Annotated in this window: 44 protein-coding genes (1 of these 44 only partly in view); 40 read left to right on the forward strand and 4 right to left on the reverse strand. The window is 38.5% G+C overall.

What is annotated here, in order from left to right; translation table 11 throughout:
- From hemC to O3607_RS08220, 25 genes are all read left to right on the forward strand, one after another.
- Nucleotides 1-259, forward strand: the final stretch of a protein-coding gene (hemC, locus tag O3607_RS08100; protein ID WP_024066659.1) for a hydroxymethylbilane synthase. The gene continues 680 nt to the left of window position 1, outside the view; the window shows 259 of its 939 coding nt (coding positions 681-939); its start codon lies beyond the left edge, outside the window; the stop codon is at nt 257-259.
- A complete protein-coding gene (gene cobA / locus O3607_RS08105) occupies nt 256-1764 on the forward strand; it encodes a uroporphyrinogen-III C-methyltransferase (RefSeq protein ID WP_371443663.1) in 1509 nt (502 codons plus the stop codon). The genes hemC and cobA overlap by 4 nt, the downstream gene beginning before the upstream one ends.
- A 9-nt stretch (nt 1765-1773) precedes the next feature.
- Nucleotides 1774-2748 (forward strand): porphobilinogen synthase, encoded by a 975-nt coding sequence (gene hemB / locus O3607_RS08110; protein WP_039969007.1) that lies wholly within the window; start codon nt 1774-1776, stop codon nt 2746-2748.
- Nucleotides 2749-2757: 9 nt separating this feature from the next.
- On the forward strand, nt 2758-4062 hold the full coding sequence (gene hemL / locus O3607_RS08115; RefSeq protein WP_314361027.1) for a glutamate-1-semialdehyde 2,1-aminomutase: 1305 nt from the start codon (nt 2758-2760) through the stop codon (nt 4060-4062).
- 91 nt (nt 4063-4153) lie between these two features.
- On the forward strand, nt 4154-4615 hold the full coding sequence (locus tag O3607_RS08120) for a helix-turn-helix domain-containing protein (RefSeq protein WP_005385599.1): 462 nt from the start codon (nt 4154-4156) through the stop codon (nt 4613-4615).
- A 296-nt stretch (nt 4616-4911) separates the two neighbouring features.
- Nucleotides 4912-5340 (forward strand): hypothetical protein, encoded by a 429-nt coding sequence (locus tag O3607_RS08125; RefSeq protein ID WP_371443664.1) that lies wholly within the window; start codon nt 4912-4914, stop codon nt 5338-5340.
- Between the two features lie 100 nt (nt 5341-5440).
- The gene (locus O3607_RS08130; protein ID WP_371443665.1) at nt 5441-5668 is read left to right on the forward strand and encodes a hypothetical protein; all 228 of its coding nucleotides are present in this window, start codon (nt 5441-5443) and stop codon (nt 5666-5668) included.
- Between the two features lie 332 nt (nt 5669-6000).
- A complete protein-coding gene (locus tag O3607_RS08135) occupies nt 6001-6432 on the forward strand; it encodes a hypothetical protein (protein WP_371443666.1) in 432 nt (143 codons plus the stop codon).
- Nucleotides 6433-6483: 51 nt separating this feature from the next.
- Nucleotides 6484-6978, forward strand: coding sequence for a hypothetical protein (locus tag O3607_RS08140; RefSeq protein WP_371443667.1), 495 nt, complete (start codon nt 6484-6486; stop codon nt 6976-6978).
- A gap of 303 nt (nt 6979-7281) precedes the next feature.
- Nucleotides 7282-8034, forward strand: coding sequence for a hypothetical protein (locus O3607_RS08145; protein WP_287515072.1), 753 nt, complete (start codon nt 7282-7284; stop codon nt 8032-8034).
- 71 nt (nt 8035-8105) lie between these two features.
- Nucleotides 8106-8987 carry a hypothetical protein gene (locus tag O3607_RS08150; protein ID WP_371443668.1) on the forward strand — a complete coding sequence of 294 codons (882 nt, stop codon included), beginning with the start codon at nt 8106-8108 and terminating at the stop codon, nt 8985-8987.
- 137 nt (nt 8988-9124) lie between these two features.
- Nucleotides 9125-9892 carry a SprT family zinc-dependent metalloprotease gene (locus tag O3607_RS08155; RefSeq protein ID WP_314361024.1) on the forward strand — a complete coding sequence of 256 codons (768 nt, stop codon included), beginning with the start codon at nt 9125-9127 and terminating at the stop codon, nt 9890-9892.
- Nucleotides 9893-9904: 12 nt separating this feature from the next.
- Nucleotides 9905-13312, forward strand: a complete 3408-nt coding sequence (locus O3607_RS08160; protein WP_371443669.1) for a DNA polymerase III subunit alpha — start codon at nt 9905-9907, stop codon at nt 13310-13312.
- 148 nt (nt 13313-13460) lie between these two features.
- Nucleotides 13461-15209: a pyruvate kinase gene (gene pyk, locus O3607_RS08165; protein ID WP_371443670.1), complete on the forward strand. Its 1749-nt coding sequence runs from the start codon at nt 13461-13463 to the stop codon at nt 15207-15209.
- Between the two features lie 37 nt (nt 15210-15246).
- Nucleotides 15247-15990 (forward strand): Bax inhibitor-1 family protein, encoded by a 744-nt coding sequence (locus O3607_RS08170; RefSeq protein ID WP_371443671.1) that lies wholly within the window; start codon nt 15247-15249, stop codon nt 15988-15990.
- 11 nt (nt 15991-16001) lie between these two features.
- Entirely contained in the window at nt 16002-16913 is a 912-nt protein-coding gene (locus tag O3607_RS08175; RefSeq protein ID WP_024066727.1) for a LysR family transcriptional regulator, read from the forward strand.
- Between the two features lie 391 nt (nt 16914-17304).
- Complete coding sequence (locus tag O3607_RS08180; protein ID WP_060924528.1) at nt 17305-18708, forward strand: DASS family sodium-coupled anion symporter; 1404 nt, start codon at nt 17305-17307, stop codon at nt 18706-18708.
- A 123-nt stretch (nt 18709-18831) separates the two neighbouring features.
- Nucleotides 18832-19101, forward strand: a complete 270-nt coding sequence (gene citD, locus O3607_RS08185; protein WP_005385629.1) for a citrate lyase acyl carrier protein — start codon at nt 18832-18834, stop codon at nt 19099-19101.
- Nucleotides 19101-20066, forward strand: coding sequence for a CoA ester lyase (locus tag O3607_RS08190; protein WP_004695279.1), 966 nt, complete (start codon nt 19101-19103; stop codon nt 20064-20066). The genes citD and O3607_RS08190 overlap by 1 nt, the downstream gene beginning before the upstream one ends.
- On the forward strand, nt 20056-21603 hold the full coding sequence (citF, locus tag O3607_RS08195) for a citrate lyase subunit alpha (RefSeq protein ID WP_187002562.1): 1548 nt from the start codon (nt 20056-20058) through the stop codon (nt 21601-21603). The genes O3607_RS08190 and citF overlap by 11 nt, the downstream gene beginning before the upstream one ends.
- Nucleotides 21604-21852: 249 nt before the next feature.
- Complete coding sequence (locus O3607_RS08200; protein WP_024064552.1) at nt 21853-22356, forward strand: hypothetical protein; 504 nt, start codon at nt 21853-21855, stop codon at nt 22354-22356.
- Between the two features lie 16 nt (nt 22357-22372).
- Nucleotides 22373-23251 carry a DUF4261 domain-containing protein gene (locus O3607_RS08205; protein WP_155087078.1) on the forward strand — a complete coding sequence of 293 codons (879 nt, stop codon included), beginning with the start codon at nt 22373-22375 and terminating at the stop codon, nt 23249-23251.
- Nucleotides 23252-23279: 28 nt separating this feature from the next.
- On the forward strand, nt 23280-23636 hold the full coding sequence (locus O3607_RS08210; RefSeq protein WP_155087079.1) for a cupin domain-containing protein: 357 nt from the start codon (nt 23280-23282) through the stop codon (nt 23634-23636).
- A gap of 242 nt (nt 23637-23878) precedes the next feature.
- Nucleotides 23879-25192 (forward strand): MFS transporter, encoded by a 1314-nt coding sequence (locus O3607_RS08215; RefSeq protein ID WP_155087080.1) that lies wholly within the window; start codon nt 23879-23881, stop codon nt 25190-25192.
- A gap of 145 nt (nt 25193-25337) precedes the next feature.
- Nucleotides 25338-25955: an SAP domain-containing protein gene (locus tag O3607_RS08220; RefSeq protein ID WP_120055969.1), complete on the forward strand. Its 618-nt coding sequence runs from the start codon at nt 25338-25340 to the stop codon at nt 25953-25955.
- 149 nt (nt 25956-26104) lie between these two features.
- Here O3607_RS08220 and O3607_RS08225 read toward each other — a convergent pair whose 3' ends face one another.
- Both O3607_RS08225 and O3607_RS08230 read right to left on the reverse strand, forming a co-directional pair.
- On the reverse strand, nt 26105-26533 hold the full coding sequence (locus O3607_RS08225; RefSeq protein WP_155087081.1) for a hypothetical protein: 429 nt from the start codon (nt 26531-26533) through the stop codon (nt 26105-26107).
- Nucleotides 26533-27456, reverse strand: a complete 924-nt coding sequence (locus O3607_RS08230; protein WP_155087082.1) for a LysR family transcriptional regulator — start codon at nt 27454-27456, stop codon at nt 26533-26535. The genes O3607_RS08225 and O3607_RS08230 overlap by 1 nt, the downstream gene beginning before the upstream one ends.
- A 385-nt stretch (nt 27457-27841) precedes the next feature.
- Here O3607_RS08230 and nifJ point away from each other — a divergent pair, with 385 nt between their 5' ends.
- The 3 genes from nifJ to O3607_RS08245 all read left to right on the forward strand — a co-directional run bounded on the left by nifJ (nt 27842) and on the right by O3607_RS08245 (nt 34645).
- The gene (nifJ, locus tag O3607_RS08235; protein ID WP_156718891.1) at nt 27842-31378 is read left to right on the forward strand and encodes a pyruvate:ferredoxin (flavodoxin) oxidoreductase; all 3537 of its coding nucleotides are present in this window, start codon (nt 27842-27844) and stop codon (nt 31376-31378) included.
- Between the two features lie 272 nt (nt 31379-31650).
- Entirely contained in the window at nt 31651-33267 is a 1617-nt protein-coding gene (locus tag O3607_RS08240) for a methyltransferase regulatory domain-containing protein (protein ID WP_371443672.1), read from the forward strand.
- A 349-nt stretch (nt 33268-33616) separates the two neighbouring features.
- Entirely contained in the window at nt 33617-34645 is a 1029-nt protein-coding gene (locus O3607_RS08245; protein WP_195186645.1) for a YafY family protein, read from the forward strand.
- Between the two features lie 74 nt (nt 34646-34719).
- Here O3607_RS08245 and putP read toward each other — a convergent pair whose 3' ends face one another.
- A complete protein-coding gene (gene putP, locus O3607_RS08250; protein ID WP_105084870.1) occupies nt 34720-36207 on the reverse strand; it encodes a sodium/proline symporter PutP in 1488 nt (495 codons plus the stop codon).
- 265 nt (nt 36208-36472) lie between these two features.
- Between putP and recQ the strand changes: the two genes are divergently transcribed.
- The 8 genes from recQ (at nt 36473) to O3607_RS08290 (ending at nt 46501) form a co-directional block, all read left to right on the forward strand.
- Nucleotides 36473-38338: a DNA helicase RecQ gene (gene recQ / locus O3607_RS08255; RefSeq protein ID WP_371443673.1), complete on the forward strand. Its 1866-nt coding sequence runs from the start codon at nt 36473-36475 to the stop codon at nt 38336-38338.
- A gap of 114 nt (nt 38339-38452) precedes the next feature.
- Nucleotides 38453-39244 carry a thymidylate synthase gene (locus tag O3607_RS08260; protein WP_060924514.1) on the forward strand — a complete coding sequence of 264 codons (792 nt, stop codon included), beginning with the start codon at nt 38453-38455 and terminating at the stop codon, nt 39242-39244.
- A 77-nt stretch (nt 39245-39321) separates the two neighbouring features.
- Nucleotides 39322-39816, forward strand: coding sequence for a dihydrofolate reductase (locus O3607_RS08265; RefSeq protein ID WP_287515429.1), 495 nt, complete (start codon nt 39322-39324; stop codon nt 39814-39816).
- Nucleotides 39813-42092 (forward strand): Tex family protein, encoded by a 2280-nt coding sequence (locus O3607_RS08270; RefSeq protein ID WP_371443674.1) that lies wholly within the window; start codon nt 39813-39815, stop codon nt 42090-42092. Before O3607_RS08265 ends, O3607_RS08270 begins: the two co-directional genes overlap by 4 nt.
- Nucleotides 42093-42330: 238 nt before the next feature.
- Nucleotides 42331-43815 (forward strand): aldehyde dehydrogenase family protein, encoded by a 1485-nt coding sequence (locus tag O3607_RS08275; protein ID WP_371443675.1) that lies wholly within the window; start codon nt 42331-42333, stop codon nt 43813-43815.
- A gap of 157 nt (nt 43816-43972) precedes the next feature.
- The gene (locus O3607_RS08280; RefSeq protein WP_371443676.1) at nt 43973-44365 is read left to right on the forward strand and encodes a hypothetical protein; all 393 of its coding nucleotides are present in this window, start codon (nt 43973-43975) and stop codon (nt 44363-44365) included.
- 58 nt (nt 44366-44423) lie between these two features.
- Nucleotides 44424-45374: a hypothetical protein gene (locus tag O3607_RS08285; protein ID WP_265137671.1), complete on the forward strand. Its 951-nt coding sequence runs from the start codon at nt 44424-44426 to the stop codon at nt 45372-45374.
- Nucleotides 45375-45430: 56 nt separating this feature from the next.
- Nucleotides 45431-46501: a hypothetical protein gene (locus O3607_RS08290; RefSeq protein WP_371443677.1), complete on the forward strand. Its 1071-nt coding sequence runs from the start codon at nt 45431-45433 to the stop codon at nt 46499-46501.
- A gap of 82 nt (nt 46502-46583) precedes the next feature.
- On the opposite strand, the gene O3607_RS08295 is transcribed toward O3607_RS08290, so the two are convergent.
- Nucleotides 46584-47159, reverse strand: coding sequence for a hypothetical protein (locus O3607_RS08295; RefSeq protein ID WP_178885399.1), 576 nt, complete (start codon nt 47157-47159; stop codon nt 46584-46586).
- Nucleotides 47160-47459: 300 nt separating this feature from the next.
- Here O3607_RS08295 and O3607_RS08300 point away from each other — a divergent pair, with 300 nt between their 5' ends.
- The 4 genes from O3607_RS08300 (at nt 47460) to O3607_RS08315 (ending at nt 50611) form a co-directional block, all read left to right on the forward strand.
- Complete coding sequence (locus O3607_RS08300; protein ID WP_105094120.1) at nt 47460-47855, forward strand: hypothetical protein; 396 nt, start codon at nt 47460-47462, stop codon at nt 47853-47855.
- A 55-nt stretch (nt 47856-47910) separates the two neighbouring features.
- Nucleotides 47911-48303 carry a hypothetical protein gene (locus tag O3607_RS08305; protein WP_105094119.1) on the forward strand — a complete coding sequence of 131 codons (393 nt, stop codon included), beginning with the start codon at nt 47911-47913 and terminating at the stop codon, nt 48301-48303.
- Between the two features lie 216 nt (nt 48304-48519).
- Entirely contained in the window at nt 48520-48948 is a 429-nt protein-coding gene (locus tag O3607_RS08310) for a phosphatase (RefSeq protein ID WP_295221625.1), read from the forward strand.
- A gap of 97 nt (nt 48949-49045) precedes the next feature.
- Complete coding sequence (locus O3607_RS08315) at nt 49046-50611, forward strand: DEAD/DEAH box helicase (protein ID WP_257847368.1); 1566 nt, start codon at nt 49046-49048, stop codon at nt 50609-50611.
- Nucleotides 50612-50648: the final 37 nt, after the last annotated feature.

Below are 50648 nucleotides of genomic sequence, written 5' to 3' on the forward strand. Positions count from 1 at the left end.
TGAAGGGGAACGCGGCTTCTTGCGTCAGTTAAATGGTGGTTGCCAAGTGCCGATGGGGGTACATGGTACTATTAATAAAGGTCAATTGACCTTAAAGGCCATGATTGCCTCCCTCGACGGTAAAACGGTATACGAAGGAGAAATTTCTGGCCCAGCAAAAAAAGCTGAAATTCTTGGTAAAAATCTTGCGAAAGCCTTATATGAAGAAGGGGGCAAACATATTGTGGATGCTCTCATAGAGGAAGGAATCATAAAATGACAGGTATGGTATATCTAATCGGTGCAGGCCCTGGCGATGTTAAACTCATTACTGTAAAAGGTCGCGAATGCATTGAAAAAGCAGATGTAATTGTATATGACTATTTAGCAGATGCTCATTTGTTAGAATGGGCTCGCCCAGATGCAGAGTTGATTTACGCTGGTAAACAATGTAAAGATCACACAATGCACCAATGGGAAATCAACGAGTTATTAGTTCAAAAAGGTAAAGAAGGTAAAATCGTTGCACGCTTAAAGGGCGGCGACCCACTCGTATTCGGTCGCGGTGGTGAAGAGGCGATGGCTCTTGGCGAAGCTGGTGTACCATTTGAATTCGTACCAGGCGTAACATCTCCAATCGCAGCCCCTGCTTATGCAGGTATTCCTGTAACACAACGCGCTATGGCTACATCCTTTGCGGTTGTAACCGGTCATGAGGATCCAACTAAAGCCGTATCTGGCATTCATTGGGAAGGCCTTGCTACAGCCGTTGATACACTTTGCTTTGTAATGGGTGTTGGCAATTTACCTACCATTGCAGAAAAATTGATGGCTTATGGACGCCCAGCTTCTACACCAGTAGCGCTTGTTCGTTGGGGTACAAAAACAGTTCAAGAAGTTCTCGTATCTACCCTTGAACATGTAGTGGAAGACGTAGAAAAGGCACAACTAAAAGCGCCAGCTATTATCGTAGTAGGCGATGTAGTTAACCTTCGTGAAAAATTACAATGGTTTGATAATAAACCGTTATTCGGTAAAACTATTGTAGTTACACGCGCTCGCTCCCAAGCTAGTGCATTCCGCGAAAAATTAGCAGATCAAGGTGCTAATGTAGTAGAAGCGGCAGCGATTAAAACATCTCCATTAGAGTTGTTTGATGAAGATCGTCGTATCATCAATAATACAAAACAATACCAATGCATCGTATTCACATCTGGTGAAGGGGTTCGCTACTTTTTCGATGCTCTCTATAAAGAAGGCAAGGATACACGTGCATTAGGTAATTCTAAAGTAGCAGCTATTGGCTGTGCTACAGCTCGGGAACTTCAAAAATACGGCATTGTTCCAGATATTATTCCTGTAGACTATAAAGCTGAATCTGCCGTAAAGGCTCTTGAAGAAGAACTTAAAGCAGGGGACTCCGTACTATTGATTCAACCAAAAGTGGCGCGCGACGTAATTCCACGCTCTTTGCGTCATCATGATATAGATGTAGATATTTTGCGTTTATATGAAACGACACAAGATACATCTCAACAAGAAGCATTAATCAATGCATTAACTGCAGGTACTGTAGACTACATTACGTTTACAAGTTCCTCTACAGTAACTAATACAATCCAATTATTGGGCGATGATGCATTGAAACTATTAGGTAATACTAAGATTGCTTGTATCGGACCTATCACAGCTGCTACAGCTATGAGTGCAGGTCTTAAACCAGCGGTCATCAGCGATGTATATACAACTGATGGCTTGGTAAATGCTATTGTAAAGGACATTTAGGAGGATTACATGTACGATTTAACATACCGTCCTCGCCGCTTGCGTATCAATCCAGAAATGCGTGATTTGGTACGGGAAACGACACTCGACGTAACTGATTTAATTTATCCATTATTTATCGTTCCTGGTGAAGGTATCAAAAAAGAAATTGATACGTTGCCAGGCCAATACCACTTATCCGTTGATGAAGCTGTAAAAATGGCTCAAGAGGTATATGATCTTGGTATTCTTGGGGTAGAAATCTTCGGTATTCCTACATATAAGGACGAACAAGGTTCCTCTGCATGGGATATGTCCCAACCTGTACAACAAGCTATCAAAGCCATCCGTGCAGCTGTGCCAAACCTATTGGTGGTAGCTGATGTTTGCTTGTGCCAATACACAACAACAGGACATTGCGGCATGATTGATGATCATGAAATCTTAAATGATGAAACATTGCCATTGCTTTGTAAAGTAGCGGTAAGCCAAGCAGAAGCAGGTGCCCATATGGTGGCTCCATCCGATATGATGGATGGCCGTGTAGGTGCTATCCGTGAAGCCCTTGATGCGGCAGGTTATACAAATGTATCTATTATGAGCTATGCTGCAAAATACGCATCTGCTTACTATGGTCCGTTCCGTGGTGCTGTTAACTCTGCACCTAAATTTGGGGACCGCAAATCATATCAAATGGACCCAGCTAATCGGTTGGAAGCTTTCAGAGAAATCGAACTTGATATCGCTGAAGGTGCAGATATTATCATGATTAAACCAGCCTTGTCCTATTTGGATATCGTTCGTGAAACACGTGATCGCTATGAATTACCTGTAGCTGTATACAATGTATCTGGCGAATATGCGATGGTTAAATCTGCTGCTGCAGCTGGTCTTATCGACGAAGAACGCCTCGTTATGGAAACAATGCTTTCTATGAAGCGCGCCGGTGCTAAAATCATCATTACGTACCATGCTATAGATATTGCTAAATGGTTACAAAAGTAAGGAGAAACCATGTTCCAACTCGGTAAATCTGAAAAAGCCTTTGAAGAGGCTAAACGTTATATGCCAGGTGGCGTAAACAGTCCGGTTCGTTCCTACCGCAGTGTAGGTTCTAACCCTCCGTTTATTAGCAGTGCTAGCGGCAGCCGTATTTATGATATCGATAATAACGAATACATCGACTATGTGTTGAGCTGGGGCCCTATGATTTTAGGCCATGCGAATCCTGAAGTTATCGCTAGCTTACAAGAGGCGATTCCTCGCGGCACTAGTTATGGTGCGCCTACATTACTAGAAACAGAATTGGCTAAAAAGGTACAAGCTTTCATGCCATCTATGGAGGTTATCCGCCTCGTTAACTCCGGTACTGAGGCCACTATGAGTGCCTTGCGCGTAGCTCGTGGCTATACTGGTCGCGATCGTATCGTAAAATTCGTTGGCTGTTACCATGGTCATAGTGATGCGCTTTTGGTAAAAGCTGGCTCTGGTCTTGCTACCTTTGGTGTACCAGATAGCCCTGGCGTTCCACAAGGTGTAGCAGAAAATACAATTACTTTGCCGTACAATGACTCTGATGCAGTTCGCAAATTATTTGACGACATCGGCGATACTATTGCGGCTATTATCGTAGAACCTGTAGCTGGTAACATGGGCTGTGTGCCTCCAGAACCAGGCTTCCTTGAAACCTTGCGCGAAGTGACTAAGGCTCATGGTGCAGTATTGATCTTTGACGAAGTTATGTGTGGCTTCCGCGCTAGTAGCGGCGGTGCACAAAAACGTTACAATATTAAACCAGATCTTACATGCCTTGGTAAAATCGTTGGCGGTGGTATGCCACTTGCTGTATTTGGCGGTGCTCGTGAGATTATGAACCAAATTGCACCAGCTGGTCCTATTTACCAAGCCGGTACATTAAGCGGTAACCCTATTGCTGTTACCTCTGGTCTTGCAACGCTTTCCATTTTGCAACGAGACCCAACAATTTTTAAACAAGTTGAAGATGCAACCATAGCTCTTTGTGAAGGTTTTGAACGCTTGGCAGCTCAATACAATGTGCCTGTTGTAGTGCAACGGGTAGGCTCCATGTTCACCATCTTCTTCACTGATAAACCAGTTAAGAACTTCGATGATGCAGCAGCTTGTAATGAAGAACAATTCAAAATGTTCTTCCATCATAACTTGAGCCATGGTATCTACTATGCGCCAAGCCCTTATGAAAGTAACTTCGTATCTATCTGCCATAAGAGCAGTGAAATCGAACGTACATTGGCCGTAGCTGATGAAGCTTTCAAAAAAATCAGTGATACACTACTATAAAGATTAGTGATACACTACTATAAAAATCAGTGATACATTATTATAAAATATATAGTTTGTAGTTGTTTATGTATCGATGTAGGTGATGAACATGCAGTTTTACAAGAACTTAAAGCGTGCTCGCGTGCGCATGGGCAAAAGCCAAATCGAAGTAGCAAAGGCCGTAGGTATCAGTAATGCGGCGCTTTCAAATTACGAAACAGGGTATCGCGAACCAGATTTAGATACACTCTGTGCCCTGTCTCGCTATTATGGATTGACCTTGGATGAGCTGCTAGATGTAAATGGAGAACAACACGAGCCCATCTATGATCTCAGTCCTGTACTCAAAAATAAATACATTGCCTATAAAGGTGAAGTATTCGAGTTGAAAGACTCACAGAAACGTGCGCTCTTGCGCGAGCTAGACAATCTATTTACTAAATTTGAGAAATCAAAGGTAGAAGATAAAAGTAGCAAGCCAAAAACGTACAAACATGGGAATCCACATATCAACCGAGCGGGACTAGCTAGCAGCGCTGGTAGCTTAGCGGCACGACGAAATATAAAATAGTGCTATACTACATTGTATGTAAGTGGAACCTGTTTATTTGAACAATTTAATTAGATCAATAAAAAGCACCATCTATCTTAATGGGAAACGACACATAAGTCGGATCTAGGTAGATGGTGCTTTTGTATTACTATACTGTAAATGCCTGTGCTAACGCTTTGGCATTTTTTTAGGCTAACTATAAAAATAAATAAAAGATAACAATGTTAAAATATCTGTTGGTGATATAAGTTGGTTTAATATATAATTGAAATATAGAAGTGAATTGAATATTAACTGATCGTATAGGAGACATTATGAAAGTATGGAGCGGTGTAAAATCTATATTAGATCGAACACCTTTTAGGGTAAAATTTTATATTGGTTTTATCTTGTTCGGATTCTTCATAATGGGACTTGTTACTTTGCTTGCGTATATTAATAGACCGGGACAAATACAAAAACTAACAGTATATGAGCAAAAGTTAGCAGCTATATCGACGTATAAAGTAAGTGAAGAGCATTTTGCTACAGGTAGAAACGGGCAGGTTTATGTTTTTAAAAATACCTATAAACGTGTTACTTTGGAATCAGTAAAGAATATACTTTCAGAAGAAAAGATAAACTGGCGTGAAGTAAATAAGAGTCACATTATAGGATATGATTTAGATGATAATATTTGGGTTGATATTACTCATGATATAAACACAAAGGCTATCATCGTTAAATTAGAAAAAGACAGGTAAAGTTAATATTATATTTACTTTGTTGGAGTTACTGATGGATAATGGGCTGTTATAATCTGTATCTAATGAGGAAAATTAAATTTAATATAGGGAGAATATAATGTATTTTATAGATGAAATTATTGATTTTATTAATAAAAATGTTGATTCTTGGATGATTGCGACTTTAATCTTGTTATGGGCAATAATATTTCCTCAATATACAGGGATTCGTTTTAATGGTGACTTTAAACCTCTAGGTTCTATTGAATCAACTCTAACACGGATTATTGCAATCCTCATGCTTATTGGGCTGTTTATAGTGGAATTTGTTTTTGACAATAAATAAGATGATTTATTTTATTTGTTTAGGTCGGAATTATGAATGTAATAGAAAGATTGCTCTTTGAAGAAGGTTATTCTTTTCTCTTGGTGTGTGTAATATTAATTTTTTTATTTTTGTTTCCACAGTTTTCTGGGGTGAAAGAGAGTAAACTATTAATTAAATATAGAATTTCCCCAAGGATATTTATATTGTTTATGTTGATACTTGTGATATTAATGCATTATGGTCTAAGCCTTTAAGAATATAAAAGTTTCTAAGCCAATCATAGATAGCATGATTAGAGAATTAGCTGCGCATATGATTTTTAATGCATCTGGTGTATAGGTAACTTAATTATGAAATATAAAACAATTTATTCTATTGTTTGGTACACATTTATAGGCTGTTTTTTCGTATGGCTAATTTGTGGATTAGGCTATAGGTTTTTGTTTAATGATACTGTTGAGCAGTCTAGAATAGAACTGACACAAGCTTTAAATGCATCTTTCCCGAGAGATCACTATATAATTGATGGAGATGTATATGATTCGAACAGAAGAAATCTATTATCTATAGGAGTATCAATAAACATAAAGAAGGATTCACTACATAAAGATATAAAATCAATAAAGCCCTTAACTGGGGAATGGATTTTAGTTGACCAAACTAAGTCTCTCTATGTATATGAAAATGAATCATATAGAGTATATATAACAAAGAATTCAGAGAATGATGGATATATTGTAGTGTTAGCACGTAACAATTGGCTAGAAATATTGCATTTATAATTCATTATTAGGGATAAAAGCTTTTGTAGGTTGTTATATTATAGTGAGTTTATGGAGAAATATTACAATTATATAAATATGAATAAAATAATAGATTTTTTAAAGAGTTTACTGCAGCTATCCACGATATTGGTAGGTATAATTGGTCTATTTCTCTTTATAGGTGGGGGTTGGTTATATCATGATTTACAGTATCGGTATGTAGTTGATAGCAGATACAATACAATTTTTGATAAGGCTTACCGTGTATATCTCATTAATAAAGGTATTTCGATGGATATTATTAATGATAAAATTTATGCGATGAATGATGATGTCTATGTTATTATCAATCAAGAGAGCAATACAATTATTGTATATTATTTAAATCTAGAAGATATTGAAACTATAAATAATTTTACTAGATTACAACAACAGTATTACGGTGATAAGATGATTTTACAACCGATTGAAAGTTTAGGTCTATCTGAAACATTTGATATATATAAGAAATTGTCAGAAGCACCTGGAAGGTTTAAATCACAAGGTAGCCGAATTTCTTTTTAATAGCAGTATAATTTTAGATTCCATGTTCTAATAATGTAGTTAGGACTTGGAATCTTTTATTATATTTTTGATCAGTTTAAGTAGTAGTGTTTATTTATAAAGCTTTTGTATTACTATAGTATAAATGCCTGTGCTAACGCTTTGGCATTCTTTGTTAAGTCTGAATATAAAAATAAATAAAAGATAACAATATTAAAATATCCGTTGGTGATATAAGTTGGTTTAATATATAATTGAAATATAGAAGTGAATTGAATATTAACCAATAGAAATAAAAGTAAGGTATAGTTTAGAGGTTTCGTTATGAAAAAGATTTGTGCTTTAATACTGCTAGGACTAGTAATTATTAGTGCTGTGATTTATCAGTATTATTATCACGATAGTTCACCAAATAATATAGTTATTATGGATGAGTCGCATGAGTTAGTTGACATTTCAATCAATGAATCGATTTCTAATCGTATTTTAGCAGTGTATTTTGATGAGCCTTACTATTATTATTTAGGATATGATGGAATAGGTCGGTATGATATTAAAAATCATAAACTAGATATTTGGGAATTTAAAATTTATGGTGATGAAACCGAACAGCACAAATTATATCATCCAAGATTAAAGATGATTATTAATAAGAAAAATAAGTTAGAAGATTTTTCCAAAACGGATTTAGATAACTTTGAAAAAATGTTAATGAATTCTGATCGTGGTGCAAAGTACTTTAATAAACGATGGTATTACTCTGGCTATGAAGCAACGTTTCTAGATTTAGATAATCATCTTATTATTACGAATGATGTGCGAGGCGTAAAAGATACGGCTACAAAGATTTTGATATTTAATGTGAGTGGTTTTATTATTATCGATAAAGAAACAAATGATATTCAAGTATACTTTGATGAAAGTATTGCAGGTAAAAAGGTTAGAGACTCTTTAGTTGCTATGTTGAAATATACCTATGGAGATTATCTAGTTCTGTTAAATAGCTTAGATGAAATTGGAGAAGAAGAACGAACTATTTTATTACAATTACGAGATAACTATGTTAGTAAAAATTAGTAATACGCTATATTTATTTTGATAATATTGTGTAGTAATGGTTAGTATTTTAACAAGTTGGATGAGCTTTTATGAAAATAGGAAGAAAATTAAAGAAATGGCTTAAACGAGTAGCTCTTACTTGTTTAATAATAGTAGGTGTTATTTTTGTTGGATGGCTTTTCTTTACTACTAATTTTTGGAACCCATTCATTCACTATTCAGACATGAAGGGTGGCATAATATACTGCAAAGAACCAACTAATATAATTGCTTCTAATGTTCTTGGTTTTGATGAAGTACGAGGGAAAATATATTATATAACTACAAATGGTATTGGTGTATATAATGAATTAAATAACGATCACGTATTTATATTACATAAAGAGCCATCTAATGAAATCAGAATAAATGACATTACTAATGTATATCCAGAATTTAGTCGTTTCTCTGATTCAGAACAGGAAGTTTGGAAAAGTAAATTTTATGCTGACTTTAGGGAAAGAATTCCTATAGAGGAAGGAAACATAATTAAATTTCCATTCTTTTTCTCTAGCGAGACACGTGGGATTTATAATTTAGCTACAGGTTCTAAATTATCGAGAATTGATAAGTATAAAATTTCTAAAAATATATTTTATAATGTTGATTTTGGAAGCATTACAAAGATAGATTTAGAAACTGGTACAGTATGGAAATATTATTCAGATAAGTTATTGTTATATAATTTTAGCAGTGAAAATAGTGAGTTAAATACGAGTAGTTTTAAAATCTATGAAGACGCTAAATTAACGAAAGAACAGAATACAGATAAGATGTTAAAGGATAAAATTATTGTTTTAAATCATTATAGTCAATTTAGTAAAGATGATAAGGAAATTATAGAAGAATTATTTGTTGAGTTAGTTACTGCAAGAAAAAGTATGAGTTTAAAACAACAACATAAACTAGGGTTGGAAAACTATCTAGAGTGAGTTTAGATTTAATGACACCTATACCTCATATTAGGTTTGGTATAGGTGTCATTTTTATATTACAAATTAATAAAAATCAGTATTGATTAAAATCTAAGTAGTTCTATTAAAATTACCAGAATTTTACGATTTTATGAGTGTTTTATGATAAAATAAAAGGTATGAATACTTCAACAACTAGGTCTATTACCTATAATGGCGACACAATTGAATATGAGTTAACCATCAAGCGTGTGAAGAACATGAACATGCGCATTACAAAGGATGGTGTGATCCATGTGTCGGCGAATGCCTATGTGCCGGATTATAGGGTGGACAAGTTTGTTATCGAGAATATGCCCTTCATTGAGCGGGCTCGTTATAAGATTGATGCATTGAATGCCAAGCGCGTCGATGCGTTGCAGTATGTAAATGGTGAAAGCTTATCTATTCTCGGCATTCCCGTTACATTGCGCCTAGTTGAGCAGGACGGAAAGCCTCACATTGGCTTTGATGGGAAGGCGATTCTTACCATGGTGGTACCTCGTGGTACGACCTTTGAGGCTAAGCATAAATTAATGCAAAGTTATTGGCGTAATTTAGGGGAGAAGGTCTTTGTCCATTGGGCAAAGGTCGTGTATCAACGCTACCACAAGCAAGGTATTGATGTACCTATGCCAACCATAAAACAGCAGCGTATGAAGAGTCGTTGGGGTTCTTGTACGCCAGCAAAGCAGCTCATCAAGATGAACACCCGTTTATTAGAGGGGCCACAGGCGTATATTGAGTACGTTATGGTTCATGAGTTTGCTCATTTTAAATATTTAGACCATTCCAAGAACTTTCACAATCTAGTGGCACAGTTTTTGCCAGATTGGAAGGCTCGCAAGAAGTCATTGAACGTATATTTTGCTCATCGCCCTTAAAGGAGGTGTACCATGCAGCCATTTGTACATTTACATAGTCATACAGAGTTTAGTTTGCTGGACGGTATCAGTCGTTTGCCTGACATGGTACGTCGTGCGAAGGAGCTAAATCAGCCAGCCCTTGCCATTACAGACCACGGCAATATGTATGCAGCCATTTATTTTTATAAGGAATGTGTGGCCCAAGGCGTTAAACCGATTATTGGGTGTGAAGTATATGTCACAGAAGGTAGCCGTCTTGATAAGCAGGAAGGTCGCAGCCGTGAACGATTAAAACATCTTATCTTATTGGCAGAAACCATGGAAGGGTATCGTAATCTTGTTAAAATCGTGTCGAAAGCCTCTACTGAAGGGTTTAATTATAAGCCACGTGCAGACCGCGATTTATTGCGCCAATACAGCAAAGGCATAATTGCCCTCAGTGCATGTATTCAAGGAGAGATTCCTCAATATATCTTGCAAGATAATATGGAAGGCGCCAAGCGTTCCATCGAATGGTATATCGAGACCTACGGGAAAGATAATTTCTTCTTAGAAATCCAAAATCATGGCTTACCAGAGGAGGCGAAGGCTCAAGAGGAGCTCATTAAGCTCAGCAAGGAATACGGTCTTGGCATCGTAGCATCTAATGACTTCCACTATGTCTTAAAAGAGGATGCAGACGCACAAGATATTAAGGTATGTATTTCTACAGGTCGTCGTCGTGCTGAGGTAGACCGCTTAAAATTCCCCAATGATGAGTTCTATCTAAAATCTGGGGATGAGATGGCGGAGTTATTTGGACATATTCCGGGTGCCATCGAAAATACTTTAAAAATTGCAGATCGCTGTAATGTGGAGTTTAATTTTGATGAACATCACTTGCCACACTTTGATGTGCCAGAAGGGGAAACGTCTAAGACGTATTTACGTAAGGTTTGTGAACGGGAAATTCCACGACTCTATGGTGAGACCTCTGAAGAGTTACAAAAACGCCTCGACTACGAGCTAGATGTTATTGGAACGATGGGCTTTGAGGATTACTTTCTCATTGTATGGGACTATGTACGCTATGCCCGTGAGCACGACATCTTAGTAGGTCCTGGTCGTGGTTCTGCGGCCGGTTCTGTAGTAGCCTATTTACTTGGCATTACAGGCCTCGATCCATTAAAATACGATTTGCTCTTTGAACGGTTCTTAAATCCAGAGCGGGTAAGCATGCCCGATATCGATATTGACTTCTGTTATGAAAAGCGTGGTAAAGCCATCGAATATGTAACGCGAAAATACGGACAGGAGCGTGTATCTCAGATTATTACCTTTGGTACTGAGGCAGCGCGTGCCGTAATTCGTGACGTAGGTCGTGTGCTAGACTTACCACTGGCGGAAGTAAACCGCATTGCTAAGATGATTCCCAACGAACTAGGGATTACCTTAGATAAGGCTCTGCAAGGCAAAGAATTAAAGGCTTTGTACGAAGCTGATGCTAATGTTAAAGAGTTATTTGATTTTGGTAAAAAGCTAGAAGGGATAGCGCGAAATTCGTCCACCCATGCGGCGGGCGTCGTAATTTCCGCAGATCCTCTAGATGACCACGTGCCAGTACAAAATTCCAATGATGAAGGCTTTGTTACGCAGTACGACAAGGATAATATCGAGGAATTAGGCCTCTTAAAGATGGACTTCTTAGGCCTCCGTACCTTGACGGTTATGGGGGATGCTTTAAAGCTCATCAAGGCGAACCGTGGTATTGATCTCGATTTAGATGCAATACCGCTCGATGATAAAGCGGCTTGTGATATCCTCACAAAAGGCGATACGTCTGGTGTATTCCAGCTCGAATCAGAAGGTATCACCAAGCTCGTTATGGATCTTAAGCCTGAACATTTTGAAGACTTAATTCCATTGGTAGCTTTGTACCGTCCAGGTCCATTGGGGTCTGGCATGGTAGCGGACTTTATCGACCGCCGTCACGGTAAAAAAGAGGTTACCTATTTACATCCAATTTTGGAACCAATTCTAAAAGATACCTTTGGTGTAATCTTGTACCAAGAACAGGTTATGCAGATTGCGTCTGCCATGGGCGGATTCTCCCTTGGTCAAGCGGACTTGATGCGCCGCGCCATGGGTAAGAAAAAGGAATCCGTTCTAAAGGCGCAGCGCGAGTCCTTTATTCAAGGTTCCATAAATAATGGTATAGAAGAGTCCATTGCAAATGAAGTATTTGACTTGCTCGTATACTTTGCAGGCTATGGCTTTAATAAATCACATAGTGCGGCTTATGCATACATTGCGTACCAAACGGCGTATCTGAAAGCCCACTATTTCCCTGAATTCATGGCTGCTACCATGACCAGCTTTATGCAAAACATGCAGAAATTGACGTACTACATCAATGCCTGCAAGAAGCATAATGTTAAGGTGCTCGGTCCAGATATTAACTATTCTGAACGGAGCTTTGCCGTGCAAGGTGATGCCATTCGCTTCGGCCTTGGGGGCATCAAGAACGTAGGGGATAATGCCATCGATCGCTTGATTCGCGAGCGCAATGAGCACGGCCTCTATACAGATATAGTAGATTTCTGTAAACGCGTGGACAACAAGGTTGTTAATAAACGACTTCTTGAAAGTCTCATTCGATGCGGTGCCATGGATGGGTTCAAGGAAAATAGAAACCAATTATTGCACATGTATGAAAGTGCTCAAGCCGTAGGTGCTAAAGAGCAAAAGGATGCCGCTATGGGCACCATGAGTCTCTTTGGCGATATAGAGGAGTCCGTCGACTTCATCCCTGTACCGAATGTGGAGGATTTATCGGAAGACGATAAATTAAAGGATGAAAAGGAATATACAGGCTTTTACATTACAGGCCATCCATTGCAAGGCTATGCGAAGGAGCTAGAGGGCCTATTTGAACTGGGGGCTCTCGTAGAAAATCCAGAGCAATACGATGGTCAAACCATTACCTTTGGAGGCTTAATTGAAAATAAGACGGACCGCATGACAAGGCGGAACGAGGTTATGTCCATTCTTCGCATCGAAGATTATTCTGGTGCGGCTAACGTAGTGGCATTCCCTAAGGTCTTTAGTCAAAGTCAACAGTTCCTTGCGGTTGATATGATTGTTAAGGTAAAAGGCCGCGTTGATGCGGATGAAAAGGGTGTGCAAATTATTGCAGACCGCATTATGCCATTAAAGGTAAACTATAGTCAGGCAAAACATGTGGCCATCCACATTTATAGTCAATATGACACGCCAGAAAATAGTGAAGCTTTAAAACGAGTGTTAGTGAATACCTCTGGCTCTGTTCCGACGTCGTTATACTTACATCGTCAACGGAAACGCATTAACTTGCCACCGAACATGTGCTTTGATCCTAGCGATGAATCCATTAAGGCTATTGAAGCTATCCTAGGCGATGGCTCCGTAGAGGTACAATAATATATGCATAAGAACCTCAATAGAGGTTAAGGTAGTAATAAACATATTCACTACTTAATAACACATGTTGCGTAGGGCACAGCTAGCTTTTACCAACATTGATATAATATATGAACATCCAGAAGGGATGGTTTTCATAGGAGGAACAATGAAACGTACAAAAATCGTATGTACTGTAGGTCCGGGAACGGATAAATTTGGTATCTTAGAAGATATGATGCGAGCTGGCATGAACGTGGCTCGTTTTAATTTCTCCCACGGATCTCATGAAGAGCAAGCAGAGCGTATGCAAATGGTGCGCGATGCGGCGATGATTGTTAATAAACCAATCGCATTATTGCTCGATACGAAAGGTCCTGAGGTTCGTCTTGGTCTATTTAAAGAGGGCAAAGTATTCCTTGAAGCAGGTCAAAAGTTTACGTTGACTACGGATGATGTGGAAGGCACAAAAGAGATTAGCTCCGTCAACCACAAAGGTCTTGTAAGTGATGTGTCCGTAGGGGATAAAATTTTATTGGCCGATGGCCTTGTAACACTTACGATCGATGCTATCGAAGGTAATAACATCGTTACCACAGTTCAAAATAGCGGTGAAATAGGCAATCGTAAACGCGTAGCAGTACCAGGCGTAGCACTTAGCTTGCCACCTGTATCTGAACAGGATGAAGCGGACTTGCGCTTTGGCTGTAAACAGGGCGTAGACTTTGTTGCCGCATCCTTTATGCAACGCGGTAAGGACATTGTAGCCATTCGTCGCATTCTTGAGTCTGAGAAAAAAGATATCAAGATCATCGCGAAAATTGAAAATGCTGAAGGCGTTAAAAACATTGATGAAATTTTGGAAGTAGCGGACGGCCTCATGGTTGCTCGCGGTGACCTCGGTGTAGAAATTCCTGCCGAAGAGGTGCCAGTACTTCAAAAAATGATGATCGAAAAATGTAATGACTTGGGTAAACCAGTTATTACGGCAACCCAAATGCTAGAGTCCATGATTCAAAATCCACGTCCTACACGGGCGGAAGCAAGTGACGTAGCCAATGCCATCTTAGATGGTACTGATGCAATCATGTTGTCTGGTGAAACTGCAAATGGTGCTTACCCAGTAGAGGCAGTTACGACTATGACACGCATTGCTGAGGTAACAGAACAAGCTGCTATTTACGATAGTAAAAGTCGTGCTCGTCAAGATGTGGATATGACAACTACCAGTGCTGTATGTTTAGCAAGCGTGCGCATCGCTCAAAACCTTGGGGCTGCTGCTATTTTGACATGTACTGAATCTGGTCATACTGCAATTAGCACGGCTCGGCATCGTCCGGCTTGCAAAATTATTGCTGTAACTCCGCATGAAGAAACAATTCGTCGCATGCAATTATGCTGGGGCGTAGAGGCTATTAAAGGTCATGAAATTGTTAACTCTGATGAAATGGTTAAGCAAGCCATCACAGGTGCTCTTGGTACAGGTGTCATTGAGTCTGGTGACTTAGTTGTGGTAACGGCTGGCGTACCATCTGGCGCTACAGGGACTACAAATATGATTCGCGTTCACATTGCGGGGCAAGTACTCTTATCTGGTAATGGTATTTTGCGTAAATCCGTTACCGGCACAGTATTCATTGCTGCTAATCATAAGGGCAATTATGAAAGCTTCAAAGACGGCGACATCCTTGTGGTGGGCACAATGGAGCCTGAATTAATGGCTATTGCAAAACGTGCAGGCGGCATTATCGCTGTTGAAGATGGTTATACCTCTGACAGTGCTATTGCTGGCATTACCTATGGTATTCCTGTAATTTTAGGTGCTAAAAACGCTCATGACGTACTTCTTGAAGGTCAAGAGGTAACAATCGATGGCGAACGGGGCAAGGTATTTGCTGGCATTGCTAATGCTCGATAGTTTTAGTAAAAGATAATTAAATATAAGGAGGGATAGTATGAATCCATATAATGTAACAGGACCTAGTAATTCTCAAGTTGCTCAGGTTGAAAGTATTGTATCCCAACGTTTGAAGGGATCCTTCTTGTGGATGGTTGTAGGTTTATTTACGACTATCGGTGTTGGAGTGGCTGCGTTGGCAAATCCAAACTGGCTACGCTTTGCATACGAAAACTTTAATATTATTCTATTAGTTGAACTAGGCGTAGTATTCCTATTTAGTGCTCGTGCGTATACTGCCAATGTTATGACTTTAAAAGGCATGTTCTTCCTCTATAGTGCATTGAATGGCCTTACATTGACCTTGATATCGTTGCGATATAATGTATTTGAAGTAGTTATTCCAGCGTTAATCGGCACGTTAGCGTTCTTCATTGGCTTTGCCGTGGTAGGGGCTACTACGAAACGTAATTTGTCATCCCTAACACCATATGTAATGGCTGCCTTACTTGGTATGATTATCGTATCTTTTGTGATGATAGGGGCTCGTTATTTTAACTGGGCTGTACTTAGTGGCTTTAGCGATACTGTTAGCTTAGTTCTAGGTTATGTAGGGGTTGTAGTATTCTCCATCTTTACAGCTATCGATGTGAACCGCATTAAAAATAATGTGTCACAAGTAGCGCTCTTGGAGGATGAAACCATTTTAGACCGCATTGAAATTACAGGTGCTTTGAGCCTATACTTAGATTTCATTAACTTATTCTTATCCTTATTGCGCATCTTTGGTAATAAGCGATAAAAGGAGATTGTATGGATAATAGAGAATGGCAAACCTTTGTAACCGTTGTGGATGAAGGGAATATTACAAGGGCTGCAGAAAAATTATTTTTATCACAACCGGCTTTAAGCTATCGGTTGCGCCATATGGAAAAAGCCTTAGGCCATTCTCTGTTGTTGCGAACTGCTGAAGGGATTGCTCTTACGGCACAAGGCGAAATTTTTTATGACTACTGTAAAAGAATGATGCAAGATCAAGAGGCCTTAGAAAATGCTATGAATTCCGCTTCTGGTAAGATTCAAGGGACCTTAAAAATCGCATCATCCATCAATTTTGCAGACTATGAACTACCAGCTTTACTGAAATCATTTCGAGAGCAATATCCGGATGTGCATATTCAAGTTAAGACTGCTTTCAGCCATCAAGTAGTAAAAATGTTTAATTCTGGTGACTGTATGGTTGCCTTTTCTCGTGGTGGCTATGAAGTATCTGGTAAATCTGAATTACTATTGGAGGAACCGTATTGTTTGGTTTATAAAGAATTAGTACCACCTGAGTCGTTAGAGAAGGTACCATTCATTAAATATCAAACAGATGCGTCTGTAGCAAACATTATTGAAACGTGGTGTGCTGAGCATTTTGAAGAACCACCGAGTGTTGCGATGGATGTAAATTCTATGAGTACGTGTCGTCACTTTGTACGCGCCGGCCTTGGATGGTCTATTTTGACCTATATGGGCCTTGGATCTTGTAAGGATAGAGATATATATGTAAGTCCATTGCGTAGCAAAGATGGGACCTATATCACTCGTGATACAAATATGGTATATACAAAGGATACGGAAAATCTTGTTGTAGTTAAAACATTCATTGAATATGTTCGCGATTACTATAAAAAACATACTGTTGTAGATAATAGTATTTTTAGAGAATATAAAGGATAGATTATACAAATTGAGTCTATATAAGGCTTTATAACTGTCTATCCATGCTATTTCAGTATTAGACTTTTTCGATATAATCAGTCATAATAAAGGTGTCTCGAAAGAGCAAGGCAGTAACCATGTAAGTGCATGTATACCCCCTTTGGGGACGTATACATGCATTTTTTTCATTTTGGGCTGCAATTCTATGCTTAAAATGCATAAAAAGTATGAATAGTAGATATAAAAGTTTTTATAACCCCTATAAAGGTAATCTATTATTCATAATTCTTTTAAGCATATATAATGAGTGTAGACTTAATCAATGTAACTGACGTCGCGAGCAGTTAGGTTGTTAAAGACTAGATGATTTTATGTATGCCTAAGTTAGTTAAGAAAGGTAAAGACACACATGAAAGACAAATTATGGCGCGTTGCCGTTATGGCTGCCATCGTCGCAATCGCATGGTTTGGTGGCACACCAGAAGGCCTCAAACCACAAGTATGGCAATTATTTGGCATTTATTTAGCAACTATCGTGGGCTTGGTATTAAAACCATTCCCAGTTCCTATTACGGTATTATTAGGTGTTGCTACATCTTCTATTTTATTGAGCAACACAAAAGATGTATTAGCTGGTTACAGCAATACAGCATTATGGTTGATCTTCGCAGCCTTCGCATTATCCGTTGCGTTTGGTAAAACTGGCCTTGGTCACCGTATCGCTTACCACTTAGTTCGATTGTTTGGTAGCACAACACTTCGTCTTGGTTATGTAACTGCATTCCTTGACTTAATCTTGTCTCCAGCAACTCCATCCAACACAGCACGTGCAGCAGGTATTGTTTATCCAATCAACTTATCTATCGCTGAAGCGGTTGGTTCATATCCTGGTGAAACTGCTAAAAAAGCAGGTGCTTACCTCTTACAGAATGGTTACTTTGCAACAAAGGTAACATCTTTCCTATTCGCTACAGCAATGGCACCAAATTACTTAGCACTTGATTTCATTACTAAATTAACAGGTGTATCCTTGAATTGGGCACAATGGGCTGCAGCTATGTTTGTACCTGGTTTTATCATGTTAATGCTAATACCACTTATTGGTTATATGTATGAGCGTCCATCTGTAAAAGATATTGACAATAAGAAAATTGCGGCGGATGGTTTAGCTGAATTAGGACCTATGAAAGCGTCCGAAAAAGGCCTTATCGTTATCGCACTTCTTGCAATCACTGGTTGGATTCTACCAACATTTGATATTAAAATCGATGCTACCGCAGTAGCTATCGTAGCCATGATTGCTACATTTGTATGTGGCATTATTTCTTGGGATGATTTGCTTAAAACAAAAGCTGCTTGGAACACATTGATTTGGTTCGGCGGTATCTTGGGCTTATCCTCCGCATTGACTAAAGGTAAATTCTTCGAATGGTTGGCTAAATACTTAGAAGCTCATATGAACTTTGGTTTAGATCCATTCATGATGCTTATCCTTATCTCTATTATTTCCGTTGTAGTTCGCTATTTCTTCGCATCTGGTACTGCATACATCTCTGCAATGCTTCCAGTATTCTTGATTGTAGGTATTAACGCAGGCATCGATCCTACATTACTTGCGTTCATCATGATTGGTACAAATGCGTATGGTGGTTCCGTAACTCACTACGGTGCAGCTCCTGGTCCAATCATCTTCTCCGCTGGTTACAACAATGTAAAAGACTGGTGGACAGTTGGTCTCATCTCCGCCGTTGTATGTTTAGTATTGAACTACGTAATTGGTATCCCTTGGTGGAAAATTACTGGTTTCATGTAATATGAAACTTTCACTATGGAGTGTTAGAATTTAATTGTTAGTATTCAATGTCTGTATATGGCTCTCGCGACGAGCCTGTACAGACTTGGGTTTTATAAATGTTTCACAAGGAAAGGATGCAACATGGCACAATTAGTAAAAGCTGCACAAGCTGGCTTCGACGAAAAAAATGATGCATTAGTAACGGTTGAACCGATTGCTAGCGGTATCGAAATTGAATTAACATCCAAAGTTATCCGCCAATACGGCGACCAAATTAAATCCGTTATCTTAAACACAGTAAAAGAAGCTGGTTTTGATGGCGTAAAAGTAATTGTACAAGACAAAAATGCTTGGGATTACACAATTAAAGCTCGCGTATTAGGCGCATTGGAAAGGGGGAGCAAAGCATAATGGCTAACGATAAAACATTCCCAGAAGTTAAAACAAATCCATTAACAGAGGCTGCTAAAAAACGCTTGTCTCGTTCCATGATGTTCGTACCTGGTAATACACCTAAAATGATTAACAGTGCTGACATTCACGGTGCTGACTCCATCATGATCGACATCGAAGATTCCGTGCCTATTACAGAAAAAGATACAGCTCGTCTTTTAACTGCAGAAGCATTGAAATCCCGTAAATTCCGTGCAGAAACAGTTGTACGTATCAACCATCCTACACAAACTCCTTATGGCTATGACGATCTTGATGTAATCGTTCCAGCTAAACCTGATATGATTCGTTTACCTAAAACTGAAGACGTATCTGAAGTTGAAATCGTAGCGAAGAAAATTGAAGAAGTAGAAAAAGCTAATGGCTGGCCAGAAGGTACTATCAACATTATCGTGGCTATCGAATCCGTTCGTGGCTTGTACAATGTTCGTGAAATCTGCCATGGCCCTCGCGTAGTTGCTATCGCTCTTGGCGCTGAAGACTACCGTGCTGACCTTCGTACAGGTAAACATAAACCAGCTGTTGAATTATTGTTCGCTCGTCAAACAATCCTTCACGCAGCACGTGAAGCAGGTATCCGCGTAATTGATACTGTATTCTCCGACGTGAAAGACCCACAAGGCTTCCGCGAAGAAGTTGAATTCATTAAAGCTTTGGGTTACGATGGCAAATCTTGTATCCACCCAAGCCAAATCAAAATTATCCACGAAGTATTCACTCCTGACGAAAAAGAAATCGCTCACTCCGTTAAGGTATTGAACAGCTACGCAGATGCATTGCGCAACAATAAAGGCGTAATCTCCGTAGATGGCAAAATGATCGATGGTCCTATCGTAGTACGTGCACAACGCGTAGTTGATAAAGCACGTGCAGCAGGCATTAAAGTTGAATTAGAGGAAGGAGCAGAATACGATGTTAAATAAAGTAGGTCGCGATATCCCAACAAATATCCCAGCACTAGAAGGTCGTGAAGTATATCAAGGTGAATTCGCTATTGAACCTAAAGCTCATCGCGCAGGTAAACCTGTACACATGAGTCGTGTGGGTACTAATAAAGTACTTGCTTCTATTGATGAAGCAATCGAAAAAGCTGGCGTAAAAGATGGCATGACATTGTCCTTCCATCATCACTTGCGCAATGGCGACTATGTAATGAAAATGGTTATGGAACGCGTTCAAGCAAAAGGCATTAAAGACATTACAATTGCGTCTTCTTCCTTGTCCCCATGCCATGAATTCTTGGTAGAAATGATTCAAGATGGTACTGTAACAGCTATTGAAACATCTGGCTTGCGCGATCGTCTTGGTAAATTCTTGACTCAAAACCCAGGCGTATTGAAACGCCCTGTAGTGATTCGTTCCCACGGTGGCCGTGCTCGTGCTATCGAATCTGGCGAAGTTCATATCGACGTAGCTTTCATGGCTGCTCCTACAGCTGACCCACGTGGTAATGCTACTGGTCGTATGGGTAAATCCGCATGTGGTGCGCTTGGCTATGCTAAAGTTGACTCCCACTATGCAGATACAACTGTTATTATCACAGATAACTTGGTTGACTATGTACACAACTATGCAATCCCTCAAACTGACGTAGATTATGTTGTTGAGGTTGAAAGCATTGGTGATCCAGAAGGTATCGCTTCTGGTGCGGTAGGTTTCACTAAAAATCCTATCCAAATTAAAATTGCTGAATTAGCTGGTGAATTCCTTGACCAAGCTGGCATCATTAAAGATGGTTTCGTATTCCAATTGGGCGCTGGTGGTGCTCCATTGACTGTGGCGAAATTCATCGCTGAAAAACTTCGTAAACGTGGTGAAGTAGGTGGCTTCGCTATCGGTGGTGCTACTGGTATCTTGACTGGTATGCTTGAAGAAGGTTTGATCCGTGCAATTTACGATACTCAAACTTTTGATACAACTGCAGCAGCATCTTTAGATAAAAATCCTGCACACATCGAAATGTCCGCTTCCATGTACGCTAACCCATGGACAGACTGCACTACAAACTACCTAGACGTAGTATTCCTTGGTGCTACTGAAATCGACCTTGATTTCAACGTAAACGTAATGACTGACTCCAACGGTGTATTGATGGGCGCTTCTGGCGGTCACTCCGATACAGCAGCGGGTGCTAAATGCACAGTTATTACTTGCCCATTGATCCGTGGCCGCTTGCCAATGATCCGTGACAAAGTAGCAACTGTAATTACACCAGGCTCCTCTGTTGACGTACTCGTTACTGAATACGGTATCGCAATCAACCCAGCTCGTACTGATTTGATTGAACGCTTCAAAGATAGCAACTTGCCTATCTTCACAATTGAAGAATTACAACAATTAGCATTTGATTTAGTAGGTAAACCACAAGATATCCCTGTATCCGACAAAGACGAAGACATCGTGGCAATCGTAGAATACCGCGATGGTTCTATCCTTGACGTGGTTCGTAAACCTCTATAATTGAGTAGGGGTTGGAGTCCGGTAGAGTCCGTTTGGGTTTCGCTGTCAACTCACCATCCCATGCTAGTAAGTTAATACAAAGACCCGCTCCATGAGTTCGAGGACCATGAAGCGGGTCTTTTTGAATTTATGCGTTGTTTTATTATTAACTTCAAAGATAGAAATAAAGTCTAATGTGGCAAATATGGTACATGATTATAGTTATACTTTTACTATAAGAAGATTGGAGACTTTTAGGAGGTAGTTTTTATGTATCGTTGTATTGCCAATTTAGAGATTGATCTAGATGGGTTAGGTGAGTTTTATGGTGAAATAGGCGAATATGAAATACTAAATATGTACCAAATAATATCAGCGTGGTTACAGGATGATTTAGATGGGCCTAATCCAGAAAATACAGTATTCGGTGTATCAGAGTATGCCTTAAACTGGATGTCTGTATTGCCTGGAGATATTTCTTATCGTAACCTATTTGATATGGGGAGTTGTAAGGTTGGTAATCGTTATGAAAGTATTGATTATTTATATGCAAAATTTCTACAAACATTAGAGAATAGTAAACAGCTTGAACCTGAATATGAATCCCTATGTTTAAATCATATAAACGTGATGTCACAGTATATAGAAATTACTCTAACCTGTAGTCAAAATATAGACTTTATATTATTTATAAAACATTGGTTACGTAATTGTAGTACTTATAAACATCCGATATACTATAGGATAAAGGATGCATTTTATATTACGCTTTAACTATAGGAGAGAGCATATGAGCCAAGTTTTTAAACAAGATTTAACAGATACTTCAGTCCGACCAGGTGGTATTTTTTTCGTTGAGTTATTGATGCCAGAGCAGTGTGATATGCCTGGCCGCGATACAATGGTAGAGGTACTCACAAAGTATTTAGGACCTGTGGATTGTTTTGATCATCGTCGTGATTCCGCAGGTTTTGCACCTCAGAATTATAAGGTGCATTACGAGGATACTGATGCAGATATTCCACCGACCTTGATGGTGACGAATTGTGAGAAAATCGATAAGCCTGTATTAGATGATTTTGATCGTAGTCAGGTATGGGATTGTCCAAATGTGGATGAGTTATTAGCAGAGTGCCAATACAGGGTGTTTGCTACGGATATGTTAGCCTCTGGTTTAGCGGCCAAAGAACGTGCAGATATGCTTGTAAAGTATGTAGATGCATTACTAGAATTATATCCCTCTTGTAAAGCCGTTGTATTTGGACCATCTCGTAAGTTCTTAAGTCGAGAATCGATTGAAAATCATCCTGATAAAGAGGTGACTCGTTTCATGTATTATGCTGTAAATGTGCGTTATTTTAGTATTCAAGGTACCAATGATATGATGGTAGATTCTGTGGGTATGAGTACATTATTTTTACCTGATTTACAGTATCACTTTCACGGTGTAGATCCTAATCATGTAGTATTTCATGCTTATAATGTGTTGAATTATATTTTGCGAACATGGTATAATCCAATAGGTGATGGGGAAACCATTGCGGGGTTACAAAATGGAGAGATGAATCAGGATATTCAGTGGAAGGTTCAATACGAGGATTCTTTAATCCAGCCCGTTCGAGAGGTTCTAGATATTAATATGGGTGAATACGCATCTGGAACTCGGTAGTTGTTAATCAATGAAAGGTGTGAGATTTATGAATGATCAACGTGTTTTTGACATGGAACTTGTGAAAGTTGAAAGTCTAGAGAAAGCTGTTAGAACACCATTTTATGAAACTGATTCCACAGGTGGTTCAGTATGGGTTATTAAACCTGGTCAAACCTTACCAAAACATTACCATCATAACTCTGATGATATATGGGTTATATTGCAAGGCAAGGGGGTATTTTATCCAACACCTGATACAGAGGTGCCTTTTACAAAAGGGCAAGTTATAGTATCTAAAAAGGGTGAATGTCATGGTGCAAAAAATACTGGGACAGAAGATATTATCTTTGTAAGTATCGTTGCTCCTGTGCCTGCTGATTATGATCCTGTTACTACAAATTAATATGAAAGCACTTTATAGTATTTTGTTATCTTATAATGGAGACAGCATTATACTATAAAGTGCTTTTTTATTTTATACAGTCACTCTTTGTGAATATACCTTTTCTATTTTCAGATGCTATCTTTTTGATTTCGCTATTCCTATTTGTTATTTCTATATTCTATATAATTCCATTGACAGAGGACTTTTGTTTTCTTAAGATAATAAGGTATGTAATATCTTAAGTAGTAGAAAGGAATTATATGAACTCATCTACACCAGAGCCTCAAAGTGGGGCCATCGATTTTAAGGACTTTACGACGCGGCGTATGCTCCATGTAGTCCTGCCATTATTTATTGTTTCTATTATTGCCTTTTTGGACCGTGTAAACATTGCCTATGCAGGCTTGACCATGAAGGAGAATTTACCATGGTTGACACCAGAGGTATTTGGTATGGGGGCTGGCATATTCTTTATTGGCTATGTTTTATTTGAAGTCCCTGCATCTCTAATCGCTGCGCGTTGTAATGCTATGCATTGGGTGGCGCGTATTATGTTTAGTTGGGGTCTCGTATGTATTCTTATGACAACGATGACTACAGAATTGGAGTTTTATATCTATCGCTTCCTCCTTGGTCTATGTGAAGCCTCTTTATATCCTGTAATTTATTCATTATTGATTCCAAATTGGTTCTTGCCAAAGGAACGTGCAAAGGCGATCTCCTTGATGTTAACATCTTTATTGTTCTCTAATATCATTGGCGGTCCATTGGCAGGTATCTTACTTGATACAACATTCTTTGGCCTTCATGGCTGGCGCACACTCTTTATCGTTGAAGCTATTCCTGCTGTAATTTTTGCGTTCATTTTCGCATTCTGGATGAAAGAACGTCCAGATCATGCGTCTTGGGTAACGGATGCAGAAAAAGCGTATATTAAGGCTGAACTTGAAAAAGAAGAGCAACAAAAGCAAGCTGTAAAGAAATATACTACATGGCAAGCTTTAAAAGATCCCAAAGTATTGCGTTTAGCGTTAATTTACTTCTTATGGGTTATTGGCTTCTGGGGCTTTAGCTTCTGGATGCCTCAAGTGCTTAAAAGCTTATCTGGATGGCCACCAAGTGTTGTAGCATGGTCTATTGCGATTCCAATGTCTGCTGCATTACTTGTACAAATATACTGTGGTTACTCTTCTGAAAAGCGCAATGAAAAACGTTGGCACGTTGCTACTACATTGTTCATTGGTACTATTGGTTTCTTAGCAACACCACACAGTCCATCTCCAGAAGTTAGCTTATTCTTTATATGCTTAACTGCAGTAGGTGTTTACGGTGGTATGGGTGTATGGTGGACCATGCCAACAACCTTCTTATCTGGCGCTGCTGCAGCGGGGGCGATGGGACTCATTAACTCTTCAGGTAATATGGGGGGCTGGGTAGGTCCTTATATGCTTGGATTCATCAATGGTCACACTGGTAGCTTTGCTTATGGTTACTATGTAATGGGGGCTTGTATGTTCCTTGCTGGTCTATTAATTTTGACACTTCCAAAATCTATGGAACATAAAGAGGATTAAGTAGAGCTATATTATAGATAACTAGATTATAGACAACTTAATAGGAAAATATTTAACGAATGCTTCAATGGTGTGATTTTGGATACTATTCAATTTTATGTTACAATTTACAAAATAGTATTATTTAAACTTGAGGAGACAAATATTGAAAGAGTGTAGACCTAAGTTTGATGAAATTACATCATTTGATGAATTTAATAAATATTATTGGTATCGTGATGAACTTTCACAAATATGTAAATCATTAGGATTAGAATATAGGGGAACAAAACAAGAACTCAATTATATTATTGAGCAGTACTTTAAAGGCGATTTAATTAAAAAATCATCAATAAAAAATAGAAGAAGGCAAGTGGAAAGTATTACTTTAGATACACCATTACTTGAATGTAATTTTTCCTTTAATACGAAGTTTAGAGAATATTTCTCTGCTTTAATAGGTGTTTCACGATTTAAATTTAATGCTGATATGGCTACTGCCTGGAGAAAAGTAAAAAGTGAAAAAAATACAAGCTTTACAATTGGAGATTTGCTGAAAGTATATTATGGTGAATCAGATTATGCAAAGTATGACAATTCGGTTTGTCAATGGAATCAATTTTTTAAGGATTTTTGTGCAGACGAATGTAGTGGCAATTATTCGAATAAATTAAAAGTAGCATCTATTATTTGGAAAGAAGTTAGAGATTCAAAAAATGAAAAAATTTATTCAAAGGAGCTTTTAAGTGAATATGCATATAAATTAGAAGCGTATCGCAAGTAGAAGCAACTTGTCGTTGCAGAGATGTATGGGAAAACTAGCAATTAAATCTATAATAGAATAACGATAAAAGCACCTTATATCCTATGAGAAGAGTCATTTGTGATGACTTTTGTAGGTATGTAAGGTGCTTTTATTTATTTCTGATTTCTTTATTGATTTTGTTTTGTTACATCAGGCACTTTCCCAGGATTCATATCCAGGTTTAGATCTGTGGATTTGAATGGGTGTGGGTTTGCCTCTGGTGGTTGTACTTTGAGCTCTGGATGCAACCATTGCAGTTGCTTTAGTTCCCAGTCGTACTTGGCACCGTCATTTTGTAGTTGACGAATATCTTTTAGGATTTCGTTTAGTTGATCACTATGCTTATTAGCCATCCCTTCAAGAATGTAAAGACGACCTGCTACACTGTCGATGGTAGAGCCATCGTGGTCTTCATCGACACGCCATTGTAATTCAGAGATTTGTATTTGCTGGAATATGATAACGATAACCAGCACAATGATAACGCCCCACATGGGTGTTTCTTTAGCTTTCAAAAGGGCCCGCAATTTAGATGCGAGCCCAGATGGTTTATTCATTATTGACGATCCTCGAGTTGTAATCCAGGTAATGGTAATTTGGAATTTACAAAGTCTAACCACAAGCGAGAAGCGTGGGAGAGGTAATGACCTTTTTTCCAAATAACATAAAGTGTATGAATGATTTCTGGTACAAGTGGACGTACAACGACCTTGGAACCAACCTCTGTATTTTCACCTGCCTCAGGGCAGAGACGAGATGGTAACAATGCGATGGCAAGGTCTGCACTAACTGTTTGCAACATGAGATCACGTTGACTTGTTTCAAATACGATATGAGGTTGAAAACCTGTATGTTTACAAGCTTTGATGATTTCGTCATGCAAATTAAAGTCATCTTTGTGCAATACGAAAGACTCATCAGCTAGCATTTCTAAACGAATTTCTTTTTCTTTCGCAAGAGGGCTAGATTTTGGAACGATAACAGAAAGAGGATCACTAGTGAGGTAGAAGGACTCAAATTCTTTTGGATTTGGTTTCGTACAAATGATACCAATATCAATCAAGCCTTCTTGAACACTAATCTCAACTTTTTTAGAACCTTGTTCATAAAGTTCTAATTCAATTTGTGGATATACTTTTTTAAACTCCCCTAAAAGCTGAGCGAAGATAGGTGCATCGGTAATTGGTGGAATACCAATTCTAATGGAACCTTGCTCTAAACGAAACTCGTTTTCAAAATCAGTTTTTAGATGTTCAAACATGAATACTACGCGTTTTGCGTGGGTTAAGAAGATGGTACCCCCATCAGTAAGTTCTACAGATTTAGCATTACGCATGAAGAGAACAACACCAAGTTCGTCTTCTAAAGCTTTAATAGTACGGCTGATAGCGGATTGGGAGATGTGCAAATTCCGCGCAGCTTTACTAAAGCTTTTTTGATCAGCTACTTCAACGAAGTATTTCAAATGATGAAAATCCATAATTAACCCCCTAAAAATAAAATCTGGTTATGGGAAGTGACTTATACTAAATGAGAATAGTTATTACTATAACGCAATTAGCTATTACTTTATGTAAAGCATGGATAGCAATATTGGCAAAGCGACAGTCACTGTATGTGTTGCGTTGATAGGGCCCAGCACGTTATAATGTGCATATAGGGCTATATCAAGTTATGATATTAGGAATTATGGTTGTGCCCAATACAAAAGTATGTTCACACATAATGCCATATTATATATAACATATATATTATTGCATTATTTTTTCATGTGCGCAAGTTTGTAATGGTTGTTATTCCTAAACATAATGATAGATTAAGCAAGTGTTCTATTTTTGCTAAATGCTTAAGGAGGCAATAATCACATGAGTCGTAAATTTAAAACTATGGACGGCAACCAAGCGGCTGCTCACGTTTCTTATGGTTTTACAGAAGTTGCTGCGATTTACCCAATCACTCCATCTTCCCCAATGCCAGAACACATTGACGAATGGGCTGCGTCTGGTCGTAAAAACATCTTCGGCAACACTGTTCAAGTTGTAGAAATGCAATCTGAAGCAGGTGCTGCTGCCGCAACTCACGGTTCTTTACAAGCTGGTGCATTAACAACAACTTTCACATCTTCCCAAGGTTTGTTATTGATGCTTCCTAACTTATACAAAGTAGCAGGCGAATTACTTCCAGGTGTATTCCAAGTAGCTGCTCGTGCATTGGCTGCACACGCTTTGGCTATCTTCGGTGACCATCAAGACGTAATGGCTGCTCGTGCAGCTGGCTGCGCTATGCTTGCTGAATCCTCCGTACAAGAAGTAATGGACTTGTCCGCTGTAGCTCACTTGACAGCTATTAAAACTCGTGTACCATTCATCAACTTCTTCGACGGTTTCCGTACATCCCATGAAATTCAAAAAATTGAAATCTGGGACTATGAAGATTTGAAACCATTAGTAGACATGGACGCTGTTAAAGCTTTCCGTAAAAATGCTTTGAACCCAGATGCTCCTGTAACTCGTGGTACTGCAGAAAACCCTGACGTTTACTTCCAACATCGCGAAGCATCCAACAAATTCTACTTGAACGTTCCTGACGTTGTAGAACATTACATGAACGAAGTTAACAAATTGGCTGGTACTAACTACCAATTGTTCAACTACCATGGTGCTCCTGATGCAACTGACGTAATCGTAACTATGGGTTCCTCCGCTCAAGTAGTTCAATCCACTGTTGACTACTTAAACAAATTGGGCCGTAAAGTTGGTTTCATCAACGTTCACTTGTTCCGTCCATTCGCAACAGATCGTTTGTTGAAAGCTCTTCCTCAAACAGTAGAACGCATTGCAGTTCTTGACCGTACTAAAGAACCAGGCGCTTTGGCTGAACCATTGTTCTTGGACGTACAAGCTGCTGTAATCGACGGTGGCCGTAACGTAAAAGTTATCGCTGGCCGTTATGGTTTGAGCTCCAAAGACGTTATCCCTGCAGACATCGTATCTGTATTCGATAACTTGGCTGCTGAAAACGGCAAGAAATTCTTCACATTGGGTATCAATGATGATGTTACATTCTTGTCCTTAGATCGTGCTGAAGGCGTAGAAGTTGAAACTCCTGGTTTGACTGAATGTAAATTCTGGGGCTTCGGTTCTGACGGTACTGTAGGTGCGAACAAATCCGCTATCAAAATCATCGGTGACCACACTGACATGTATGCTCAAGCATACTTCGATTACGACTCCAAAAAATCTGGTGGCGTAACAATGTCTCACCTTCGTTTTGGTAAAAACCCAATCAACTTGCCATACTTGGTAACTGAACCTCAATTCGTAGCATGTCACCGTCAATCTTACGTACATGAATACGACTTGATCCGCGGCATCAAAAAAGGCGGTACATTCTTGTTGAACTGTACTTGGTCTCCTGAAGAATTGAACGAACATTTACCTGCTAAATTACGTCGTCAAATCGCAGAAAAAGAATTGAACTTCTACATCATCAACGCTGCGAAAATCGCTTCTGAAATCGGTTTGGGCGGCCGTATCAACATGGTAACTCAAGCTGCATTCTTCAAATTGACTGAAATCATCCCTGTAGATGACGCTGTTAAATACCTTAAAGAATCCGTAGTAACTTCTTACGGTAAAAAAGGTCAAAATATCGTTGACATGAACAACGCTGCTATCGATCAAGGCGTTAACGCTTTGGTAAAAGTAGATGTTCCTGCTGACTGGAAAAACGCTGTTGATGAAGGCGGCCACGCAGTTAAACCTGGTTGCGAATCTTGCCCATCCTTCGTTCAAAACATTGCACAACCAATCAATGCACAAGCTGGTTATGATCTTCCTGTATCCACATTTGCTGGTTACGAAGATGGTACATTACCTGCTGGTACTGCTAAATTCGAAAAACGCGGTCCTGCATTGTTCGTTCCAAAATGGTTACCTGAAAACTGTATCCAATGTAACCAATGTTCCTTCGTATGTCCACATGCTACAATTCGTCCAATCTTGGCAACTGAAGCAGAAGTGGCTGCAGCTCCAGAACATTTCGATACAATCCCTGCATTGGGCGCTAAAGACCTTCAATTCCGTATCGCAGTATCCCCATTAGATTGCTTGGGTTGCGGTAACTGTGTTGATATCTGTCCAGCTCCTAAAGGCAAAGCTATCGTAATGACTTCCATCGATTCCGAAATCGAACAAGCTGAAGCATGGAACTACGGTGTTAACCTTCCTGTAAAAGAAAACCCTATGAAGAAGGAAACTGTTAAAGGTTCCCAATTCGAACAACCATTGTTCGAGTTCTCCGGTGCTTGCGCAGGTTGTGGTGAAACTCCTTACGCTAAATTGTTAACTCAATTGTTCGGCGACCGCATGATGATTGCCAATGCAACTGGTTGTTCCTCCATCTGGGGTGCTTCCATGCCTGCATCTCCATACACAACTAACCAACAAGGTCAAGGTCCTTCTTGGGCAAACTCCTTGTTCGAAGACAATGCTGAGTATGGTTATGGTATGTACATCGGCGTTAAGAAAATTCGTCAACAATTAGTAGAATTAGCTGCTAAAGCTGTAGAAACTGCTACAGGCGAATTGAAAGAAGCTTTGGAACAATGGATCGAATTCGCTAACCTTGGCGCAGCAACTCGTCAACGTTCCGAACGTTTAGTAGCAGCTATCGAAGCTGAAGGTGCTACAACTCCAGAATTGAAAGAAATTCTTGAGAAAAAACAATTCTTGATCAAACGTTCCCACTGGATCTTCGGTGGTGACGGCTGGGCATACGATATCGGCTTCGGCGGTGTTGACCATGTATTAGCTTCTGGCGAAGACATCAACATCTTCGTATTCGATACTGAAGTATACTCCAACACTGGTGGTCAAGCTTCCAAATCCACTAATATCGCAGCAGTTGCTCAATTCGCAGCTTCTGGTAAACGTACTAAGAAAAAAGACCTTGGCATGATGGCTATGTCTTATGGTTATGTATACGTAGCACAAGTAGCTATGGGTGCAGATAAAAACCAATTGATGAAAGCTGTTGCAGAAGCTGAAGCATATCCAGGTCCTTCCTTGATCATCGCTTACAGCCCATGTATCAACCATGGTATCAAAGCTGGTATGGGTAAAGCTCAAGAAGAACAACGTAAAGCAGTTGCAGCTGGTTACTGGGATCTTTACAGATACAACCCTCAACTTAAAGAAGAAGGTAAAAATCCATTCTCCTTGGATTCCAAAGAACCAACTGAAAACTTCCAAGACTTCCTTAAAGGTGAAGTTCGTTACGCTTCCTTGGCTAAAGCAGCTCCAGATGTTGCAGAAGAATTGTTCGCTAAAACTGAACAAGACGCTAAAGATCGTCGCTTAAGCTATGTTCGCTTACAAAAAGGTTTCGAAGACGTGAAATAATTCGTTATTTAACGACTAAGAACTAATAAGAGGCACCCTTTCGAGGGTGTCTCTTTTGTATATAATATATTTATTATAGTATGAATATATTTTGACGGTATCTTAAAATAATATGGCCATTTCTTGAATAGCTAGTTCCTGAATTACTAATGCTTTTACAATAGGTAATATACTAGGAATTTGGTATAATATTAAATAGTTGTGCATATACTACTAGGTATATTGTACTGATATATGATTTGATAACTGTAATAGTAAATATAGAGGTGCTTATGGCTAAGGATAATCAACAGATCGCAACAGACGATATGCAACAAACAATATATAAAGAGTTAGGCTATAAATCCTATCCATTTCCTTTTACTACACCTGCCTATTTGGAAGCATATGGTACACTTGTAGGTCTTAAGCCACCAACGGCTAAAACAGCACGTGTACTTGAATTAGGTGCTACGTATGGAGGAAATATTATTTCTCAAGCTATGCATAATCCAGAAGCAACATTTGTAGGTATTGAGCTTTCCCAAGATCAAGTAGAGAAGGGCAACAAAATTATTAGTGATGCCAAGTTAGATAATGTATCTCTATTGCAAGGGGATATTTTGAACTTTGATGAATCCTTAGGAAACTTTGATTACATTATTGCCCATGGTTTTTACTCTTGGATTAGCGATGAAATGAAGGATAAGTTGCTTGATATTATATCTCATCATTTGGCTGATAATGGCATTGCATATGTATCCTATAATACATATCCAGGTTGGCATACGATGGAAGAGGTTCGTCAACTTATGCTATTTGCTAATCGTGGTTATGATGAGTTGACTCATAAGGAAAAGGTATTACGCGGTAAAACTGTAGGTAGTCTAGTAGGTGCTCAAATTCTTAATTATGATAACCTTAAAGAGCGTAATAGTAAATTCTTAGGTGCCTTGCGTTCCGTTATGCAAAAGGATGATTATTATGTAGGTCATGACCATTTAGAACCTCATAATGATCCATGTTACTTCTATCAATTCAATAATCATTTAAAAGCTCACAATCTTAGCTATGTATGTGATGCAGATTTAACATTATCCATGGTTCGTACCTATGATGAAAGCATCGCCGATAAACTTGAAAAATTGGCTCCTAATAGCCAAGCGGATCAAGAACAATATTTAGACTTTATGCTTGATACAACATTCCGCAAGTCTATTATTTGCAAAGAACGTGCTGCAAAGGATATTAGCTATGATGTAGCTAATCCTGATAAGGTGAATACAGTACCTGTACGGTCTATCGTAAATAGTTTTGTATTCCAAATCCTCTTTGATGAAGAAGCATTAGAAATGTTTGAAAATGAGCTTCTACGAGATACATTCAAAGCGCTCATTAAAGATGGTGGCACTTTCAATATGATCGAAGCCCTTGCCATTTTAAAAGCTGCTCATGATACTGCTAATGCATCTGAAGATGACTTAGAACCAGCTGTATGTAGTTTATATAAAGCTATCGTTGAACATATGGTACGCGGTGGTATTCGATTCTATAAAACATTCCCTGATAAACAGGAATATATGGAGGGCTTATCCTATGTACCAGCTCGTTTTACAAATTTTGTAAAAGCTATTGCTGATGGTGGTAGTGAATATATTTATGGTGCAAATATGTTCAATGACGCTATTGGTGATATTTCTGAAGAAGATTTATTGTTCATGGAATTATTGAATAAGCCTAAAGCCAAGTCTACGATGATTAAGAAGATTAAAGATTCTCTCTTTAGCGCTGATAAGGCCCAAACTGGTAAACACCCAAATGCCATGGCGGAAGCATTCTATAATGAATTGACGAAGCGTATGGAGCAATTAGGCTTTATTAGAAGTAAGAAAAACAATGGTCTTTCGTAATTCTTTTAAAATTTCTAAGATAATATTTTGGTGATTCATATAATCTTCAGAATAAACATAAAACCCATTATACTTATAACATTTATGTGTATTAAGTAGTAATGGGTTTTTGTTTTATATAATTTAATTTAATCTTTTTTAATAATTATTACATTTAGTTATTTAATATTGCCAAAAAAGTATAGTAAATCGATAAAATTAATGAGAAATAAATGAACCATATATGAAAAGTGTGGTATACTATGTATGGGTATTTTTGTGAACATCATCCGATGTGTTGTGGATGATATTATAAATTGTATTAGTTACAATGTTGTTTTTATTGTATTATTTGTAAAAGGAGTCTTTTATGGCATCTAAGAAGGCCGTTCTAGTATATATACTAGAAATCCTGAAAAGTGAAACGGATGCTAATCATACTTTATCTCAAGAGGAGATTCGCAGTATATTAGCCGAGCGGTACGAGGTATCCGTCGATCGGAAGACCTTAGGCCGTCATTTAAATGATTTATATGAATCTGGTGATTTTGGTATTCAATGTGAAGAGTCTGCCGTAGGAGCAGATGGTACTATTCGCCGTACTGATTTTTATATGATTCATACCTTTGAAGATTCGGAATTGAGATTATTAATTGACGGTATTTTGGCGTCTCGTCATATTACCGCATCTCAACGTAAGGATTTAATTAGTCGTGTTGCTAAATTGGGTAGCTCTCATTTCAAGCCCCATGGTATTGATATTGAAAGTGCTACGGGTTACCTTCATAGAAGTCAGGACTTATTCCTTAATATTGATCTCATAGAGGAAGCAATACAAAAGGGGAGAAAAATTTCCTTGGCTTATTGCCAACCTGACGTGGATAAACGATTACATATCAATCTCGGTCCAGATAATAAGGAGCGAAAGTATGTATTCAATCCATTCCAACTAGTTATGAATCGGGGACACTATTACCTAGTTGGGAACCATGAAAATTATGATGACATGTCTACATTGCGTGTCGATCGAATTGCACACATTACGGTGCTGAGCGAACGTAGAAAACCTTTACGGGAGATAAAGGGTTATAACCAACAACGCACCTTTAATGTATCACAATATGTAAAAGAACATATTTACATGTTCGGCGGTGAATCCGTTACCGTAAGTTTTAAGGCAAAGCGGTCTATTGTAAACCAAATTTTAGATTGGTTCGATGGCAATGTGGAATTCACCAACGTCACATCTGATGATGTTGTATGTCGTGTACGTGTAAATCATGATGCCTTTAAGTATTGGGCACTTCAATATATGCAAAGTGTGAAAGTACTTTCACCAACATCCTTGGTAGCAGAAGTGAAAGAAGCTATTAAGGAAGGCTTAGCACAATACTCATAATAAAAGAGCTAGTTGATCGTTGAATCAACTAGCTCTTTTTTTATGTATGCTATTTTAAACGTCCGATTTCTAATTTATAGAACATGCATTTTTTCTGCTTCGCGATAGTCCTTAAGAACTGGACGAGGAGGTAATTTACCCATGATACTCACTACATAGATAGCGATGGAAGAGAAGATGAAGCCTGGCACGATTTCGTAAAGGCCGAGGAATCCAAATTGTTTCCAAATGAGTACGGTTAAACCACCTACGACGATACCTGCGATACAGCCATGACGTGTCATGCGTTTCCAGAATAAGGAGAACAAGATAGCTGGACCAAAGGCAGCACCAAAACCTGCCCATGCATAGGCAACCATGGTTAAGATGTAGCTATCTGGATCCATTGCCATATAGATGGCTATTAATGCAACTAGTAGTACTACGATACGACTTACTAGTACCAGCTCTTTATCACTCGCTTTAGGGTGAATGATATTCGCATAGAAGTCATTAGAAATGGCAGAGGCTGTTACTAATAATTGGGCTGATGCGGTACTCATGATAGCTGCGAGTACTGCAGACCAGATGAGACCTGCTACAAATGGTGTAAAGAGACGCTCTGTCATGATAAGGAATACAGTTTCTGCATCAGTGCCTACCAATTTATCTGGCAGCATATATACGTGACCGATGAGGCCAACTGCAATGGCCGCCATAAGGGATAAGATAACCCAAACCATGGCGATGTTTGTAGATTTCTTAAGCTCTTTAGCATCAGAGATAGCCATGAATCTTACGAGGATATGAGGTTGACCGAAGTAGCCAAGCCCCCAACCAAGAGAAGAAATCAAGCCAATAATCCAAGTGAACCAATCAGATGGATCACCGAATAGGCTAAGTCCTTGAGGAAACTCGTGTTGAATGAGTTGGAATGTTTCAATAGGACCACCCATAAACATGGCAGCTGTAATTGGTACCGCTAAGATAGCGAAGAACATCAATGCCCCTTGGATACAATCTGTCCAAGATACGGCGAGGAAGCCGCCGAGGAATGTGTAGAATACGACGATACCCGCTGTAATAAATAGAGATACGGTGTAATCAAGACCAAAGATGGTGTTGAATAATTTGCCTCCTGCTACGAAGCCCGATGAAGTATAAATCAAGAAGAAAATCAAGATAAATAGGGCGGAGATAACGGCTACCGAATGAGATTGATCGTGGAAACGATTTTTCAAATAGTCCGGTAAAGTTAAACTGTCACTAGCTACCTCAGTATGGTTACGCAAGCGTCTAGAAACAAACTTCCAGTTTGCCCATGTGCCTAATGTGAGACCTACGGCAATCCATACACCAGAAATCCCTGTAGTATACGCTAGGCCAGGCACACCCATGAGCATCCAACCACTCATATCTGATGCTTCTGCACTAAGTGCTGTGATCCATGGTCCTAGTTGTCGGCCACCGAGAATGTAATCACCGATGCTGTTAGATTTCCTGTAATAGTAGACCCCGATATACATCATGAGTCCTAGGTATAAGGCAAAGGCGATGATAATCATTAAGTTGTCTTGTGTCATGCCTATATAAGACCTCCTTAGGTTAAATTTTAGGTTAAATTTTCATTCTATAGTATTATAAATAATTCTTATTGTATCATATATTAGCACTTTAGAGTGTAAAAATTTTGTGAGATTGTATTGATTTCTATACGAATTTTAAGCATATACTTTCATCTTGGGCATTAGACGGTTAACCTATAAATCGTATATACTAATAAACCGAAAATACTCGAAATATGATAAAATAATAAAATGGAAAAATGACACGTGAAAGGAGGTACTCATGAATCAACAGGGGACAAGAAAACAAGAAAATCTAAAACAACCAGTTGTGACAAAACAACAAGCACTACGCATGCTAGAAACTTACTTTGGGTACACCTCCTTTAGACCGGCTCAAGAGGCTCCCATTGCATCCTTATTACGCAATGAAGATGTAATTGGCATCATGCCGACGGGGGCTGGTAAGTCTATCTGTTTTCAGATACCTGCACTCTGCAAGGCGGGGCTTACTATCGTGTTCTCTCCACTGATTTCTCTTATGAAAGATCAGGTGGATGGTCTTTTAGTGCAGAATATACCCGCGGCGCTCATCAATAGTACGCTTACGCAAGCGGAGTTTAATAAAACGATGTACGAAGTGCGTAGTGGTAAGATTAAACTCTTATATATTGCGCCGGAGCGACTAGGTTCTAATTTCTTCTGTAATGTATTGCGAGCGTTGCCTATAGCTCAAGTCATTGTGGATGAGGCTCATTGTATCTCTGAGTGGGGTCATGACTTTAGACCGTCCTATCGTCTCATCGGTGAGTGGCTCAACTCACTACCGAAGCGTCCTATCGTAGGGGCTTTCACGGCGACGGCTACGAAATATGTAGAAAATGATATTAAAAAACTATTAGGATTAGACAAGGCAAATGTGTATGTAACGGGCTTTGATCGGCCTAATTTATCCTTCTCTGTCATCCGTACACCAAAGCGCATGGATTATGTAGTCCATTACGTGCGTCAACATGATAACGAAAATGGTATTATCTATTGTGCTACGCGCAAGGATGTAGATCGAGTGTATGAAAATCTAACCCGTGCAGGCATTAAGGTGGGCCATTATCATGGGGGGCTCAGCGATGAAGTACGCCGTGAGATGCAAAATGCTTATGCAGACGATAAACTGCAGGTTATGGTGGCTACTAATGCCTTTGGGATGGGCATAGATAAGAGTAATGTGCGCTATGTGCTGCACTACCAAATGCCGCGCAACATGGAGTCCTACTATCAAGAGGCGGGCCGTGCAGGACGCGATGGAGCTCCTGCAGAATGTATCTTGCTCTACAGTGGGCAGGATGTACAGGTTCATAAGTACTTGATTGAACAGTCAATCGAGACGCCTGAGCGACAAGAGGTGGAGCTCCGTAAATTACAGTCTATGATTGACTACTGTTTCTGTAGTAATTGTTTACGTAAATATATGCTTAACTATTTTGGTGAAAGCACCGTTTGGACTACTTGCGACAATTGTAGTTCCTGTAAAGGCTCCGGTGATAAGGTCAATGTAACAAAAGAGGCGAAGGCTATCTTCCGTGCTATTATGGGCACTGATGAGCGCTATGGTGCCACTATGATTACCTCTATCGTGCGCGGTGAGCGAACTGACCGCATTATGCGGGCAGGCCACGATGCACTCCCTGTATTTGGTTTACTAAGTAATGTAGACGAGAAATCTATTAAAGGGCTCATTCAACAATTTGTAGCTTCTGGTTATTTGCGTAGTTCTTCAGGTAAGTATCCTGTTCTATCCTTGACGGCTGGCGCTGAGGAGGTCCTCGGTGGGCATAAAGAGGTGGAGGAAATCAGACAACATGTGTCTGTACCATCTCGAACTAGTCGGTCTACGTCTACTACATTACGAGGAAAATCTAGTTCTGGGTCGGGTGGTTTATTTGAACATTTACGCCAACATCGCAAGCGCTTAGCCGAAAAGGCAGGGCTTCGACCATATCTTATCTTCCCTGATACAGTGCTTATTGACCTAGCCAATTTACGACCCACTACATTAGGTGAGTTTGGCAATGTTAAGGGTGTAGGGGAAGCAAAATTGAAAAAATATGGCCTCAGTTTTTTACAGGCCATTGCAGAATATAAGGGATAATAAATTTTACTGTATATATGGTAGTACTATGTATTTTTTAGTATTATAGTACTATATATTGTAAGATATAGGTTAGTATGATTCGACGTATTATACATAGATTTAGGGGGAAATATGAGTCTAGCAGATACACAATACCTCGGTATTATTGAAAATATTTTAGAACATGGCACGTATGGTCAAAACCGTACCGGTGTTGCAACTTATAAATTGCCACATCAAATTATGCAATTTGACTTGCAAGAGGAATTCCCAATTTTAACTACAAAATTTGTAGCTTTCAAAACGGCGGTAAAAGAATTGTTATGGATTTGGCAAATGCAGTCTAACGATGTACGTAAATTACAAGAAATGAACGTGCGCGTATGGGATGAGTGGATGCGTGAAGATGGTACCATTGGTAAGGCCTATGGTTACCAAATTGCAAAGTACAAACAACTTGATAATCTCATCAAGACTATCAAGGAAGATCCTGATAGCCGTCGTATGATTGTTACATTGTGGAATATTGAAGATTTAGATGATATGGCATTGCAACCATGTGCGTATGAAACATTGTGGGATGTAGCTGATGGTCACTTGAACTGCATGCTCATTCAACGCAGTGGCGATATGGGCCTTGGCGTTCCATTCAATACCGCTCAATATGCAGCGTTACAATGTATGATTGCCCAAGTAACAGGTCTTAAACCTGGCAAATTTACTCATGTTATCAATAATGCTCATGTCTATGAAAACCATGTAGAAGCATTGCGTGAGCAATTAGCACGTCGCAATCAAGCGTTGCCAGCTCCAAAAATTATTGTGAATCCTGAGATAAAAGACTTCTATGATTTCACACCTGAGGACGTTACATTAGATGGATATGAACATCTAGGTAAGTTGTCCATGACTGTTGCTGTATAGAACTGATTTCATGTCCATAGCTAAGTGGAATCATATGTATGACTGTTGCCATATAGTATTAACTGAAAGAGGCCGGTATGTTAGCATTAATCGTAGCCGTAGCACATAATCGTGTAATCGGTAAAGATAATACCTTGATTTGGCACTTGCCGAATGATTTGAAATTCTTTAAAGAGAAAACTACAGGTCATGTCATTATTATGGGACGTAAGACCTTTGAAAGTTTGCCGTTCCTGTTGCCAAATCGTGAGCACTGGGTGATTACTCGGGATAAGGGCTTTGATGCGCCAGAAGGGGTTAAGATATTCCATAGTCCTGAGGCGGCTGCAGAAGCTGCACGTGCTCTTGATGCGGCTTATGTCATCGGTGGTGCTCAAGTATACGAGGCTTTCTTGCCTTACGTGGATACGATGTACATTACAGAAGTAGACCATGAATTTGAAGGGGATGCATATTTCCCAGAGTTTCCAGAAGAGGCTTTCACCATTGATTCTGTAGTAGATGGCGTGGTGGATGAAAAGAACAAATATCCTCATCGTTTTGTAACCTATCGCAGAAAGGCATCTAAATGAGTGAAAGAATGTTTGCCATTATTGGCAGTGAATTAAATGTTAAGCCAAAGCAGGTGCAAGCTGCCGTAGAATTATTGGACGAAGGCAATACGGTGCCATTTATTGCGCGTTATCGTAAAGAAGTAACCGGCGAATTGCAAGATGAGCAATTGCGCACCATTGAAGAACGTATTAAATACTTGCGCAACTTGGAAACACGTCGTCAAGAAATAATTGCATCTATTACAGAGCAAGAAAAGATGACCGATGAGTTGATGAAATCCTTAGAAGCCGCAACAAAGCTTCAAGAGTTAGAGGATCTCTATTTACCGTACCGTCCTAAGAAACGCACACGTGCTATGATTGCCCGTGAACGTGGCTTGGAGCCGTTAGCGGAAATGATCCTTAACGATACAGTTACCTCTGGTGATCCTTTAGAGATTGCTAAAGGCTTTGTAACGGAAGAGGTGCCCACACCAGAGGATGCTATTCAAGGTGCATCAGATATCGTAGCGGAAATTGTTAGTGATAGTGCAGACTTCCGTGCGTACTTGCGTAAAAAGATGTGGAACGAAGGCTTTATTCAAGCTGAATTGACTGGTGATGAAGAGGTACAACAACAATTCTTGCAATATGCAGAATATGCTGAACCAGTTCGTCAAATGCCGTCTCACCGTATCTTGGCCGTTAATCGCGGTGAAAAATTAGGGGCCTTAAAATTAGCCCTTACCGTACCGGGCGATACATATGTTGCTTATATGGTGCAAAAGTTAGAGAAAAATCCAAAGTCTATCTTCGTAGATTATAAAGCCGCGGCCGTAGCAGATGCGTACAAACGTTTAATTTTCCCTGCTCTAGAGCGTGATATCCGCAATGAGTTGACGGAAAATGCGGATGAACAAGCTATCAAGGTGTTCGGTGTAAACCTTAAGAACCTATTGTTACAACCACCTTTGGCAGGCCATGTTATTATGGGACTTGACCCAGGTTACCGTACAGGGTGTAAGATGGCCATCATCGATCAACAAGGTAATGTGCTAGATTATGGTGCCTACTATTTAACAAATAGTGAAAAGCTTCGCAAGGAAGCACAAAAGGTATTGGCTGATAAAATCTGTAAGTTCAAAGTTACCCTCTTATCCATTGGTAATGGTACTGCATCCTACGAAACAGAGCAGTTTGTATCTACTATGATTGAAGAGGAGAAATTAGATTGTCACTACATCATCACCAATGAAGCTGGTGCATCTGTGTACTCCGCTTCTAAATTGGCTATCGATGAATTACCAGATTTAGACGTAACAATTCGCGGTGCCGTATCCATTGCACGCCGTGTGCAAGATCCATTGGCTGAATCCGTTAAAATTGATCCTAAATCTATCGGTGTAGGTCAATACCAACATGATGTAAATCAAAAGCAATTGACTCATACCTTAGATCAAGTGGTTGAAACTGTAGTAAACCACGTTGGGGTAGAGCTCAACACAGCATCTCCAGCTATCTTGCAACATATTGCAGGTATTTCTAGTACAGTAGCTAAAAATATCGTTGCATATCGTCAAGAGAATGGTGTATTTAAAAGCCGTAAAGAATTGTTGAAAGTACCTCGCTTAGGTCCTGCGGCGTTCACGCAATGTGCGGGTTTCCTTCGCTTGCAACACGGTAAAAATCCACTAGATAATACATCTGTCCATCCTGAGTCTTATGAATTGGCAGAACGTATTATTGGTGAATTAGGTTTTACCTTAAAAGATTTGCAAGACAAAGCACAACTGGAAGCGCTACAAGTGAAATTACCACTTGTTGATGCCGGAAAAATGGCCGCTAAACTTGATGCGGGTGTACCGACTGTACGAGATATCTTAGGGGCTTTAGCAAAACCAGGTCGTGACCCTCGTGAAGATTTGCCAGCACCACTTACTAGAAAACATGTAGTAAGCCTTGAAGATATTCAAGTTGGTACTGTTGTAAAAGGTACTGTTCACAACGTCGTTGATTTTGGTGCTTTCGTAGATTTTGGTCTTAAAACTAATGGCCTTTTGCATCGCAGCGAATTATGCAATAGCCGTCAACATCCATCTGATGTGCTTGCTGTAGGCGATATCATTGAAGCTCAAATTATTTCTGTTGATGTAAAACGCAATCGTATCGGTTTATCTGTAAAAGCATTACAACCAGAAAAGCCAAAGAATAACGATAATAACCGAAACAGAAATAACAACGGACAACGTCGAAACATCGGTCGTAACAATAACCGTAATAATGGCCGCAACAATGGTGGTCGACAAAACAATTAGTATCAATTGAATTATATTATTGAGAAATACACTTGACTAAAAGTCATTGTACACAAAACCGCACTCTCTATGGATTTTGAGGGTGCGGTTTTTCTATATAACTTAAAACTATGTATAATAATGCAGAACAGATATATCGAAAATGATATATCTGATTGAAATATTTAGATATAAGGCGTATGATGAAATCACAGAGGAAATCTTCCTCAATCTATATTCCTACATAGGAGGTAATGCTATGAGCTTGAACCTTAAAGAAAGATATGGACTTTTAATTAATAATGAATGGGTAGCTGCATCTGACGGCGCTGAATTTAATGTATATAACCCTGCTAATGGCGAACAACTCGCTATCTGTGCAGAGGCTACGAAAGACGATGTTGATAAAGCGGTAGACGCTGCAACAGAAGCTTTTAAAACTTGGAAAACAGTATCTCAAATAGAGCGCGCTGATTACTTGTTAAAAATTGCTGACGCTATTGATGCGCACAAAGAGTACTTGGCACAAGTTGAAACATATGACAATGGTAAACCAATCCGTGAAACTTTGAACGTAGATATTCCACTTGGTGCTGACCATTTCCGTTACTTCGCTGGTGTACTTCGTTCCGAAGAAGGCTCTGCACAAGTATTTGATGAAAATACCTTGAGCCTCATCGTTCGCGAACCGATTGGCGTTGTAGGTCAAGTCGTGCCTTGGAACTTCCCATTCCTAATGGCTGCTTGGAAATTGGCACCAGCTCTTGCAGCAGGTTGTACAGTTGTTATTAAACCTTCTAGCCATACATCTCTTAGCCTTTTAGTATTGGGCGATATTTTGAAAGACATCTTGCCAGCAGGTGTTGTGAACATCGTAACTGGTAAAGGTTCTAAATCTGGTCAATATATCCTTGATCATCCTGGCTTCAGTAAACTTGCTTTCACAGGCTCTACAGAAGTAGGTCTTGATGTATATAAAGCAGCATCTGAACGCTTGATTCCAGCTACATTGGAATTAGGTGGTAAATCTGCGAATATCTTCTTTGAAGATGCAAACTGGAAACAAGCTCTTGATGGGGCAATGCTCGGTATACTCTTCAACCAAGGTCAAGTATGCTGCGCAGGTTCCCGTATCTTCGTACAAGATACAATTTATGATAAATTCGTAGCTGAACTTTCCGCTTTATTTGATAAAGTAAAAGTTGGTTTACCTTGGGAAGAATCTACACAACTTGGTTCTTTGATTTACGAAGCACAAGTTGAGAAAGTACTTAGCTATGTAGAACTTGCTAAAGAAGAAGGTGCTCGCGTTGCAGCTGGTGGTGTACGCGTTACTGACGGCGAACTTGGTAAAGGTTGCTTCATTAGACCTACACTTATCGTAGATGCTACAAACGATATGCGCGTAGCTCGCGAAGAAATCTTCGGCCCTGTAGCTGTTGTAATTAAGTTCCACAGCGAAGAAGAAGTGATCGAACAAGCTAATGACAGCTTATACGGTCTTGGCGGCGGTGTATTCACACAAAATCTTAACCGTGCAATCCGCGTAGCTCGAGCAATCGAAACAGGTCGTATGTGGGTAAATACATATAACTCCATCCCAGCAGGCGCACCATTCGGTGGCTACAAACAATCTGGTATCGGCCGTGAAACTCACAAAGTTATCCTTGAACACTATACTCAAATGAAAAATATCATTATTAACTTGAGCGATAAACCATCTGGTTTCTACGACTTAGATTAATAAAATATAAATCTCCTATAAACTATAACAAAGAGGCACCTCGTAAGAGGTGCCTTTTTTACGTTTAATTTTAGGGTAGTTTCTTATATATGGATGTATACTGTATGCTATAATTAAGACCAACTAAGAGTGTATTGTAAAAGAGACTGGAGAGATAATGAGCAAATTTGAAATGTTAGGATATTTTTTTGTTTTTGTATCTATGTCGTTATCTATGGGATTATATAAGCTTGAGATTCGTAATCATCCAATTGATAAAAAATATGAATATATAAAAAAACATAGGATTTTTGGTGATTTAACAAAGTATTTATCCATAATTTCTATAATAAGTTTAGTGATATTAAATTTTAAGCTCTTAATAGCTAAAGATTATAACTTTATAGTGAATTATGGCAGTGTTTGGTTGTTTTTCTTCTTTTTCACAATGTTTACAGGATTTTGCCAGAAGCGAGACAGTGTATATTTTAAACGGAGTCTTATTGCTATAGCTTCTGTGTTGTTTGGTATGATCGTGTTTGCCTATGCATTTAGGCAGGTACTATTTTAAATAGGAAATATGCCAATTCAGATTCTAAGAATATAAGTATTGTTTTGAGAGGGCGATTATGAATTTTAAGAGAGTGCTTAAATGGATTGGATATTTTGTCGGTATAATAGTAGTGCTTTATATCCTCATATTGGGAGTATTGATATATTTCTTGGCAAGTGGAGACTTTAAAAATAGTCTGATTTATTTAAGTGAACTTCAAGAGAGTGGATTATATTATGGCAATGAAAATCGTAAGATTGCTGATAATGTAGTTGCTGTTCATGAGGTAGATAATAAACTCTATTATATAACTTTAGACGGTATTGGTATTTTTGATGAAAATGTAAGTTTGTTAGATGCTTGGAATAAAGATCTTAATAAATATAATACTTTCATTCCTCGAATAGATGCTAAAGAAACACATTTTAATGTGAGCCTTGATGAGTTATACCCTAATATTTCTAGTCTTGATGAAAATGATAGAGATATATGGCATGAGATCTTTTATGATAGTGAGAAACGATATACAGGTCCACACGCTGGATATACTATAAAGCTACCTTTCTATGTATCATATAGAAAGGAAGATATGGTTAAGCATAATGATATAGTTGATCTTTCTACAGGAACGATTATTGGTAAGTATGGGAGTGAGCATATTTATAGAAACAACGCTTATTATAATTTTGAATTTGGAAAATTGACTAAACTTGATTTCTCTCAGAAAGCTATATATAGCTATTATTCCGACAATCTTGATATAGGTCGGTTTAGCAAGAATAATTCAGGAGATGAGAGATATGAATCTTATGCACGAAATGAGTTAAATAAAGTAAGAACGAAAGATTTAACGGTATTACCTAATTTAATAAATCAACGATTCATAGTGTTTAACTCCTTTAACGAGTTTTCTGATTTTGATAAAGATACCTTTGAAGCATTAGCTATTAATGCGATTAAAAATAGGAAGGCATTGCAGTTAGGGCCATTAGAAAATCAAACCCTAAGGCAATACTTAAGCACATAGAGTAAATGCATAGTAAAGAATATTTGTACTAGATAAAAATAAGGAGTATCAAATTAATGAATCCTATTCCCATCAAAAAATTGTATAATCCCCAATATGATTTGTTATCTACTAGCGATAGAATAGAATTATTAAATAAGATTGGAAAAATATATAATTTAGAATTAATATGCTTTAAAGAATTTACTGCCTTTGGAAAATCCACATATACGGCGGTATATCGTTCACATGATGGTATAGAATTTGTATTTGTTCCTGGAGATACTGTTACGTTAGGGTTTGATTTTAAAAATAAACCATTTCAGGATATTTTTAATGATGAAAATTTAGCGGAGCTTGCCTATCCATTTGTCGAGGGATATGAAGAGGAAATCTTTAGTGAAGACGATGTTCAAACTAAGATTAGGGAAACACTAGAAGATGAAGAGGTACTATCCAACATAGAAACGTATTTTAAACATAATTTTACTCAAGAAGATGAGTTTGTAATCCATCCATTATTGGTACAAAAAGAGTATAGTGAAACTTGTTGGATACCTATTTCAGATGAGACACTCAGACAAAATAAAGAGTGGCAACAGATGATAAAAAAAGCCGAGGAAAAAGGTGTTTCTGAAGTGATGGTGCACAACACTGTTTGTTTATATAAAACAGACGATAGCAATTGGTGTGGCAAACTTTATGAAGAAACCACATTTAAGAAACTTTTACAGGATATAAAAGATAATAGATATTCTTTGCCTACACAAAGAGAGTGGGAGTATTTAGCTGGCAAGGGATGTAGAACTATCTTTCCATGGGGAAACAATATAGATTTCTCTATGAATTTAAAGCATATGGAATGGATGGATAATGATGGAGATTATACGTTAGAAAAAGAAAACTTTTTTGGCCTTATTATAGGTGACGATCCGTATTGTAGAGAAATTGTATATGATAATGATGTGTTTTCCTATAAAGGTGGAGATGGTGGCCGCAATTTATGTGGAGGATTAGGTATTGTGTGGGGCTATCTTCCTATTTCACCATATTTTCAAGATAGGGAAGTAGGAATGGGCGATTATATAAATGGTGGATATGATTTCTTTAGGAGGATTATAAGAATTGTTGATGATAGTGTGAAATGATGTCACATATAATAATTCTAAAATATCAAATGATAACGTCGTCTCATACGTAAAAGAGGTACCCTAGAGGGTACCTCTTTTATTAATATTGGGATAAGCGGAATATTCTTCTATATTCTTGCGGTGCATCAGATCCATCAGATGGTTTTATGATGACTCTAATATATATTTTTTCTTTGAAGTCTGGATATGTTGAAGCATATTCTTTGCAGAATTGATCCATACGATTGAAAAAGTTTATTACATCTTGATTTTGTATAGCCGAATAGGGGATAGGCATTTCAATATATAAAGAAGATGTATCATATGTGGCATAGGATAACTCCTCTGCCGTTAGATAGTTTTTCATTAATGGGAATACAGTTATCAACGGAATGTTGGTTATCAGTATTCGCTCAACTTGTGGTACAACAGGTGCAGAGGTGTGCAAGACTTCAGATATTTCAATTGGTATTTGGGGATACTTATCAAAGGTGACTTGCCATGTATTGTTCCTTTGTGACTCCAAGTGATATGTTAGGTTAGGATAATTCTTACTTATATATTGTTGAACTTCCTCTTCACTGTAATGTGATAGAAGATGACAACCCGTTGTTAGTATGAGGGATAGTACAATCAACGGTAGTAATACAAATCTTTTAAGAGTAAATGGTTTCATTGGTATTCCTTTTATACTATTTTAGAAAGTTCATTAAATCGTAATTGCTTAACAGACATTGCTTAATTATTGGCGGTATTTTGAAGTACGTTCTTTTAATCATATTATACCTAAAACATATTTTTACTTATATAGTTGATTAATACCATACAATTCTCCAATAAACTATAACAATGAGGCACCTCCTTGGAGATGCCTTTTTGTGCTTAATATAGACAATCAGTATCTTATCAGTATCGAGAGACCTTATGCTATAATTAAGAACATCTAAGAATGTATTGTAAAAGAGACTGGTAAAAAATGAAAAAACTTGAAATGTTAGGATATTTTTGGATTTTCATATCTATGTCGTTATCCATAGGGTTATATAAACTTGAGATTAGTAAACGTGTCATTGATGAAAAATATGAATATATCAAAAGACATAGAGCTTTTGGTAATTTAACTAGGTATTTATCTATAATTGCCATTATAAGTATATTACTACTAAACCTTAACTTTTTAGTCTATAAAGATTATGAGTTTGTGTCACGTTTTGGTGGGGCTTGGGGATTCTTCGTGCTTTTGATAATGTGTACAGGATTTTTTCAAAAGAGAGACAGTTTATATTATAAACGTGGGATAATTGCTATTGTTTCAATATTATTCGGTGTTGTAGGCTCTGCTTATGCGTTTAAAGATATATTCTTTAAGTAGTAAAGAGAAAGATTGAATACAAGAAAAGTATCGTCGATGAAAAATGAGGTAAAAGATGAGTAGGTTAACAATATTAGGTAGTACGTTTGTTTTTGCATCTATCATATCGGGAATAGCCTTATATAAACTTGAAATTCGTAAGACTTCAATTAATGAAGAGTATGAATACATAAAAAAACATAGAGTTTTTGGTAGTTTAACAAAATATTTGTCTATTATTTCTCTTATAAGTTTAGCTCTACTGATTCTTAAAATTATAATTGATAGAGATTATACAGTAATTGTGAGTTATGGAAGTGTTTGGACTATTTTTACACTTGTTACACTGTGCACAGGATATTTTCAAAAAAGAGATAGCATATATTACAATCGTGGACTCATTGCCGTATTTTCGATGCTGATGTTTATTACTGTTTGCATCTATGCGTTTAGGAAGGTATTATTCTAAATAAAAAAATATATATTGTTTTATTATCTTAGACTAATAATATAGAATTCTTCAATAAACCATAATAAGAAGACACCTCCTTCGAGGTGCCTTTTTTGTGCATAATATAGAAGATCAGTATCTAATAAGTGTGGAGCTGCCGTATGCTATAATTAAGAACATTTAAGAGTGTATTGTAAAAGAGACTGGTAAAATGATTAAAGGAGAGTATAAACCATGATTCATTTAGATTATCTATTAGTTATAGGAATATTACTTAGCATTTTACTCTTTCTTTTGGTTGGAGTCTTTTACTATAGTAAGGCTAAACTTTTAAAGGGACTCAATATTTGGTTCTTAATAATACTTAGTGCTCTTTTAAGTTATTTATTATATCCCTTATATGAACTGACAGATTATAGAGAAGAATTTACGTCAATCGTTATAATCGCTGCGATAATCATTAAAATAATTATCAATTTATCTATATTTATGATAGCTGATAGAATAACAATGAAATGGATTTCTAAATTAATTTTGATTCTATGGGTTGCTCTTGTTGAATGTTTGTATATGCCTATTCATTTATCATACCTTGTTTTTCTTTGTGTGTCAGGTGGAATCGTTTTAATAGAACAGTTAAGAGAGAGAAGAAAGAACATTTAGTTTTGACTTGTAATTACTTTTATAGCGTTCACCTTTGAAATATGATATACTATTCTAACGCGCATAATTCGTGCGCGATAGGAGGAAACACATTTAGATGTTAGAAAAATTTGAACAATTAATGATTAGCGAACCTGTTCTAAGAGCGTTAAACGATATGGGCTTTGAAGAGCCTACGCCAATTCAACAGGAAGCTATCCCAGTAGCCATGAGCGGTAAAGACATGATCGGTCAAGCTCAAACAGGTACTGGTAAGACAGCAGCATTTGGCTTGCCTGTATTGGAACGCGTAGACGGGAATGAGCGTCACGTTCAAGTAGTTATTTTATCCCCTACACGAGAATTAGCTATCCAAGTAGCTGAAGAGCTTAACAAAATGGCTCAATACACGAATATCACAGCACTACCTATCTATGGTGGTCAAGATATTAATCGTCAGTTCCGTGCATTGAAAAAGAACCCTCAAATCATCGTTGCCACTCCAGGCCGATTGATGGACCATATGGATCGTGGTTCTATCCACTTTGATCATGTGAAAGTTGTGGTATTGGACGAAGCCGACGAAATGTTAAACATGGGCTTTGTTGATGATATCAATAAAATCTTGGGTGCTATCCCAGAAGACCATCAAACATTGTTGTTCTCCGCAACTATGCCTAAAGCTATCCAACAATTAGCTGAAACATATTTGACAGAGCCAACATTGATTCGTATGAAACCGACTCAAGTTACGATGGACTTAATTGAACAATATTATATCGAAGTGCAAGACCGTCAAAAATTCGATGTTCTTTGCCGCTTGTTCGATATTCAAACACCTGAACTTGCGATTATCTTCACACGTACAAAACGTCGTGTTGATGAAGTAACTGAAGGTCTTAAGAAACGTGGTTACATGGCGGAAGGCATCCATGGCGATTTGTCTCAACAAAAACGGGACAGCGTAATTCGTCAATTCCGCGAAGGTACCATCGATATTCTCGTGGCTACTGATGTGGCAGCTCGTGGTCTTGACATTTCTGGCGTATCTCACGTATATAACTATGATATGCCTCAAGATCCTGAAAGCTACACACACCGCGTAGGTCGTACAGGCCGTGCCGGTAAAGCTGGTCAAGCTTTCACGTTCGTTATCCCTCGTGAAATGGAGCATTTACATGCTATCGAGCGTTTAACAAAACGTAAAATCGCACGCCGCCGTGCACCTTCCTTAGGTGAAGTTCTTGAAGGTCAACAACGTTTGGCAATTGAAAGTCTCGTTGAAATGACAGATAATTTAGAAGCATTAGCACCATTCAAATCTAGTGCAGAGGAATTGTTGAATGATACAGATTCCGTAACACTTTTGGCAGCAGCTCTTAAATTGTTAACAAAAGAACCAGATACAACTCCTGTAAATATTACAGAAGAAAAACCATTGCGTGTACGCCGTCGTCGTGAAGGTGGTCGTAGTGACCGCCGCCGTAGTGACCGTCGTAGAGATGGTGATCGCCGCCGTGACGGAGATCGTCGTCGTGATGATCGTCCTCGTCGCAGTCGCGATGACCGCAGAGGTGAACGTCGTGATGACCGCCGCAGAGATGATCGTAGATCTGATCGTCCACGTGGTGACAGAAAACCTCGTCATCAAGGTGAAGGTTTCAAGCCTTACTTTAAAGACTAATAGAATGTGGATTGCTTTCGAGCAATCCACATTTTTT

Origin of the sequence: Veillonella sp. 20925_1_51, assembly GCF_041431445.1 — a bacterium.
GTDB lineage: Bacteria > Bacillota > Negativicutes > Veillonellales > Veillonellaceae > Veillonella > Veillonella nakazawae.

Excerpts from the sequence above, each read along its gene's own strand:
- cobA (WP_371443663.1), top strand. The coding sequence starts at position 256 with ATGACAGGTATGGTATATCTAATCGGTGCAGGCCCTGGCGATGTTAAA.
- hemB (WP_039969007.1), top strand. The coding sequence starts at position 1,774 with ATGTACGATTTAACATACCGTCCTCGCCGCTTGCGTATCAATCCAGAA.
- hemL (WP_314361027.1), top strand. The coding sequence starts at position 2,758 with ATGTTCCAACTCGGTAAATCTGAAAAAGCCTTTGAAGAGGCTAAACGT.
- O3607_RS08120 (WP_005385599.1), top strand. The coding sequence starts at position 4,154 with ATGCAGTTTTACAAGAACTTAAAGCGTGCTCGCGTGCGCATGGGCAAA.
- O3607_RS08125 (WP_371443664.1), top strand. The coding sequence starts at position 4,912 with ATGAAAGTATGGAGCGGTGTAAAATCTATATTAGATCGAACACCTTTT.
- O3607_RS08130 (WP_371443665.1), top strand. The coding sequence starts at position 5,441 with ATGTATTTTATAGATGAAATTATTGATTTTATTAATAAAAATGTTGAT.
- O3607_RS08135 (WP_371443666.1), top strand. The coding sequence starts at position 6,001 with ATGAAATATAAAACAATTTATTCTATTGTTTGGTACACATTTATAGGC.
- O3607_RS08140 (WP_371443667.1), top strand. The coding sequence starts at position 6,484 with ATGGAGAAATATTACAATTATATAAATATGAATAAAATAATAGATTTT.
- O3607_RS08145 (WP_287515072.1), top strand. The coding sequence starts at position 7,282 with ATGAAAAAGATTTGTGCTTTAATACTGCTAGGACTAGTAATTATTAGT.
- O3607_RS08150 (WP_371443668.1), top strand. The coding sequence starts at position 8,106 with ATGAAAATAGGAAGAAAATTAAAGAAATGGCTTAAACGAGTAGCTCTT.
- O3607_RS08160 (WP_371443669.1), top strand. The coding sequence starts at position 9,905 with ATGCAGCCATTTGTACATTTACATAGTCATACAGAGTTTAGTTTGCTG.
- pyk (WP_371443670.1), top strand. The coding sequence starts at position 13,461 with ATGAAACGTACAAAAATCGTATGTACTGTAGGTCCGGGAACGGATAAA.
- O3607_RS08170 (WP_371443671.1), top strand. The coding sequence starts at position 15,247 with ATGAATCCATATAATGTAACAGGACCTAGTAATTCTCAAGTTGCTCAG.
- O3607_RS08175 (WP_024066727.1), top strand. The coding sequence starts at position 16,002 with ATGGATAATAGAGAATGGCAAACCTTTGTAACCGTTGTGGATGAAGGG.
- O3607_RS08180 (WP_060924528.1), top strand. The coding sequence starts at position 17,305 with ATGAAAGACAAATTATGGCGCGTTGCCGTTATGGCTGCCATCGTCGCA.
- citD (WP_005385629.1), top strand. The coding sequence starts at position 18,832 with ATGGCACAATTAGTAAAAGCTGCACAAGCTGGCTTCGACGAAAAAAAT.
- O3607_RS08190 (WP_004695279.1), top strand. The coding sequence starts at position 19,101 with ATGGCTAACGATAAAACATTCCCAGAAGTTAAAACAAATCCATTAACA.
- citF (WP_187002562.1), top strand. The coding sequence starts at position 20,056 with ATGTTAAATAAAGTAGGTCGCGATATCCCAACAAATATCCCAGCACTA.
- O3607_RS08200 (WP_024064552.1), top strand. The coding sequence starts at position 21,853 with ATGTATCGTTGTATTGCCAATTTAGAGATTGATCTAGATGGGTTAGGT.
- O3607_RS08205 (WP_155087078.1), top strand. The coding sequence starts at position 22,373 with ATGAGCCAAGTTTTTAAACAAGATTTAACAGATACTTCAGTCCGACCA.
- O3607_RS08210 (WP_155087079.1), top strand. The coding sequence starts at position 23,280 with ATGAATGATCAACGTGTTTTTGACATGGAACTTGTGAAAGTTGAAAGT.
- O3607_RS08215 (WP_155087080.1), top strand. The coding sequence starts at position 23,879 with ATGAACTCATCTACACCAGAGCCTCAAAGTGGGGCCATCGATTTTAAG.
- O3607_RS08225 (WP_155087081.1), bottom strand. The coding sequence starts at position 26,533 with ATGAATAAACCATCTGGGCTCGCATCTAAATTGCGGGCCCTTTTGAAA.
- O3607_RS08230 (WP_155087082.1), bottom strand. The coding sequence starts at position 27,456 with ATGGATTTTCATCATTTGAAATACTTCGTTGAAGTAGCTGATCAAAAA.
- nifJ (WP_156718891.1), top strand. The coding sequence starts at position 27,842 with ATGAGTCGTAAATTTAAAACTATGGACGGCAACCAAGCGGCTGCTCAC.
- O3607_RS08240 (WP_371443672.1), top strand. The coding sequence starts at position 31,651 with ATGGCTAAGGATAATCAACAGATCGCAACAGACGATATGCAACAAACA.
- O3607_RS08245 (WP_195186645.1), top strand. The coding sequence starts at position 33,617 with ATGGCATCTAAGAAGGCCGTTCTAGTATATATACTAGAAATCCTGAAA.
- putP (WP_105084870.1), bottom strand. The coding sequence starts at position 36,207 with ATGACACAAGACAACTTAATGATTATCATCGCCTTTGCCTTATACCTA.
- recQ (WP_371443673.1), top strand. The coding sequence starts at position 36,473 with ATGAATCAACAGGGGACAAGAAAACAAGAAAATCTAAAACAACCAGTT.
- O3607_RS08260 (WP_060924514.1), top strand. The coding sequence starts at position 38,453 with ATGAGTCTAGCAGATACACAATACCTCGGTATTATTGAAAATATTTTA.
- O3607_RS08265 (WP_287515429.1), top strand. The coding sequence starts at position 39,322 with ATGTTAGCATTAATCGTAGCCGTAGCACATAATCGTGTAATCGGTAAA.
- O3607_RS08270 (WP_371443674.1), top strand. The coding sequence starts at position 39,813 with ATGAGTGAAAGAATGTTTGCCATTATTGGCAGTGAATTAAATGTTAAG.
- O3607_RS08275 (WP_371443675.1), top strand. The coding sequence starts at position 42,331 with ATGAGCTTGAACCTTAAAGAAAGATATGGACTTTTAATTAATAATGAA.
- O3607_RS08280 (WP_371443676.1), top strand. The coding sequence starts at position 43,973 with ATGAGCAAATTTGAAATGTTAGGATATTTTTTTGTTTTTGTATCTATG.
- O3607_RS08285 (WP_265137671.1), top strand. The coding sequence starts at position 44,424 with ATGAATTTTAAGAGAGTGCTTAAATGGATTGGATATTTTGTCGGTATA.
- O3607_RS08290 (WP_371443677.1), top strand. The coding sequence starts at position 45,431 with ATGAATCCTATTCCCATCAAAAAATTGTATAATCCCCAATATGATTTG.
- O3607_RS08295 (WP_178885399.1), bottom strand. The coding sequence starts at position 47,159 with ATGAAACCATTTACTCTTAAAAGATTTGTATTACTACCGTTGATTGTA.
- O3607_RS08300 (WP_105094120.1), top strand. The coding sequence starts at position 47,460 with ATGAAAAAACTTGAAATGTTAGGATATTTTTGGATTTTCATATCTATG.
- O3607_RS08305 (WP_105094119.1), top strand. The coding sequence starts at position 47,911 with ATGAGTAGGTTAACAATATTAGGTAGTACGTTTGTTTTTGCATCTATC.
- O3607_RS08310 (WP_295221625.1), top strand. The coding sequence starts at position 48,520 with ATGATTCATTTAGATTATCTATTAGTTATAGGAATATTACTTAGCATT.
- O3607_RS08315 (WP_257847368.1), top strand. The coding sequence starts at position 49,046 with ATGTTAGAAAAATTTGAACAATTAATGATTAGCGAACCTGTTCTAAGA.